Annotated in this window: 46 protein-coding genes, 1 tRNA gene and 3 pseudogenes (1 of these 50 running past the window's edge); 17 read left to right on the forward strand and 33 right to left on the reverse strand. The window is 59.3% G+C overall.

The genetic code is table 11. The annotated features are described in order from the left end of the window. Window positions 1-51: 51 nt before the first annotated feature. Window positions 52-126 (forward strand) — tRNA-Asn (locus CK228_RS31325). Window positions 127-371: 245 nt separating this feature from the next. Here CK228_RS31325 and CK228_RS35645 read toward each other — a convergent pair. The 6 genes from CK228_RS35645 to betI form a co-directional block, all read right to left on the reverse strand. Continuing rightward, window positions 372-848, reverse strand: a complete 477-nt coding sequence (locus tag CK228_RS35645; protein ID WP_210202910.1) for a hypothetical protein — start codon at window positions 846-848, stop codon at window positions 372-374. A 216-nt stretch (window positions 849-1,064) separates the two neighbouring features. Continuing rightward, complete coding sequence (locus CK228_RS31335; RefSeq protein ID WP_095790349.1) at window positions 1,065-3,155, reverse strand: ABC transporter permease subunit; 2,091 nt, start codon at window positions 3,153-3,155, stop codon at window positions 1,065-1,067. Next, window positions 3,152-4,249, reverse strand: coding sequence for an ATP-binding cassette domain-containing protein (locus CK228_RS31340; RefSeq protein ID WP_095790392.1), 1,098 nt, complete (start codon window positions 4,247-4,249; stop codon window positions 3,152-3,154). Before CK228_RS31340 ends, CK228_RS31335 begins: the two co-directional genes overlap by 4 nt. A gap of 79 nt (window positions 4,250-4,328) precedes the next feature. Continuing rightward, window positions 4,329-5,264, reverse strand: a complete 936-nt coding sequence (locus CK228_RS31345; protein WP_095790350.1) for an ABC transporter substrate-binding protein — start codon at window positions 5,262-5,264, stop codon at window positions 4,329-4,331. A 56-nt stretch (window positions 5,265-5,320) separates the two neighbouring features. Beyond that, window positions 5,321-6,130, reverse strand: a complete 810-nt coding sequence (locus CK228_RS31350; protein WP_095790351.1) for an SDR family oxidoreductase — start codon at window positions 6,128-6,130, stop codon at window positions 5,321-5,323. A 114-nt stretch (window positions 6,131-6,244) separates the two neighbouring features. Then, window positions 6,245-6,874, reverse strand: a complete 630-nt coding sequence (gene betI / locus CK228_RS31355; protein WP_095790352.1) for a transcriptional regulator BetI — start codon at window positions 6,872-6,874, stop codon at window positions 6,245-6,247. Window positions 6,875-6,958: 84 nt separating this feature from the next. Between betI and CK228_RS31360 the strand changes: the two genes are divergently transcribed. Further along, window positions 6,959-8,032 (forward strand): helix-turn-helix transcriptional regulator, encoded by a 1,074-nt coding sequence (locus CK228_RS31360; RefSeq protein WP_245438154.1) that lies wholly within the window; start codon window positions 6,959-6,961, stop codon window positions 8,030-8,032. Between the two features lie 9 nt (window positions 8,033-8,041). Here the strand turns inward: CK228_RS31360 and CK228_RS31365 are convergent, their stop codons facing one another. Next, window positions 8,042-9,436 (reverse strand): NAD(P)-binding domain-containing protein, encoded by a 1,395-nt coding sequence (locus CK228_RS31365; RefSeq protein ID WP_095790353.1) that lies wholly within the window; start codon window positions 9,434-9,436, stop codon window positions 8,042-8,044. Window positions 9,437-9,641: 205 nt separating this feature from the next. On the opposite strand from CK228_RS31365, the gene CK228_RS31370 reads away from it, so the two are divergent. The 3 genes from CK228_RS31370 (at window position 9,642) to CK228_RS31380 (ending at window position 12,338) form a co-directional block, all read left to right on the forward strand. Then, window positions 9,642-10,418: an SDR family NAD(P)-dependent oxidoreductase gene (locus CK228_RS31370; protein ID WP_095790354.1), complete on the forward strand. Its 777-nt coding sequence runs from the start codon at window positions 9,642-9,644 to the stop codon at window positions 10,416-10,418. 170 nt (window positions 10,419-10,588) lie between these two features. Further along, complete coding sequence (locus CK228_RS31375; RefSeq protein WP_245438155.1) at window positions 10,589-11,359, forward strand: SDR family oxidoreductase; 771 nt, start codon at window positions 10,589-10,591, stop codon at window positions 11,357-11,359. Window positions 11,360-11,453: 94 nt separating this feature from the next. Further along, window positions 11,454-12,338 (forward strand): SMP-30/gluconolactonase/LRE family protein, encoded by an 885-nt coding sequence (locus CK228_RS31380; RefSeq protein WP_095790355.1) that lies wholly within the window; start codon window positions 11,454-11,456, stop codon window positions 12,336-12,338. A 1,536-nt stretch (window positions 12,339-13,874) separates the two neighbouring features. Here CK228_RS31380 and CK228_RS31390 read toward each other — a convergent pair. The 8 genes and pseudogenes from CK228_RS31390 to CK228_RS31425 form a co-directional block, all read right to left on the reverse strand. Further along, window positions 13,875-14,086, reverse strand: a pseudogene (locus CK228_RS31390) (IS110 family transposase); the annotation flags it as partial. 160 nt (window positions 14,087-14,246) lie between these two features. Then, a complete protein-coding gene (locus CK228_RS31395; RefSeq protein ID WP_095790356.1) occupies window positions 14,247-15,854 on the reverse strand; it encodes a GMC family oxidoreductase N-terminal domain-containing protein in 1,608 nt (535 codons plus the stop codon). A 58-nt stretch (window positions 15,855-15,912) separates the two neighbouring features. Continuing rightward, the gene (locus CK228_RS31400) at window positions 15,913-17,505 is read right to left on the reverse strand and encodes a GMC family oxidoreductase (RefSeq protein ID WP_245438156.1); all 1,593 of its coding nucleotides are present in this window, start codon (window positions 17,503-17,505) and stop codon (window positions 15,913-15,915) included. Continuing rightward, on the reverse strand, window positions 17,502-18,515 hold the full coding sequence (locus tag CK228_RS31405) for a glycoside hydrolase family 3 N-terminal domain-containing protein (protein WP_095790357.1): 1,014 nt from the start codon (window positions 18,513-18,515) through the stop codon (window positions 17,502-17,504). The genes CK228_RS31400 and CK228_RS31405 overlap by 4 nt, the downstream gene beginning before the upstream one ends. Before the next feature lie 10 nt (window positions 18,516-18,525). Then, window positions 18,526-20,175, reverse strand: a complete 1,650-nt coding sequence (locus CK228_RS31410) for a GMC family oxidoreductase N-terminal domain-containing protein (RefSeq protein WP_095790358.1) — start codon at window positions 20,173-20,175, stop codon at window positions 18,526-18,528. Window positions 20,176-20,266: 91 nt separating this feature from the next. Beyond that, a complete protein-coding gene (locus CK228_RS31415) occupies window positions 20,267-21,436 on the reverse strand; it encodes a Gfo/Idh/MocA family oxidoreductase (protein WP_095790396.1) in 1,170 nt (389 codons plus the stop codon). 210 nt (window positions 21,437-21,646) lie between these two features. Then, window positions 21,647-23,266 carry a GMC family oxidoreductase N-terminal domain-containing protein gene (locus CK228_RS31420; protein ID WP_095790359.1) on the reverse strand — a complete coding sequence of 540 codons (1,620 nt, stop codon included), beginning with the start codon at window positions 23,264-23,266 and terminating at the stop codon, window positions 21,647-21,649. A 78-nt stretch (window positions 23,267-23,344) separates the two neighbouring features. Beyond that, complete coding sequence (locus tag CK228_RS31425; protein ID WP_095790360.1) at window positions 23,345-24,040, reverse strand: hypothetical protein; 696 nt, start codon at window positions 24,038-24,040, stop codon at window positions 23,345-23,347. A gap of 460 nt (window positions 24,041-24,500) precedes the next feature. On the opposite strand from CK228_RS31425, the gene CK228_RS31430 reads away from it, so the two are divergent. After that, a complete protein-coding gene (locus CK228_RS31430) occupies window positions 24,501-25,391 on the forward strand; it encodes a sugar phosphate isomerase/epimerase family protein (protein ID WP_095790361.1) in 891 nt (296 codons plus the stop codon). A 4-nt stretch (window positions 25,392-25,395) separates the two neighbouring features. On the opposite strand, the pseudogene CK228_RS36125 reads toward CK228_RS31430, so the two are convergent. From CK228_RS36125 to CK228_RS31455, 5 genes and pseudogenes are all read right to left on the reverse strand, one after another. Then, window positions 25,396-25,909, reverse strand: a pseudogene (locus tag CK228_RS36125) (TIM barrel protein). Between the two features lie 87 nt (window positions 25,910-25,996). Continuing rightward, window positions 25,997-26,866, reverse strand: coding sequence for a carbohydrate ABC transporter permease (locus CK228_RS31440; RefSeq protein ID WP_095790362.1), 870 nt, complete (start codon window positions 26,864-26,866; stop codon window positions 25,997-25,999). Between the two features lie 27 nt (window positions 26,867-26,893). Continuing rightward, window positions 26,894-27,850 (reverse strand): sugar ABC transporter permease, encoded by a 957-nt coding sequence (locus CK228_RS31445; protein WP_095790363.1) that lies wholly within the window; start codon window positions 27,848-27,850, stop codon window positions 26,894-26,896. A 32-nt stretch (window positions 27,851-27,882) separates the two neighbouring features. Next, entirely contained in the window at window positions 27,883-29,268 is a 1,386-nt protein-coding gene (locus CK228_RS31450) for a sugar ABC transporter substrate-binding protein (protein WP_095790364.1), read from the reverse strand. Window positions 29,269-29,315: 47 nt separating this feature from the next. Then, entirely contained in the window at window positions 29,316-30,446 is a 1,131-nt protein-coding gene (locus CK228_RS31455) for an ABC transporter ATP-binding protein (RefSeq protein WP_095790365.1), read from the reverse strand. A gap of 367 nt (window positions 30,447-30,813) precedes the next feature. On the opposite strand from CK228_RS31455, the gene CK228_RS31460 reads away from it, so the two are divergent. Continuing rightward, window positions 30,814-32,316: a GMC family oxidoreductase gene (locus CK228_RS31460; RefSeq protein ID WP_095790366.1), complete on the forward strand. Its 1,503-nt coding sequence runs from the start codon at window positions 30,814-30,816 to the stop codon at window positions 32,314-32,316. 41 nt (window positions 32,317-32,357) lie between these two features. Here the strand turns inward: CK228_RS31460 and CK228_RS31465 are convergent, their stop codons facing one another. After that, a complete protein-coding gene (locus CK228_RS31465; RefSeq protein ID WP_095790367.1) occupies window positions 32,358-33,188 on the reverse strand; it encodes a helix-turn-helix transcriptional regulator in 831 nt (276 codons plus the stop codon). 170 nt (window positions 33,189-33,358) lie between these two features. Between CK228_RS31465 and hisD the strand changes: the two genes are divergently transcribed. From hisD to CK228_RS31505, 8 genes are all read left to right on the forward strand, one after another. Further along, window positions 33,359-34,708, forward strand: coding sequence for a histidinol dehydrogenase (hisD, locus tag CK228_RS31470; RefSeq protein ID WP_095790368.1), 1,350 nt, complete (start codon window positions 33,359-33,361; stop codon window positions 34,706-34,708). Beyond that, window positions 34,695-36,527 (forward strand): thiamine pyrophosphate-binding protein, encoded by a 1,833-nt coding sequence (locus CK228_RS31475; RefSeq protein ID WP_210202911.1) that lies wholly within the window; start codon window positions 34,695-34,697, stop codon window positions 36,525-36,527. The genes hisD and CK228_RS31475 overlap by 14 nt, the downstream gene beginning before the upstream one ends. A gap of 57 nt (window positions 36,528-36,584) precedes the next feature. Then, window positions 36,585-36,776, forward strand: coding sequence for a hypothetical protein (locus CK228_RS31480; RefSeq protein WP_095790369.1), 192 nt, complete (start codon window positions 36,585-36,587; stop codon window positions 36,774-36,776). A gap of 380 nt (window positions 36,777-37,156) precedes the next feature. Next, a complete protein-coding gene (locus tag CK228_RS36130; RefSeq protein ID WP_245438160.1) occupies window positions 37,157-37,648 on the forward strand; it encodes an inositol monophosphatase family protein in 492 nt (163 codons plus the stop codon). A 65-nt stretch (window positions 37,649-37,713) separates the two neighbouring features. Beyond that, window positions 37,714-38,904: an MFS transporter gene (locus tag CK228_RS31490; protein WP_095790370.1), complete on the forward strand. Its 1,191-nt coding sequence runs from the start codon at window positions 37,714-37,716 to the stop codon at window positions 38,902-38,904. A 643-nt stretch (window positions 38,905-39,547) separates the two neighbouring features. Then, entirely contained in the window at window positions 39,548-40,333 is a 786-nt protein-coding gene (locus tag CK228_RS31495; RefSeq protein WP_095790371.1) for a HAMP domain-containing sensor histidine kinase, read from the forward strand. 184 nt (window positions 40,334-40,517) lie between these two features. Next, entirely contained in the window at window positions 40,518-41,333 is an 816-nt protein-coding gene (locus CK228_RS31500) for an alpha/beta hydrolase (RefSeq protein WP_095790372.1), read from the forward strand. A gap of 30 nt (window positions 41,334-41,363) precedes the next feature. Continuing rightward, the gene (locus CK228_RS31505; protein WP_095790373.1) at window positions 41,364-41,855 is read left to right on the forward strand and encodes a sigma-70 family RNA polymerase sigma factor; all 492 of its coding nucleotides are present in this window, start codon (window positions 41,364-41,366) and stop codon (window positions 41,853-41,855) included. An 11-nt stretch (window positions 41,856-41,866) separates the two neighbouring features. On the opposite strand, the pseudogene CK228_RS36135 reads toward CK228_RS31505, so the two are convergent. The 6 genes and pseudogenes from CK228_RS36135 to CK228_RS31535 form a co-directional block, all read right to left on the reverse strand. After that, window positions 41,867-42,090 (reverse strand): annotated as a pseudogene (locus CK228_RS36135) (thiamine pyrophosphate-binding protein); the annotation flags it as partial. Between the two features lie 13 nt (window positions 42,091-42,103). Next, complete coding sequence (locus tag CK228_RS31515; protein ID WP_095790374.1) at window positions 42,104-43,285, reverse strand: FUSC family protein; 1,182 nt, start codon at window positions 43,283-43,285, stop codon at window positions 42,104-42,106. A gap of 9 nt (window positions 43,286-43,294) precedes the next feature. Further along, entirely contained in the window at window positions 43,295-43,483 is a 189-nt protein-coding gene (locus CK228_RS31520) for an acetyl-CoA hydrolase/transferase C-terminal domain-containing protein (RefSeq protein WP_280951054.1), read from the reverse strand. 64 nt (window positions 43,484-43,547) lie between these two features. Continuing rightward, window positions 43,548-44,930: an MmgE/PrpD family protein gene (locus CK228_RS31525; RefSeq protein ID WP_245438157.1), complete on the reverse strand. Its 1,383-nt coding sequence runs from the start codon at window positions 44,928-44,930 to the stop codon at window positions 43,548-43,550. A gap of 38 nt (window positions 44,931-44,968) precedes the next feature. Next, complete coding sequence (locus CK228_RS31530) at window positions 44,969-45,451, reverse strand: AEC family transporter (protein WP_210202913.1); 483 nt, start codon at window positions 45,449-45,451, stop codon at window positions 44,969-44,971. A 595-nt stretch (window positions 45,452-46,046) separates the two neighbouring features. Continuing rightward, entirely contained in the window at window positions 46,047-46,454 is a 408-nt protein-coding gene (locus CK228_RS31535; RefSeq protein WP_095790377.1) for a nuclear transport factor 2 family protein, read from the reverse strand. A 501-nt stretch (window positions 46,455-46,955) separates the two neighbouring features. Between CK228_RS31535 and CK228_RS31540 the strand changes: the two genes are divergently transcribed. After that, window positions 46,956-49,811, forward strand: a complete 2,856-nt coding sequence (locus tag CK228_RS31540; RefSeq protein ID WP_143750642.1) for a winged helix-turn-helix domain-containing protein — start codon at window positions 46,956-46,958, stop codon at window positions 49,809-49,811. 331 nt (window positions 49,812-50,142) lie between these two features. On the opposite strand, the gene CK228_RS31545 is transcribed toward CK228_RS31540, so the two are convergent. The 5 genes from CK228_RS31545 to iolG form a co-directional block, all read right to left on the reverse strand. Beyond that, window positions 50,143-51,105: an aldo/keto reductase gene (locus CK228_RS31545; protein WP_245438158.1), complete on the reverse strand. Its 963-nt coding sequence runs from the start codon at window positions 51,103-51,105 to the stop codon at window positions 50,143-50,145. Window positions 51,106-51,246: 141 nt separating this feature from the next. After that, complete coding sequence (locus CK228_RS31550) at window positions 51,247-52,293, reverse strand: ABC transporter permease (protein ID WP_095790380.1); 1,047 nt, start codon at window positions 52,291-52,293, stop codon at window positions 51,247-51,249. Then, the gene (locus tag CK228_RS31555) at window positions 52,290-53,789 is read right to left on the reverse strand and encodes a sugar ABC transporter ATP-binding protein (protein ID WP_179296111.1); all 1,500 of its coding nucleotides are present in this window, start codon (window positions 53,787-53,789) and stop codon (window positions 52,290-52,292) included. Before CK228_RS31555 ends, CK228_RS31550 begins: the two co-directional genes overlap by 4 nt. Before the next feature lie 13 nt (window positions 53,790-53,802). Then, window positions 53,803-54,867 (reverse strand): sugar ABC transporter substrate-binding protein, encoded by a 1,065-nt coding sequence (locus CK228_RS31560; protein WP_095790382.1) that lies wholly within the window; start codon window positions 54,865-54,867, stop codon window positions 53,803-53,805. 379 nt (window positions 54,868-55,246) lie between these two features. Beyond that, a complete protein-coding gene (iolG, locus tag CK228_RS31565) occupies window positions 55,247-56,260 on the reverse strand; it encodes an inositol 2-dehydrogenase (RefSeq protein WP_210202914.1) in 1,014 nt (337 codons plus the stop codon). Between the two features lie 147 nt (window positions 56,261-56,407). Here iolG and CK228_RS31570 point away from each other — a divergent pair, with 147 nt between their 5' ends. Continuing rightward, window positions 56,408-57,226 carry an SDR family oxidoreductase gene (locus tag CK228_RS31570; RefSeq protein ID WP_095790384.1) on the forward strand — a complete coding sequence of 273 codons (819 nt, stop codon included), beginning with the start codon at window positions 56,408-56,410 and terminating at the stop codon, window positions 57,224-57,226. 69 nt (window positions 57,227-57,295) lie between these two features. Here the strand turns inward: CK228_RS31570 and CK228_RS31575 are convergent, their stop codons facing one another. After that, window positions 57,296-57,671, reverse strand: the 3' portion of a protein-coding gene (locus tag CK228_RS31575; RefSeq protein ID WP_095790385.1) for a substrate-binding domain-containing protein. It continues 788 nt past the right edge of the window; 376 of the gene's 1,164 nt are visible here — the last part of the coding sequence; the start codon falls outside the window, past its right edge; its stop codon occupies window positions 57,296-57,298.

Raw genomic sequence — 57,671 nt, forward strand, 5'->3', positions numbered from 1 at the left:
AAGCCGAAAGGTGTTTGCTATAGGCTGCGCCACTTGCTGAAGAGCATCCGTTCCCCGGTAGCTCAGTGGTAGAGCAACCGGCTGTTAACCGGTTGGTCGCTGGTTCGAATCCGGCCCGGGGAGCCAATCATTTCAAGAACTTAGCCGAACTTGAAAATTTGCAAATAGCGGCTGATCTACAGCATATCTACAGAAACTGGTTTCGCTAGAGGACCGATCTCGCCCAGTGGTAGGCGAATCATCTAGCTGTCTTTGGGTGGCGACCTTTCCGAGGCATACTAAGAGCAGCCGCCCTTCATGGCGGTAACCGTCAATACAGGGCCGCGACTGAATTCGTTTGTCGCGCTTCCCAAGCGACACAACAGGATGAATCACTCGTTGTCGCGATCCGATAATGGGCTTGCCAGACGCCACGGTCCCCTTGGACGCAAACGAGGGCATCTCGTTGCCGGAGAAAAACGATCCTGGCTGTTAAATTTACCTCTCCTTTGTCGATCCTTGATCACTACGAATTGACCGAGGAAGGTAAGAGATATCGGGAGTGGTGCGTACCGGCGGATTTTATTCGAAAGTTCGCGATTGTTCAAAAGGCGCCAAAGCAAACTTAATCCAGCACTTGATCCGCAGTCGCGCCTTGACTGGCGATCACCAGCTCGATCACCGCTGGTGGCGCCGCCGTACCGAAGCGGCGACAGTTTCATCGGAAACCACGACACTTCGGCAAAGCCCGTCTCGCAGGCTCTTGCCATGCGGCGCCACTTATAGATCAGGCTGGTCGCGACATCGTACTGACGCGCCACCGCCGCCACATTGGCCCCGGCGCGAATGCCGCGGCCAGTATCCGGCACTGATCCTCTTCACTCCAACGACGACGGCGCTCCGGCCCGGTCAATATCGTCATCTGGCTCATGCTGTGCTGCTGACTACGCTCGTAAGGACGACCTCAAGAGCGGAGCCTCGCTACCGGGCCATGTTCGTGCAAGGCGGCCCTCGCCGGAGGCGTACTACAGTCATGGCGGCTCTCTCGAATTGACGTCACGAAAAGCTGTTGTCACCAAAGCAAACTAGTCCATCGAACCGCCGGCTTTTGACACCGTCGCTCGCATGATGCGATCTGAAATCATCGCAACGAACGCAATCGAAAGGCCCGCCACCAAGCCCAGGCCCGCGTCTGCTTTACTCAATGCGATATAGACCTGCTGTCCGAGATCCTTTGTACCGACCAGTGCCGCCACCGGAAGCATCGAAAGGGCAGCCATGATTGTCTGGTTCGCACCAAGCACAACGACTGGCTTGGCGACTGGCAACTCGACATGGATCAAACGCTGCCATGCGGTGCATCCGATCTGCCGCGATGTCTCAACAAGATCTGCTGGCACGCTTCTTATCCCGTATTCCACGTACCGGATTGGCGGCACGATCGCATACAACGCAATGGCAATCAGGCCGGTGAGTTCGCCCACCTGAAAAAACATCAAGGCAGGGATGAGAAATATAAACTGCGGCATTGTCTGAAGAGCGTCACATACCGGCTTCAAAACAGCGGAAAAGCGATCGCTCTTGGCTGCTGCCACACCCAGAAGTCCGCCGACAAACATGCATATCAGCACGGCAAGAAGGCACAGATAGAGGGATTGACCGAGCGGGCCGTAAAGGCCCGTGCCAATGATGAAGCACGTTCCGAGGCTCGCCAGAGACGCCAGACGCGGGCCACTGACCGACCACGCCAGAGCAGTGACGACGATGACAAACGCCGGCCAAGGAAACCCATTGAAGCCCAGCAGCAACAATGTCGAGCCGATCAAAACGCCGGCGGCAAGTTGCCATTGGCCTCTGAACCACAGCCAGACCGCGAGCGCCAGCGACAGTCCGCAGTAAATGGTGCTGACCTCAACTGTCCAGGCAAACCCCCATGTGAAGGGCGTTACGGCGCCAACCAGACCAATACGAAGCGGCAACATGAAATGATACAGGACGAACCCCTTGAAGGCGTCCAGCGGTGCGGAGAACTCTTGCACCAGCCCGATAACGGCCCGGTTCAAGCCAGACGGGTCGATAACCCCCTGCGCTCTATCAGCCCAGACCATGCTGGATGGCGAGGCATGTAACAGGAGCGCAACAAAAAGAGGCACCGCCAGGATCAATGCAGTTCCAAGACCCTTTCGCAATATCGTCGGTGCTCGGTCGCGCGGCGGCTGGGCCATGCCGAAGGTGATACGGTCAACGACCATGGCCAGGACCGCTATTACGAGGCCGGACAAGAGGCTCTGACCAAACTCTGCCTTACGCATGGAGTTCAGCACTTCCCAACCGACATCGTTGAATCCCCCGATGATGGCAGCCATGATGACCATGCTGAAGGCCGCCATCGTTGTCTGATTTATCCCGGTCAGGATCTCGCGTTTTGCGGTCGGCAAGATGACATGCCAGAACCGTTGCAGGCGCGTGCAGCCCGCCATGCTACCCGCTTCAACAAGTGAGGGAGGAACGTGCTCAAGCCCGAGCATGGTGCAGTGGACCATGGGGGCGACTGCATAGACAAAACAGGCAATCAGGCCGACGATCGGTCCGAAACCGAAAAGCAGCAGCAGCGGGATCAGGAACGCGAAGGCCGGCACCGTCTGCAACAGATCGAGTACGACCATCGTGACGCCGCGGACGTGCCGCGATGAATGGGCAGCCACACCGAGCAGGAAGCCAAAGCCGACTGCCAACGGCACCGCCAGTGAAACCAATGACAGGGTATTCATGCCCTGTTCCCAGTAGCCGGCCATCACCACGTAACCGAGCGTTACCGTGGTAAACAACGCGAGTTGCCAACCTCGTGCCAACCAACCCAGGACGGCGAAGAAGAGGATCATAGCTGGCCAAGGCATCCATTGGAGCGCTGCGCTGCAGGCATTCAAAGCTGCTCGCAAAATGGTGGCCAAGACCGCGCAGATTGGGGTCAGCAAAGGAATCAGGAAACCAAAGACGGAGTTTATGATGGATGCTACTGGCAGCAACCAAGAGCTTGGATAGGTCACGAGCCATGGCAAGGCAGGCCGCATTGCGATGCAAGCCGCGATGAAGGCCAGAACGACGAGCCACAACAGCTGTCTCGATTTTATCGGCAAGCTTTCGTTTGGTGCAAACACAGCCTGGTGAGCGCTCACGTTGCTCCCCGCTGTATTGTGTCATTTGCCAGCACTTTGGCGATGATCTCGGATCGCAAAAGGCCCACCCGACCTTCCCCTTCTCGCGTAATCACAAATGATCGGGTGCCGGCAATGCTCTGAGGCAACAGAGCCTCGATCGGCACGGCCGCATCGATTTCGCGAACATTTTCACCGCCCGTCCAGTCGGTGGGGATCGCCTCCATCACGGAGCCAGCAGTCACCACCTTCGTCAGCGAGACCTCCTCGGTGAAGCTTGCCACATAGGAGTCGACCGGGTGAAGCATGATCTCGGCCGGTGTTCCGATTTGAATGATCCGGCCTTCCCGCATGATTGCGATTCTGTCCGCCAGACGAAAGGCCTCCTGGATGTCGTGGGTGATGAACACAATCGTCTTTTGCAGCATGCGCTGCAGCCGCAGAAACTCGTCCTGCATCTGGCGCCGGATGAGCGGATCGAGGGCTGAGAATGGTTCGTCGAGGAACCACAGCTCGGGATTGACGGCGAGCGAACGAGCTATGCCAACGCGCTGCTGCTGACCGCCAGAGAGTTCGTGCGGCATGCTGCGCTCGCGCCCTTGCAGCCCAACCAGCGATATCATTTCACTTCCGGTTTTCATGCGTTGGGCCAACGGCATCCCCGCCATTCGCAGCGGAAACATCACATTGTCGAGTGCGTTGAGATGGGGGAGCAATCCGAAGCTTTGGAAGACCATGCCCATGACTTTGCGCCTGACTTCCACCAATCGGCGTTCGGTGGCGGACAGGAGGTTTTCCTGGCCCAGCCATACCTCACCATGTGTTGGCTCGACTAGGCGCGACAGGCATCGGACCAATGTGGATTTGCCTGAGCCGGAAAGGCCCATGACAACGAAAATCTCGCCTTGCTGAACGTCGAAGCTGACATCCGCCAGGGCAAGAAAATTCCCACTCGCCTCCAGTCGGCGCTTGAGCGCGGCGACTGGCTCGGTCGATGAGAACGCCAGCTCAAGCGCCTTCGCCGGTCGCGGCCCATATATCTTCCAAAGATTGCGAGACCTGAGCTTGGCGGTCGCCTTGCCCGGAGTCTCCGATCCACCATCAGGATTGGTCATATCCAACTTTTCTTCAACCGGTTGCGGAGGGATGACGACCAATCACAGCTTCGACGGCTGCGATTGGCCTCGCTCAAAATCAGTTCTGAGCCGCCTTCACCCACCCCTGCCAGTCGCTCTGGTGCTCCTCGATCCAACCGTCGACAGCCTGATCGAGATTCTTGCCCTGCTTGTCGACGGCATAGATCATCTTCTGCTGGTCGTCGGCATGGATCTGAAGTGATTTCATCAGCTCATATCCGGCCGGCCATTTCTCGTGGAACCCGGCCCACACAACCTTGATCACCGGCGGCGCTACGATGCATTCGGCGGTGTTCTTTTCGTCGCAAGGCGGCATTTTGAGCCATTCCACAGGCACTTCGGCCAGCACCCAATGCGGCGCCCAGAAACGCATCAGCAATGGCTTGTGAGCCGCCACGGCCGCCTGCAACTCAGCGACGAGCGCACCCTCGGATCCAGCTGGCACGGGCGTAAATGGAATCTCCGCATTCTTCAGTTCCGGACCGCTCGCCGATCCCCAATCTGCCGGGTAATCCAGAAGGCGCCCATTCGGGAACGTTTCCGGCGTTGCCAGCGCCTGTACGCAGGCTGGATCCTTCAAGGCAGTCCAGTCGGGCAATTGCGGGCAGACTGTTTTGGTGTCTGCGGTGTAGAGCCACCCGTCCTTTGTTTCGAGGCCGAGTTCGCCTATCTCCTCGAGCTTTCCGTCGGCCTTGGCCTTCGGGTAGACATCACCCAGATTGCTCGGCCAGACCTCTGGCGACACGGACAGGCTGCCGCTTGCGATACCGGTGAACTGGGGCAACGTGCCGGCAGTGATATATTCCACTTTGTACCCGAGCTTTTCCAACAACTTGCCGGTGATATGCGCGGACAGGTTCTGGCCGGTCCATTCGTTGATAGCGATCTTAATCGAGGTATTCGTGTCGCCTAGCGGCTTTGCCATCGCCGGCGGGGCGATGGCGAGACCTGCGGCAAGCGGCACCGTGCACAGTGCAATTTTACGACCGATCATGATTTCTTTCTCCCATTGTCATTTGTTCTTTTTGTCGAAGTCCGATTGCGCAGTGTTCATGCATCGAGATGGCGCGTCGGAGCGCTGACAGGCGCAAATATTCCGGCAAGCATCCCGCCATCGACAGGCAGTTCGGCCCCGGTCACGAGCCGCGCTGCGTCGGACGCCAGGAAAAGAATCGCTTCCGCGATGTCCAATGGGACCGGCAGCTTGCGCATCGGCACCACCCCACTCAAACCGGCCACCGCCGCTTCGCGGCCGCCGACCTCCTGGGCAAAGCTCGCAAGCATTTCTGAGTCGACATAGGTTGGATGAACCGAGTTACAGCGAACGGGCAGCGCCTTCGCGGCGCAGTAAATGGCGACGCCCTTGGTCAGCATCCTGACCGCGCCCTTGCTGGCAGCATAGGCAACCGCGTCATCCGCAGCGATGTTTCCGTAGATCGAAGAGATGTTGACGATGGCACCGGAATTGCCCTTTTCCTTCATAACCGCCACGGCGGCACGGCAGCCGAGGAAGGTTCCGGTGGCGTTGATGTCAAACGTCCGCTGCCATTCTGCCAGCGAGTAGGTGATGAAATCACCGTCGCTCCAAATGCCCGCGGAGTTGACCAGGATATCGAGCCTGCCGGCACGCTTCACGATCGTTTCGACAGCGCTGGACCAGGAATCCTCGTTGGTCACATCGAGCGGGACGTATGACGCAGATGTTCCTATGGCGGCGGCCGCCGCCTCCCCGCGGCCGCTATCGATATCGCCGAGGAGCACCGTGGCGCCCTCTTGCGCGAACAGCCTCGCCGTTTCTCGGCCGATGCCAGAGGCTGCTCCGGTGATGAGGGTTACTTTCCCGGCTAACCGCGCGGCCATGATGTCGTTCCTTCGAATTGAGCTCCCTCAAAGCGTATTCAGCCATCCAGAGCCCAACAATGGTGCCAACGGTCACCATTCGCAGAGCAGGCCGATCCGAGACGCGACCAACCTTCAGCCCAACTGACGGCCGGGATCTGTCCGCGACAAATGCTCTTCCCAACGGATGTGAGGGATGCGGTGGGTCAGGTAGTCGCTCACCTGTGCCAGGGCCTCGAGCGCGGAAATCCTTGCCGGTCGCAACCCAAGCCTCAGCCAAAGGCCATCGATGATCGTTGTTAGGCCAAGCGCGACGGCTTCACATTGATCGGCTGGAACAAGCTCGGACAAGGCGCTCATCAAATTCGAATGCATCCGGGCATGAACGACACGCTGGATTCGCGCGAGTTGCGGCTCGCGCGGAACCTCAGCGCAGAGCGCCAGCCAGGCGTGACAGATTCCAGGTGTGAAGAACGCTGTGCTGAAATTGCCCGCAATGATCGCCCACAGTCGTTCTTCGGGGCTACGTGCCAATCGCATCTGGCGGATGACTTCGTCGCGCAGCAGCGAATTCGAATGGCGCATCGTGTGCTCGAAGAGCTCCTGCTTGGTCTTGAAGTAGTGATGAACAATGCCTTTCGAGGCCCCCGCCTTCTGGGCAACCTTCTCGATCGTTGCGCCAGCCATCCCCTCGCTTTGGAGGACCTCAAACGCTGCGTGCCGCAATTCGCGGCGCCGAATGTCACTGATTTTTGTCAGGCTCATAGGGTGACATTGACATGTCTGGCCAAAAGGATCAAGAATTGGCCAGTTGACCAATTTTTAGGCCAAAGAGCCAAGGGAGGAGAGATGAATATTCATTCTCCGATTAGCAGGCTTGCTCCAGATCGCGGCCAGAGTCGGTTCGAAATGCCGAACAGCATGGCAAAGCTTGGTTTCTGCACCGCAATCGGACGCGCCAGTGCGGCGATCGGCGAAGAAGATTTCTACGACCGAATGCTCGATGTGATAACCTCCTTGGTCGAGGCCGATCAGCATTCCCTGGTCCGGTATTCGAATTCGGGAGCGCCGGACCTGATTATCCCGCGCGAGATTCGCAGCGAAGTTGCAGCACCTTACGCATCCGGTCTCTATGCGCTCGACCCATTTCACGACTATTGGCGAACTGTCGGTTTGCCGGCTGTGTGTTCCTTGCGCCGGCTTGCCCCGGCGGAGATGTGGAAGAGCCGCTACGCTCTGGAGTTCCTGCGCGCCGCCAGCATCAGCGACGAGATTGCGGTGTTTCTACCGCCAATAGGCGGCGCCAGTCCGACGCTCATTGTCGACCGTGCCGTCGGTGAGTTCACCGCGGCGGAACTGGCAAGAATAGACAACGCTTTTCCTTTGCTGGCCGGGCTGCATGATGCCCACCTGAAGGCGATCATCAGCCATGGCCTGGCCGCTGACGCGACTGAAAAACCATTGCGATTACTCGACCGGCGCGGCGATGAACTTGCCGCAAACGGCGCGTGGCGCAGACTGGTCGCCGCTCCAGACGGAGGATTGGTGGAGGCGCTGGTCGAGTTGGCCAGCTCCGGCAAAAGGCAAGCGCTGCTGCCCGATGGTCGGCTTGTCGTCAGATCACCCCTTGGCGCCGATTTCGGGGCAGCACCAGGGGGCCAATGCGACCAGGTCGAAGTTTCGGCAATGCCTGCGCCCCGTGCCGACCGCAATGCCTGGCTTTCCACCCTTACCCATCGCGAACGGCAAATTGTCGAGCTGACGCTCGAAGGCCACCCCATCGCCGGCATAGCGGATCGACTGGGCGTAAAGCGCGGAACGATCAAAAACCATCGTCTGCGCCTATATCAGAAGCTCGATATCACGACCGAACGCGAACTCTTTCTCACTTATGTCCAGCATTTGCGAGCGACTGGCGCCTGACAGTACTGGTCACTCCGCTGCGGAGCGAAACTCGACTTCAGATGCCCTTGGGATAGGCAGCCGGGTGCGGCCAAACCCGAGCGAACGGGCACGCTTCCGGCCCCGTTTGAGTTCATTCTCCAGCTCCGAGAAATAGATGTCCTGGTCTAGCTGCATGGTGTGGCGGGCCGACGCGTAGTAGCGGCTCATATGCTTCTTTTCATCGGTGACAATGGTGCGCTTCTGCTCCTCCACCGTGGGCAGTGCATAGTCACCCGCAAGGTATGCGGCGATCCATTTTGCCTGCCGATCCGCGAGCGCGAAAAGGGTGATGCTCGGTTGAGCAAGGGCGATGAAGAAGAGGTTCGGAATGCCGGGCTTAAGGACACGCTTGAATAGAGGCAAACGATTGCCGGGCGCCGAGATGAACGATGGATCGAAGAACGGAAAGCTGACCTTGTAGCCCGTGGCCCAGACGATGATGTCGATCTTTTCACGGCGTCCATCCTCAAACACGACGCTATCCCCGTCGAGCTCCCTGATGCCGGGACGAATTTCAATATCGCCGGAAGCAACCAGCGTCGGAAACGTATCCGAGACCGAGACGTGCGCTTCGAACACGCGATGGTCCGGCTTGGGTAGTCCGAAGTCTTCCATGTGACCGACCGCGAAGTGGAAAATCCGACGACCGACCCAGCGCTGCAGCGACAGCGGCAACCAGGGATACAGCTTGCCTTTGTCAGCAGGCTTGCCAAGTAGGAAGCGTGGGAAGATGTGCGCACCGCGACGGGTGCTTACGAACAGCTTCTTCGTGATATGGCGTGGGGACAGTTCATTGGCGATATCCATGGCGGAATTGCCCATCCCGACCACCAGGACGCTTTTGCCCCTGAAATCGAAGGGAGTGAAGGGGTCGCGGTAGCTGTGGGAATGAATCTGTACCCCGTCGAAGTTGCCTGGGTAAGCGGGCTCGGGCAAACGGGAATCCCAATGATGTCCGTTGCACACGAACAGCGCATCATAATGGCGCGTCTGACCGTCGCCCAACCGGACTTGCCAGATGCCGTCCGCGTCACGTTCGGCCTTGGCGACTTCGGTATTGAGCTTGACCTTACCGGACAGACCAAAATGATCCATGTAAGCCTTCAGATAGGAAAGCACCTGGGTGTGATGCAGATAGTGCGGCGTATCGGCAGGCATTGGAAAATCCGCCAACTGCAGTTGCAGCTTCGAGGTGTCTATGTGCAGGGACCTATAGGCCGCCGACTTCCCGTTGGGGTTCTCGAATGCCCACTGACCGCCGACGCGATCACTCATCTCGAACCAGTCGAAGGGAATGCCGCGTTGGGTAAGAGCCTTGGCGGTGACGATCCCGCTGCAACCTGCTCCGATAATGCAGCATTTGGGAAGGGTATCTGGCTTCATGGCAATGGCTCCCGCAAGACAATCGTGATCGTGGCACGACCCTAATTCAGGCCCCGAGACGCCAACAATGGTGCCGACGGTCACCATCGGCGCCGCAGGTCAGCCATAGCGATGAAAGGAATAGTGACCGTCGGCACCATTGTTGCGGTAACGACTGGTGAAATAGCCTCCGCTGCAGACAAAATCGTTTTGCCGGAGCCATCAAATGACACTCGACAACCCGTCGCGGGAAAAGTCCTCTTCGCAGTTCCAGATGCCCCTCCTGCTTGCTGGACGACGCGCCGTCATCACGGGAGCCGCGCGCGGAATTGGCAAGGCAATCGCGGATGCGTTCGACCAAGCCGGGGCAACCGTTATCCGCCTTGATATCAATTCGTCAGACCAGGTTCACAGCTGTGACATTGCCGATGAGGAATCCGTCAAAAGCGTCTTGGCGAAGATTTCCGGCGACGGGCCGATCGATGACATCGTTCACGCTGCCGCCATCGGAGCCGTCGCTCCCCTGGCCGACATGCCCGTAGCCGACTTCCGGCGCGTGCTCGACGTGAACGTGACGGGCGCCTTTCTTGTGGCGCGGGAAGGATCGCGGCACCTGCGTCGGGGTGGCAATCTCGTCCTTATCGCATCTCAGTATGGTCTAAAGGGCTGGCCTCTTTGGGGCGCCTACTGCGCGTCCAAGGCGGGCGTCTTAAGGCTTGCCGATACACTTGTGGGTGAGCTCGCACCGCGCGGAATACGCGTGAATACGATCTCGCCGGGCAGCGTCGATACGGAGATGGTTGCGACAACAACGGCGAACATAGCGCGCCAATCCGGCACCGACCCGGCGGCAATTCGCGCCGGCTACGAGGCGGCCATCCCGATGGGCCGCTTCGCGCAACCCCAGGAAATCGCGTACGTCGCCGTGGCGCTCTGTTCGGGCCTCTGCTCCTACGTGAATGGGTCCAATATCGTGGTGGACGGCGGTGAGCTCTCACGCTGACTGGCAACCTGCCGCACCAGGAGATTCCAGCCCGGATGCCCAAAAACGCACCAAGCTCGCCGGCCTGTTGACAGTCGTTCGAGGCTGACGCCCACGATCAGAATACGCCTAGAGGTATCGGTTGCGCCTTGATCGGGAAGCCGATCGTTCATTGCGAAGGAGACGGAAGAATGGTCCAGCGAGTGATGATCACTGCGGGAGGTTCAGGCATTGGTTGGGCTATCGCAAAGACGTTCGCCGACAACGGCGCCAAGGTTCATATTTGTGACGTCGATGAGCGCGCGTTGCAAACTGTCGCGCAGACATATCCCAAGATTGCAGCAAGAAAAGTGGACCTGTCCGATGAGAAAGCGATCGACGATTGGTTCGACGATGCCCTTGGCGATCTCGGAGGCCTGGATGTTCTCATCAACAATGCTGGCACCAAGGGCCCTACCGGTTATGTCGAGGCACTCAAACTTCAAGACTGGAGGGAATGCGTAGGCGTCTGTCTCGACGCACAATTCTTGTGTGCCCGGCGTGCCGCGCCTGTCATGAAGACACAAGGTTCTGGCAGCATCATCAACATATCCTCGACAGCAGGCCTTTACGGCTACGGCCTTCGAACGCCCTATGCCGCGGCGAAATGGGCGGTGATCGGATTCACCAAATCACTCGCTGTGGAACTCGGCCCCTTCAGTGTACGCGCCAATGCAATTTGCCCAGGTTCCGTCAATGGAGCGCGCATGCAACAGGTTATCAAGGCTGAAGCCGCGAGCCGCAGCGTCACTGTCGATATCGTGGAAAGGGAGTACGTCCAATCTCAATCGATCAAGCGCCTTGTCAAACCGGAGGAAATCGCCGACATGTGCCTTTTCCTGGCATCCCCTGCGGCAAAGATGGTGACAGGTCAGGCGATAGCGGTCGACGGTCACACGGAGACATTCCACATCGGCAGCTGAGGAGTTCGTCGGCAGGTGGCCCATCTTTGTAAGGATCTTTGACGAGCGGCGCGTGAAGCGATCGCCAACGCCATCAGTCGCCGAGGACTAGACCATGCCCGTGGACAACGCAGAATGGACGATCTCGGCGCCGACGCGCGACCGCCTAGGTGAGAGCATCTTGTGGCATCCGGTAGAGCACGCCCTTTACTGGATCGATTTCTATGGCCCGACCGTTCATCGACAAAAGCAAGGTAGCGGCGTTGTCGATAGCTGGAAGATCGATCTCGGCGACACAATCGGGTCGCTCGTCCTAACGGACAAGGGCCTGCTTCTCGCCCTCGATCACGGGCTTCACCTATTCGATACCCGAACGGAAAAAACACGCGCGTTCGCCGATCCGAAGAATGGGCAAGCGAACCTTGTCTACAATGACGGCAAAGTCGATCGCGCCGGCCGCTATTGGATCGGGACGTACGACGTGTCCGAGCGGGACCCCAATGCTGTATTTTTCAGAATGGGTCCTAGCGCCAGCTGGGAAGTAGCTGACAAGGGTTTTGTCATATGCAACGGCCCTGCTTTTTCTCCGGACAACCGCAGGCTCTACTTCAGTGATACAGTCGGTCACCGCATCCTCCGTTACGATCTTGATGACAGCGGATCAATATCGGGCCGTCGGGTATTCTTCGCGTTTGCGAACAATGATGGCATGCCTGACGGCCTTGCGGTTGATAGCGAAGGCAATGTCTGGTGTGCGCTTTATGGCGGCAGCAAGGTCGTATGCATCGACCCTAAGGGTACACTCCGTCGGTCACTCTATTTGCCAGCCGCTTTTGTCACGAGCCTGTGTTTCGCGGGACCAGAACTCAAGACCCTATGCGTCACTACGGGTTGGGACAGCAGCACGACGGCGATGACAAAGGCAAACGATGTCGGTGGCGCAGTCTTCATGCGGTCTGTTGACATTGCTGGATTGCCCGAACCTATTCTAGCCCTCTAGGCCTTTGCTGATGGGTCACCGGACCGGCTGCTTTCGTGAGACACAAAGTGCAGGTCCGATGACCGGAATAGGCGCATTGCAGACATTCTGGGTCTGACCGTCTACGCGCTGGGAAGTGTCATCCCATTACATCGTAGAACGGAGAAGTGCCTGCATTTGTTCTGGCAGGTCGAGCTCACCGCGCGCCTCGATCTCCAAGAGATATCGGGCCTTGGCCAAGCGATCGCCTTCACCGACCGCAGGGTAGGCGCAGTTGGCCAGTAGCGCCTCCTCCTCCTCTCGGCCAGCCTTGAAGTGGTCGCTGCTGCGAATGCCCCTTTTGTAGACGGCATTTGCCGAACGCTGCGTACGCTGTCTTGTGCGCCTCAATCAGCGCTCGCAGGTCGATGGATGGTTGCCGGTCACGGCTCACCAGGTCTGTATCGTGAGCGTTTGCTGGAACGGTCGAGGCGGCTACTGCGCAACCGGAAAGGAAGAGTAAGGCGCGGCGGCTGATCCTGGACGTGGTGAACGCTCCTCTTCTCATCACAGCAGGCCAGAGCGGATGCCATGAACACCACAGGCATTATAACATGACGGTTCGCGCATTCATGTCAGCATGGATTAACCCCTGACGGCGTTTCAGCTAGCGGGGACGCTTATCGGGCTGAGGCGCCCGCGTCGTTAGTAGGCGTCGAAACAGCAAGCTCAGACGTGCGGCAAGCTTACCGCGAACGCGACCTCAACGCGGACGAAGGACTTCGGCAACCTTGTGCGATAGGGATATCTCAGCAGGCAAGCCAGCGCTCGGCCCGCCATCCGACGGCCGACGCTGGCGCGTGGCCCACCGGATCGCAGGAGCGTCGCCCGTGCCAACGTAATCGACTGACAGAGCCACCAAAGCACGGCTATGTTTGGGTGCCATCGACTTAACAACCAAGTGGCGTTCCGCTGGAAGCCCGTCTCGTAGAGATCTTGTCCGCACACGCGCCTCCCGGCCTAGGCTCCTGCTAATTGTGCCGAGGCACCGCACATTGTACTAATGCGCTGTAACAGCTGCAAAATCGCCAGTTCTGCAATGTGCGCGCAACCCGCATACATTGCGAAATCATCTTATAACACATTGAAAAACAACCGACCGTCCGGAGCACAATGCGCTCCCTTTTATCCTGCCATCTCAATCTGTTGTGTGTTGTGTTTGGCGACACTTGCAACCATCGTCGTTCCTCCTTCCGTCTACGATAATACACGACTCTATTCTCTGCACTACGATTCCGCTTTTAAACGTCGCGTTCCGGTGCGCCGTACAATCTTCCGCGCTCTGCGACGGTGTGGCTCGGCTGCATGGTTGCAGCGCTCGAACCGTCGTGGCGCACTTTTCCATCGGACTGACGGAGTATCGTCACAGGCAATCGAGCGCGGTCCGGCCGTCTCATCGTCGGCGCGGCGGCAGGCAAGATAACGTGCGTTCCGTCGTTCCTGGTCTGCATCGGTTCTCATCCGTCGGGGCGTCCATCAGCGTGCGGGCGCCATGCGTTTCAACCGCCGTCGCGCCGCTCATCGATGCGCTCCGAGCAGGCGTCGATCCTTGATGTGGGCGCGTTGCGGGGCGTCGGTGTCAGTCATGGCCGCGTCGCCGACATAGAACGTGCCGTCGCTCCACATGGCGTGCATGATCACCGCTAGCTTGCGCGCCACAGCGACAGGCCTTGCGATGGCAGGAGCGTTTGGGCGACCTCCCGGCCCCAGCTCTTGACCTTGTCCCTTCCCGACGCCGCCTCGTAGAGCGGCGCCGCACGTCCGCATGGCGGAGAATGTACTATAGTCATTGATTTCATGGTCTTCCGTTAGGCCAATAACGAATGTCTCCCGCATCATTCCGTATGGTTTCGCGTGTCGACGCTATCCACCGCTCTCGAAGAGTCGGCTTCAATTGCGGGGATGTGCCCTCATGCCGTGGTCGTTGCGAATATGATCAGCGGCCTTCTCCGCAATCATGATCGCCACGCCATTGGTGTTGCCGGAAACCAGGTTAGGCCCAACGGAATTGTCGCAGATACGCAAGCCCGCGATGCCATGCACCCTTAGCGCCGCATCGACCACGGACATGTCGTCGTGCCCTATCTTGCAGGTTCCCATCGGATGCAAAGCGGCATGGGCCTGTCTCAACACATAGGCGCGAACATCATGGCGGGAGCGAAGATTACCAGGTGCGTATTCCCGCTTCAGATGCCTGGTGATGATTGGTTGCGACATGATCTCGCGTCCGTACGCGACGCCTTCGCACATGACGTCGACGTCGTATTCTTCGGCGAGGTAGTTCGGCTTGATGTAGGGCAGGTCGAGGGGATCGCCGCTGCGAAGTCCGACCCAGCCGACGGATTTTGGTCTGGTCTGGCAGATGTTCAGGGTCGTGCCATTGCCGCCTGGAACGGTGTCCACGCCCTCTTCGATGCCGGCTCCCGGCATGAAGCAGCACTGCAGATCCGGCCGGTCCTCGTTGAGCGAGGAACGGAAAAAGGCGCCACCCTCCACGACATTGGCTGTGCAAGGGCCCCTGCGGAACATCAAATACTCGAGGCCGGCGGCGGCCTGCCAGAAAGGTTTCTTGTATTTGTCATAGCTGAAGGGGCCGTTCACCTCGTGAATGATGGACACTTCGATATGGTCCTGCAGGTTCTGTCCGACGCCCGGCAGATGATGGACTGGCTCGACGCTGTTCTGTTTCAGATGGTCGGCGTTGCCGACGCCGGAGATCATCAGTAGCCTGGGCGAATTGATGGCCCCCGCCGTCACAATGACCTCGCGGTTCGCCTGAAGCCTGATTCGCTTTCCCCTGAGCATGACTTCGACGCCAACGGCGCGCTTGCCTTCGAAGAGGATGCGCAAGACACGGGCAGCGGTCTGAACAACAAGATTCTTCCGCTTGCGGGCCGGTTTGAGATAACTCACGGCAGCACTTCCACGGCGGCCTTTGCGTGAATTGATCTGGTAAAGGCCGCAGCCTTCCTGATGGCCCGAATTGAAGTCAGGGTTATACGGCAAGCCGGCCTGCTGGCAGGCCTGTACCCAGACGCGGCTCATCGGATGGGTGAATTCCTGGTCGGAGACCGGCAAGGGGCCGTCCGTGCCATGCATTTCATTGGCAAAACGATCGTTGGACTCGCAGCGTTTGAAATAGGGAAGGACATCGTTCCAACTCCATCCTTCCGCCCCAGCCGCCTGCCATTGGTCGTAGTCGCGCGGCTGGCCACGCAAATACACCATGGCGTTGACCGAACTGCCGCCGCCCAGCACCCTTGCCTGGACCATGGTCGGATTGGGATCTCCTCGATGGTCCGGCCCTGGAGCCCATGGATAACGCGCGACCAGCCTGCCCTGGCCCGTCTTGTAATAGGTCACCGGCAGATGAATCCAGGGGCTCCTGTCCGCAGGGCCCTCTTCGAGCAGAAGCACCGAAACATCGGGATCTTCGCTCAGGCGGGCGGCAAGGACGCATCCTGACGATCCACCACCAATGACTATGAAATCCGGCATGTCTACAATCCCTTTGGGAGCACCAAATCAGTGTCTCGCCTCTGTTGGCATCTTCCGTTCAGGCCAGTCTGGCACCGTGTCCGGTTCCATCGATTGCACGCCCGATCCCGAACTCCGCCGCAGCGATGTGTTGCGCTACCCGGAGCGACTGTGCCGCAATGGTCAGGGAGGGATTTATGGCGCCCGAGGTGGGCATGAAGGATGCATCCACCACGAAGAGATTGCGGTGGTCCCAGGACCGGCAATAGCAATCGAGCGCCGACTGCGCCGGGTCCTTGCCCATTCGGATCGTGCCGCACTGTGCCGCGGTGAAGTTGACAGGCAAGGTCTTGGCGAGGACCAGCGGAAAGCCGATGTCCCGCAGGATCCCCTTGACCTGCTTGTTGAGACGTCGATGGCATTCCAGATTGTTTGCCTGGACGGAAACGTGGACGTTTCCGCCGTGCAGCATCACGCGGTTTTCCGCCTTCGGCAAATCCTCGGACGTCGTCAGTATGTCGAAGCTGCGTCTCGTCAAAGCGCGGGCGATGACTTGGGGCATATGTTTGGCCCCGGCCACAAGCATGCCGGATTGCAGCTTGCCCAGGGTCTGCACGTTTCCCATCGGAAACGGATACCCCGGCTCGCCGTCGTAGAAATCATTGAAGGCAAGCGTCTTCTGGAATTTGGTCGGATTTTCCCGGGTCGACACCGCCATCATCGTGGTCAGGTTGTGCGTCATGTAATGACGGCCGACGACATCCGCGCTGTTCGCTAAGCCGGTCGGGAAGGCGCCGGCTGCCGAGCGCATCAGGATCAGCGCGGAATTCACCGCACCGGCAGACAGCACATAAATGCCGGCTGAAACGGTTTTGATGCTGTCCTGATGTTCGACCTCGATGGCATTGATCGAGCGGCCATCGCCAGCCAAAAGCAGGCGACGTGCGAAAGCACCGGTCCACAGCGTCACACGACCCGTCTTGAGGGCCGGTTCGATGCAACGCGTCTCGGCATCGTTCTTGCCGCCGACCGCGCAAGGAAAACCGTCACAGGTGCCGCAGCGCACGCATTTGCCGCCCGGATGCAGGTCGACGGCGACCGGAAGCGGGAAAGGATGCAGGCCTTTCGTTCGCAGACGCTCCTCGATCCGGGCGACATAAGGCTCCGACCCAACGGCCCCGTGAGGCAGCTGTCCCGAACGAGGCGGCTCCGTGGGGTCTGGCGAAGGGTCGCCGTGGACACCGAACAGATGTTCGGCCTCGGCGTAAAAGGGCTCCAGTTCCGCGTAGGAAAAGGGCCAGGCCGGCGATACGCCTTCGGCGTGTTCAACGGCCTCGAAGTCGCGCTCGCGCAGCCGCATCATCACGGTGCCGAAGAACTTCGTCGATCCTCCAACATTGTACCAGCTGGATGGCCGGAAACTCTTGCCCGTGCGGTCTTTCCACATCTCGAAAGGGCTGTACTTACGCTCCCTGAAGACCTCCCCGACGTTCCAGTTGTCGTCCTCACGCGGCACCGCCGCGCCTCGCTCCAGAACAAGAACATTCAGGCCCAGTTCCGCCAGCTGCTTCACCAGCGGACCACCGCCGGCCCCGCTGCCGACGACGACAACGTCGGGCGACGGCGCATTGCCACGCGTGGGCTTTTCCTGTGTGGGGGAAATGACGGTCACGCCTGCCACGCCCCCTCGGCCAGGGAGCGCACCGCGTTCGCCGCTCTGGTAAGCGAAACCCGATTGAGGTCGCCATTCTCGACCGAGCGGACAATGCGGGCCGCGACTTCGTCAACCTGGGGACCAGATGCCAGGAGCAACAGGTCGACACCTGCTTGCAGCGAGGCAATGGCGACATCTGGCACTGTTCGGCCGCGCAACGTGCCCGGCAGATCGATATCGTCGGAAACGATGAGGCCTTTGAAATGATGGGCGCCCCGCAACATCGCCACCACCTTGGCCGAGGAAGAAGAGGGCTCGTCGGGATCGATCGCATCGACAGGTATGGGGCCGGTCATGATTGCGCGCACGCCCGCCGCGATGACGGCGTCGAAGCATCGCAAACTCGGTGCGAGTTCGTCTAGCGCCGCCGTCACGGTGACAGTAGGGCTGTCGAATGGATCGACCGGAACATGGGGATGACCAGGGAAGTGCTTTGCCGTCGCGATCAGGCCCTCTTCCTGCACGCCGCGGATGAACGTGCTGGCGACACGAGCGACCGTGCCCGCGTCGACGGAAAAGGTGCGATCACGCAGCCAAGGATTGCTACCAGTCACCAGATCGACAACCGGCGCCAGAAAGAAGTTGACGCCGCAGAGCTTGGCGGCGCGCGCCGCTTCAGAACCGAAGTTTTTGACCGCTTCGTCGCTCATCTCCAGCACGTCGATTGGATGCGTCAGCTGAGGCCCGAAGTGGTGCAAACGATGCACGCCTCCCACTTCGTAGTCGACAGCGATCAGCACATTGCCGGCGAGCGCACGGGCATGGCTGGCATAAGCCATGAACCGTTCCAGGGTCTCACTCTGCCGCCGGTCGGGCGACATGCGGCGCGCCACATACTCCTCGCGCGTCGATCCAAGCAGCGACGCGACGCCGCCCGACCTGAAGAAGGACGCCGCATCGACGGTGAAGTCGATATCGCCGAAGGCCGGGAGCAATACGGCATAGGCGTCGCGGGAAATCTCGTTCATTGTCACGTCCTCAGTCTTTCAGCGTCGAGCAAATGCGGGCCGGCGTGGCGACGGCTTGTTCGGCAGAGGACCGGTTTCGCAGAAGGTCCGCAGCCTTCTCGCCAATCATGATGACGACCGAATTCAGGTTCCCAGAAATGACATCGGGCATCACCGACGCGTCGGCGATCCTGAGCCCTTCCACACCGCGAACGCGCAACTTCGGGTCGACCACCGCCATGGGATCGTTGCCCATTCGACAGGTACCGCAGGGATGCAGGCCGGGATGAGCCTGTGAGCGCACGAAAGTGTCGAAGTCCGCCGGAGTGGAAAGCGGTCTGGCTGGAATGTGTCCCTGATCCACATATCGGGACAGGACCGGCTGCTTCATGATGTCCTGGACGAGGCGGGCTCCGTCCGCCAGGCAGCGAATGTCGTCCGGGTGGGTCAGATAGTTCGGTACGATCCTGGGTTGTAGGCCGGAGTCCGCGCCCGCCAGCTCGATGAAACCCCGCGACTTTGGCCGTGTCTGCGAAACGCTGATCGTGCAGCCATTGCCGCCGGGCACGGAATCGACACCTTCCTCGACACCCGCGCCGGCAAGGAAGAACAGCTGAATGTCCGGATTGGCCGTTCCGTTCGAACTCCACCAGAAGCCTCCGGCCTCTGCGACGTTCGACGTCACCGGTCCGCTCCGGAACAGCAGATACTCAAGGCCGGCCTTGGCCGCCCACCACGGCTTCTTGTATTTGTCGTAGCCGTAGGCGTCAGAAAGGCTGTAGACGAGCGACATCTCCATATGGTCCTGATAGTTCTGCCCGACCCCCGGGAGATCGCTGACAATCGGAATGTTGTGCGCTCCAAGGTGGTCTGCAGGTCCTATTCCCGACAGCAGGAGCAGATGCGGCGTGGCGATCGCTCCGGCCGATAGGATGACCTCGCGCTCGGCCATGAGGTGATGGCGCACACCCCGCTCGATGAATTCGACCCCGATCGCGCGCTGTCCATCGAACAGGATGCGACGAGCCCTGCAGTTGGTCCTCAGATCGAAATTGGGCCGCCCCGTCGCCGGGCGGATGTAGGCAACTGCAGCGGAAGAACGCCGTCCGTCTCGAGTGGTGACCTGGTAGAGCCCAACTCCGGACTGCTCGCCCGAATTGAAGTCGGGGTTGTAGGGCAAACCCGCCTGCTGGCTCGCTTGGAGCCACACTCTGGTCAACGGGTCTATGTATCGAGCGTCCGAAACACCGAGCGGCCCCTGGCTGTTGTGTGCCGCGCCGTGAAAACGGTTGTTTCCTTCGGCGCGTTTGAAATAGGGCAGAACGTCCGCATAGCTCCAGCCATCGGCGCCGCGTGCAGCCCAGCCGTCGTAATCGTCGGGCACGCCGCGCACATAGAGCATCGCGTTGACTGAACTGCCGCCGCCGAGCACGCGTGCCTGGATCATCGTCGGGTCATCGGCGGGAGCTTGTTCGGCGCTGCGTTCGTAAGAGTATCGCGACAGCAGCGGCCCTTTGCACACCTTGTAGTAGGTGACCGGCAAGTGGATCCATGGGTTACGATCCGGCGGCCCCTGCTCGAACAGCGTGACATGGGTGTCCGCATCCTCCGTCAGCCGGCCAGCCAAAGCGCAGCCGGTGGAGCCGCCGCCGACGATGATGTAGTCGGGGTTCCGTCTCATGCTGGCTCAACGCCTGGGGGAGCGGCTGTGAGCTCAACAAAACTGCCTTCCCTGGTGATTTCAGGATCCATTGCTGTGGTCTTCGTCTTGTTCAGGAAACGGGAAACGGGAGCCACGATCTCTGCGCCGAGGACTTCACGCAGACCTCGGACAAAAGCACACCGCGCAGGCCTTCGTTTATGTCGGCAACCGGAACTGGAAGCGCGTTGCGCCAATTGCCGCCGGCCTCGAGCGCTGTCGCATAGTCCGAATAGAGAACCGCCAGCGCTTCGAGATAGGCTTCGGGATTGCCGGGAGGCAGGCTGACGGAGCTGGCCGCATCGGCGGTCATGTCCCGATGTCCACGGCGATAAATCAGATCGGCTTCGCCCAGCCGCGAAACGTGAAGTGTCTCCGGCGCTTCTTGCTGCCATTCAAGGGTCGCCTTCGTACCGACGATCTTGAACCGCAAACCGTTGCGGTGACCCGGCGCCGCGAGCGCGCACCACAACAGCCCGTTGGCCCCGCCGTCGAATTCCATCTGCACGACATCGGTGTCGTCGAGCCCGAAGGACTCGACGGTTTGCATCAGCTTGGCGCTGAGCGCCGTGCAGCACTGCGCCGAGACGAATTCGAGGATGTTGAAGGCATGTGTGCCGATGTCGCCCAACGCACCGGTCAGACCGGCCTTCGCCGGATCGCTCCGCCATGCAGCGCCCTTGCCCAGGCTTGAAACGCCATTGGCAAGCCATTCGAGCAGATATTCGACATACATGAACCGGATCTGTCCGATTTCCCCCGCGTGGATGCGGGCTCGGGCATCACGGACCATCGGGTATCCCGTATAGGTATAGGTCACGGCAAAGAACGTGTCGTTCTCTGCCGCCAGCCTTTGCAGTTCCCTGGCCTCCTCAGAGGAATTCACGAGCGGCTTGTCGCAAATGACCGGGATGCCCGCCTCGATGAAAAGCTTGCATGGCTCAAAATGCAGATGATTGGGCGTCACGACGATTGCGACGTCGATGGCGTCGTCTCGCGCCGCCTCCGCACGCACCATGTCCTGGAAGCTAAGGTAAGTGCGGTCTGCTGGGATGCCCAAGGCCTCTCCAGCCTCCAGGCAGGTTTGCGGATCGGAGGAAAATGCGCCCGCGACGAGATCAAAACGGTTTGAAAGGCGAATGGCCGCCCTGTGTATGCCTGCAAAGAACGATCCCTGGCCGCCTCCCACCATTCCGGCACGGAAGCGGCGCTTGCGCGGTATGTCGCTCGTCAGCGGGCCCATGAATATCTCCTCCAGCCCATGATACGTCCTGCTGGCCGAGCCGAACCGTTCCGGAAATTCCGCGCATTCTTGCACGCGCCAAATTGGCCAGCAATTTCGCAGGCTTGAAATGACTGGCGCAAACTGAAGCACCTTGGATATTAGCAAGGCATCGGCGCGGCGGCAATTTCCGCGCGCCCGGCAGGGAAAGAATTGCTGGCTAAGCCTGGGCTAGACGACCTTGTTCCGATTGGCGAGGATGATGTCTGCCGCCTTCATCGCGATCATCGCCGTCGGGGTATTGGTGTTCCCCGAAACGATGAGGGGCATGACGGACGCGTCTACGAGACGAAGTCCATCCAACCCGAGGAAACGAAGGGAGGCGTCGACGACGGCCTCGCTGTCCGCGGCCTTGCCCATCCTGGCTGTCCCAACGGGATGGAAAATCGTCGTTCCTATGTCGCCTGCTGCCTTGGCGAGAGCTTCAGCACCATCTCCGACCGAGGGTCCTGGCAGGTATTCCTCCGGATGAAGAGAGCGCAGCGCGTCCTGTTTCATCAGGCGGCGCGTGACCCGGATTGCATCGGCGGCCACCTGACGATCTTCGTCAGTGCTCAGATAGTTGGGTTTTATGGACGGAGCCTTCGCTGGATCGGATGACGTGATTCTGATGGTGCCGCGCGACGTCGGTCGCAAATTGCATGCCGCCACGGTGATCGCCGAGAAACGATGCAGCGGGTCGCCGAACTTGTCCAGCGACAGCGGCTGCACGTGGAATTCTATGTTGGCGCGCGCTTGCGTTGGATCCGAACGGGTGAAGATACCGAGCTGGGACGGCGCCATGGTCAGCGCCCCCCGCCTACGGATGGCGTAATCAAGCCCCATCAATGCCTTCTGGAACACCGAATGGTAGGTGTCGTTGAGCGTTCGCGCCCCGTGCACCTTGTATATCGCCCGCTGCTGAAGATGGTCCTGCAGGTTCTGCCCGACGCCTGAACGATCGAGGATACAGTCGACGCCGGCCTCTTGCAGCCACTTGCCAGGCCCGATGCCAGACCGGTGCAGGATCTGCACAGAACCGATTGCTCCGGCGCTTAGGATGGTCTCGCCACGCGCGCGGGCCAGTTGATGCGATCCGTCGCTGCGGCGAAAGTGGACACCAACCACGCGCTTGTCTTTCACCACCAGCCGGTCGACGAGGACGTCGGTGACAAGCTCCAGGTTGGCCCTGCCCAATGCCGGTTTGAGAAAGCCCCTTGCGGACGACCAGCGGCGGCCTCGTTTCTGGTTGACGTGGAAATAGCCGGCGCCTTCATTGTCACCTGTGTTGAAGTCGTCGGATCTCGGTATGCCCATTTCGATCGCTGCGTCGCGCACGGCGTCGAGAATTGGCCATGAGAGCCGAGGCGCTTCCACGCGCCAGCCTCCGCCTGCACCGTGATGCGGTCCGCTTCCCAGAAAGTGGTCTTCGAGCCGTCGAAACACGGGAAGCACATCGCTCCAACCCCAGCCGGGCAGACCGAGATCCCGCCATGTGTCGTAGTCGGCGGCCTGTCCGCGCATGGCGATCATTGCGTTGATCGACGACGAGCCGCCAATAACCTTTCCGCGCGGATAGGCGAGCGCCCGACCATTCAGGCCAGGCTCGGCTTCGGTGCGAAACATCCAGTCCGATTTTGGGTTGCCTATTGCAAAGAGATAACCGACCGGTATGTGAAACCAGATCCAGTTGTCCCGCCCGCCGGCCTCGATAAGGAGGACCCGGTTCGATGGATCTTCCGAAAGCCGGTTTGCCAGGATGCACCCGGCGGTCCCTGCCCCGACGATGATATAGTCGTAAGCGTCCAGCATCCCGACCTCCCCAGTGTTCCACCAAATGCTTGGTTGGGGTGATATTGCCCCAGGCCATGCCCGTAAGTCGGTTCAGGCCTACTTCGGATGCAGTTCGATCGCCATCCAGATGCAGTCCTGGTCCGTCCAGCCCCGGTGCCAGGGATAGGTGTAGGTGCGACGCCCGGTCACTCTCACGATGGGGTCGTGGGTGTCGCCCGGCGCGGTTGAAAGCTCGCGATACAACTCGGTCCCCGCATGGTCCTTGAAAATCTGTATCCGGCCCAGACCATAGATTTGCGTGTGGATCTCCAGGAAAGCATGCGTGTTGTGGATAACCGCGTCGGTCCGCGCAGGCGCCCACCACAGATTGAGCTGGATATCGTACCGTTCCGTCTCTTCGAGGGGTTCGGGATGGTTGGAGAACCGCCACGGATTGAGCGTCACCTCGCCAACGACGTCGTGCTTGGAGATGTAGAGGGGCGTGGTGCGTGGAAACTCCTCCATGCGGTTCCCGAACCAATCCCAGCCGTCGAACATGACGCCGCCCAGGTTGACCGAATCCGGAACGTCGACGATTGACACGCGTTCAGCACGGGTGATCTTTCCGCCCCTCATGATCGTCGACTTCCACGGCGGAATAACACCGGGCACGTCGCCGCCAATGATCATTGCCTCGTTGGAAAGGTTGGTCACCACGCCATGAGCGGTGTGATCGCGCACGTCTTCGACAAGCTGCGCCCGGATATATTTTCCGTCAAAGGACAGTGGACGGCAGCGATTTTCTTCGTTCATTTCCTACTCCGAAAAGACAAATGGTCGCGAGAGCCGCGTCCGTGGGCTTTAGAGGCGAAACCTCCAACGCCCTTGGTACGCCGATCGCTAAAAATGCGCAGGCGGTTTCTCTGCCAGTGGCATACCTGTGAGAACATTGGATTTTCGCAACACTGAGGGAGGCCTGAGCCAATCACAATTTCGCATTGTTTCAATACTTGGCGCAAGTTGACGCATCGCTTCGGCATTATCGACGACGCCGCAGTAAGCCACTCCGATAAGGCCGCGCCGGGGCGTCATGAAGCTATCGCGCCGCGCACCCGAAACGCCGTTGCGCGGCCATCGCCGAAAACACGTATTCACCACGCCAAACTGCGTCAAAAATGATCGCCTTGCGAAATTGCAGCACTCTTCTGTATCGGGAATTCTCCGCTGCAAAGCAGCTAGGCCGTATCTGATCTCCCTAGCCGGAAGGTAGGCAATGACGTTCCAAGCCAAGGACGCCCTGATATTCAACACGACCGCCGCCAAGCACGCGACGCTGGCCGTTGAGATCGACGTCGCTCGTTTTGCCGGCTTTGCCGGGATCGAGACCACTGCTGCCAAGATCCACGGTTACCTCGATGCCGACCACTCCGTTTCCGATATCAAAGCGGCCTTGAGCGGCCTGCCAGTCTATGGGGTCGGCACGGTTCTGAACATCGAGCGCCATGGCGACGATACTCAGTCGTTGATCTCTGACGCTCGCGCCGTTTTCGAACTCGCAAGCTGCGTCGGTGCGAAGGGTGTGCAGGTTATCACCGGTCCCTTGGACCATCTTGAGGTTGCACGCTTCCGGGAAGACAAGCCGAAAGCGGGATACCGGGGCGTTCTCGACTACAGGCAGGAAGAGCGCATCGAAATCACCGCCAAAAATCTGAAGATGCTGGCCGAGATCGCGCAAGAGTTCGAGTTGCTCGTCTATCTCGAGGCCTTGGCATGGGGACCGGTCAATTCGTTGGCGGACCAGGTCACGCTGTTACGGAAGGCAAACCGGGACAACCTCAAAATGGTTGTGGATTATTGGCATTGCTATGCATCGGGAGACCATCCTGAGGATCTCGCCGTGATCGATGGCAATCTGATCTATGGAGTCCATGTTTGCGACTCCTTGCCGCTTTCCGGCGGTGTTCCCAACGAATCTATCCTGCGCGACATCCCGACCGGCGAGGGCGTTCTCGACCTCAAGGCCTGGACCGACGCGGTCAAGGCCACCGGGTATACGGGCTGGTGGTGCTCCGAAACGTTCTGCCGGAAAGTCCAGCAGGAGAACAGCTACGACGTGGCCAGCCAGATGAAGGCGCAACTCACCAGTCTTGTATCGGGCTGCTGAACCGCTATAGGCCAGCAAGCCAACCTCGCTGGTGCCCCCTGCCCCGCCAGAGGCCCAGTAGCAGGCGCCGGCAATCCGCTACAGTCTCCGCCGTTGGAGCAAGCGGTCCATACTCCAGGCAGACAAAGCCGCCATAGCCTTGGGCAGCGAGCCAGTCCAGGCGCTTCCTGATGTCGATTTGCCCGGCTCCTGGTTCATTGCGCCCCGGATGATCAGCTACGTGGAGGTGGAAGACACGGTCGATCCTGTTGCCGATGACCTCTCCGGTTTTTTCACCCATCACCGCGGAATGGTAGAGATCGTAGACAATTCCAACCTCCGGCACGCCTGTCGCGACGCTCACTTCCATAGCTGACACTTGCAATGCACGTTCGATGAGGTTCAGGTCCTTGTTCGTCCAAGTAAGTCCAGAATTCGACGGCCCCCAGACCACGCTGCCGCGCCAACTTTATCCGATCTATGAAACTTGTCGTCTCGGCGGCAAAGAGCCACTCTATGCATGCGGATAATTTCATCATTGGCTAAAGTTCCAGCGCTGTAGGGCAAGGCGGTCGATCGGGCAGAAGGCGCGTGGATACCTGGCTCCCAGTCAAGTCATCCGCCGGTCAGCGAACGGCACCCCCAAGAACAAAGCCCGCTCGGAAGCTGCGGGACATCAAAAGGTAGAGGATGACAACCGGCAGCGAATAGAGAATGGAAAACGCGGCGACTGCGCCATAGTTGATGGCCACTGAGTTCATGAATCCGTACATCCGGACTGGCCCAGGCTGTTCGGCCGCCCGAGTGATCAGCACGAGAGGAATGAGGAAATTTCCCCACGCGTTGACGAAGCCAAAGATTGCCGCCGACGCGATGCCAGGCATGGTCAGCGGAATCACGATCCGTCGAAGGATCTTCCAGATACTTGCCTTCTCTATAGAGGCCGCCTCCTCCAAATCCAGCGGAATCGCATCAATCGCGTTCTTGATAAGATATATTTCGAACGGCAACGCCGTAACGCCGAGCAGGATGGCTGTGGGAAGGATCGAGAGCCAACCGACATAGGTGAACATCTTGTAGATCGGTACGATAAGGATCGAGATGGGGACACCCGAGAGGAAGAGAATCGCCAGCAGGATCGGCCCCTTCCACGGGATATGCTGGCGTGAGAAGGAATACGCGGCCATGAAAGCCGCAACCGTTGCGACGATGGTGGCGATCAGCGACAAGATCAGGCTGTTGAGCAGCGCCCTCGTATAGTCCGGCTGCAGTGCAAGCGCATAATTGTGCATTGTGAAGACTGGAAGCTTGAGCTGCCAGGAAGCGCTGGAATCGACAGATGCGGCAAACAGCCAGAGCATGGGCAGGAGGAAGAAGGCGCCGATGACCAGCAAGGTAACGTTGCTGATCACCTTGGTGAGGCTCCAATGATTGACGCGGAGCGGTTCCGTTGAAGGGAACGGAGGGATCGGGTCTTGATACGCGTTGGTGGGCATGTTGGCTACCTGATCTCCAGACATTGATCAGACTGAAACGGATTTCGGCGAACGACGCCGGGTCTGCGCCAGCCAAACATAGGCGACGCCAAGGACACCGGATATCAGGACGATGACGTCACCCAACAGGGCTGCGTAGCCCAGCTTCTTGAACGTGAAGCCCTGCAAGTAGGAATACACCGGCAAGATGTTGGAATCCCCGCTCGGACCACCCTGTGTCATCAGATAGATGAGCGTGAAGTTGCCGAAGGAAAGCAGCGTCATCAGCAGCGCCGAAGTCAGGATCGTGGGCTTGAGGATGGGCAGCGTCAGGCGCGTGAGGCGCTGGAACGCATTGGCGTCCTCGAGTTTCGCCGCCTCGAGCATTTCCTGGGGAACGTTGCGCAGCGCGGCTGAAAAGATGATCGTGGCCAATCCCGCGAGCGACCAAGCGTTGGCCAAGGACACCACAAGCATGGCGTGATCATAGAGCACATCGGCATGGGGATACCCGAACAATACGGGGAATACGCCGCCCTGTGTCGTGGCGGCATACCAAATGATGGCGATCGCCGCTGGTGGGAGGGTCCAGGCGACGATCGCCAGGCTGCTCACGACCATGCGAACGGACGTGAGAGCGCTTTGCAGGGCCAAGGCTATTACCAAGCCCAATACGGTTGTTCCGACCGCGCCGGAACCCACGACGAAAACGAGCGTCAGCCAAATCGACCGATAGAAAACCTGATCGGAAAGAAGGAAGTAGACGTTTTGCAGGCCCGTGAAGCGAAAGTGGATCGCGTTCGGGCCGATCAATTGGAGGTTGGTGAATCCCAGATACACGGAGTAGCCGACCGGATAGATGAAAAGGCCAATCAGCAAGGCCGCTGCGGGAAACAGAAGCAGCAGGCTGGAGGGATTGAAGCGCGGTTTGTCCAGCCGCGCTCCCTTCTCGGCAATGACAGCCTCCAAGGTCATTGTTATCGGGGTCCTGACGAGTTCGACCATGAAGCCTCTCCCAATGCGGGCTGTGAGGACGGTTATTTGCGGACTTCGACTTTGTCGTCGCCGAGCTGGCCGGCGACATAGGTCTTCATGCCGTCAACCGCCTGATCGATAGTAGTCTCAGGATGCAGGACAAGGGTTTCAGTTGCCTGCGCAATTGCAAAGGACCACACCTTGTATCCCGCATTGGAAGGGGCGCTTCTCGCCACGGGCAGAAGATCGGCGAAGCCCTTTTGCGTCGACGGGGCGAAGTCAAGATAGGCCTTTTCGGAGATGTAGGCGGGGTTGGGCGGAACGAGCCCACCATAATTGCCGACCTCCAGGGAAAGGTCCTTCTGGAACATGAAGTTCAGAAGCTTCCAAGCTTCATCCGGATGCGCGGAGGCCTTCGCCATTACCATGCTCCAACCAGAAAAAGCAGTCGCGATACCGGGTGCCTGCCCCTCGGATGTTGGAAGCGGCGCGATGCCGATTTCCTTCTCGCCCTCGGGCCAGCACGGACCGCAAATCACATTGTTCCAGATTTGCGGAACGTAGTTTCCGCCGAGCGTTATACCGATTTGATGCTTGGGCAAGAACGGCGCAACGATGCCAGGCCCGTTGGCGTTCAGGATCTGAGACGCAGGCGCAAGCAACCCTTCCGCCGAGGCAGTGCGATAGAAGTCGAGGACCTCGCGAATGCCTTTGCCGTCGACGACCCACTTGTCGTCCTTTTCATTGTAGAACTCCGGATCGCTGGATCCAAACATGAAATTGAGAGCCCCCAGGACGACGCCTTGTGTGCCTTGGGCCGTGCCTGTGAGCACCCAGAGCGGCCAGACGTTCGGGTCGGACTTTTTGATCGCCCGGGCGGCGTCCAGGAGGTCTTTCCAGGTCTTGGGCTTCCAATCGGCCGGAAGACCGGCCTTGGCGAAGATGGTCTTGTCGTACAGCAAGGCGTTGGTGTTGACGCCCTGGCTGACGCCGTAGACCTTACCGCCGACGGTCCCTTCCTTCTTGACGGGCTCTACAAACGGAGGCCACCAGTCGGTCTTGGCGAGTTGATCGTCAAGCGCAGCAAGAAGGTCCGAGGCCACCCATTGGCCAATCTCGGGCGCCGGAACCTCGGCCAGATCGGGAACTTGATCCGCATTCGAATACATCAGGCTGAGCTTGGTCAAAAAATCGTCGTAGCCGCCTTGGATCGGAACCAACTCGAGCTTGGTGTCAGGGTTCGCTTTCTCGAAGCCGTCCTTGACCTCACCAAACCACTTCTTGGCCAGATCCGGGCTGCTCATGAAATAGTCGGCGCTGTAGGCGACCCTTAGCGTGATCGCATCCGCCCAGGCGAGCGTCGTGCCGGCACTGAGAGCCGTCGTGAACGCCAAGGCGAGCAGAGCCCTGCGCTGCATGTCTGGATTGATTATGTTGCCGATTTTCATTTTTTTCTCCTCTGGTTTGGTATTGTTCTTTTTTGATTTTGACTGGTTTACGCGACCTGGTGCTCCAGGGTCCGGGCCGGTTCGGTGCGTAAGGTGTTTCCCGATACAGGCTCGAAGAAATGCAGATCGTTTGGATCGAAGACGAGATCCGCCTGCTGGCCGAGGCGAATGTCGGCGAAACTGGGAAATCGGGCGTTCACTTCGACGCCGTTTACATCGACGAGAACGAACGTCTCCGACCCAGTCGTCTCGATCGCGCGAACCGTTCCGACAATGTGTTCGCGACAGCGCGAGGGGGCATCTTTCGTCCAATGGAGGTCGTCTGGCCGGATACCCAACTCGACCCGGGAAGGCAGGCTGGTCGACGTGAAAAAACGATCGGCCTGCACGGAAAACACCGACCCCAGGCATTGGATCCGCCCCATGGCGCCTTCGCGGGTCAGTTCGGCGGGCAGGATGTTCATGCGCGGCGAGCCGATGAACGTGCCGACGAACTTGTTTGCGGGATTCCGGTAGAGCTCTGCTGGGGTGTCGACCTGAAGGATTCTGCCTCGATCGAAGACAGCGATGCGGTGGCCCATCGTCATCGCCTCGACCTGATCATGCGTGACATAGACTGTGGTTACACCCAGCCTTCGCTGAAGATCGGATATCTCGGCGCGCATATGCGTGCGCAGGCCGGCATCAAGGTTGGAGAGGGGTTCATCGAGAAGGAAGATACGCGGCTCACGGATCAGCGCGCGGCCAAGTGCAACGCGCTGCCGTTGTCCGCCCGAAAGTTCTGACGGCTTACGTTCGAGAAGTCCGTTCAGACCGACGAGGCTGGCGACCTTCTCAACGCGACCGTCGAGATCGGATCGTTTCTCCTTGCGAACCTCCGGGCCAAACGACAGGTTGCCGCGGACGCTCATATGCGGATACAGCGCGTAGCTCTGGAAGACCATGGCTATGTCGCGTTTGCCAGGCGGTGTGAGGGTAATATCCTCGCCATCGATGCGGATGCAGCCGTAGGTTGGCATTTCAAGACCGGCAAGCATCCGCAACGTTGTGGTCTTGCCGCAACCTGAGGGGCCAACAAAGACGATGAATTCTCCGTCTCTGATTTTCAAATCAAGGTCGGGTATCGCCACAAAATTGTTGAATACTTTCCAAATGCCTTCGAGTGATACGCTGGCCATCTTTTCAGGTCCCGCCAATTTCTCAGTTAAGTATAGGATTTTCGATGCATAGTTTTGTCACGCCAACTGCATGAAACCGCCTAGATGGCAAGAAACCCTTGCACGGCGCTGCGAAGCTTTCGCTCGCAGCAGCGTTCTCCTCATGACCCCAATCGATGGCCGCTTGTGGACCATCACTTTTTATTAGGATGAACCTACTCCAACGTTGCGTCACCACAATTTCGCAAACATTCGATATCTGACGCAAACTGACGCAATTTCGCGAATGTCCGCTTTTCTCGGAGCAGCCCAACCGATATAGCGCGATTGGCATCAACTACGCTGTCGGGACCACGCCTGCCGGCCGATCATAGACATTGGACTTGCCATGAAAGAGTATGACGTCATCGTTGTCGGCAGCGGCGTTGGAGGCGCCATCACCGCGCGTCGCCTGGCAGAGAAAGGCGCGCGCGTGCTTGTCGTTGAGCGCGGCGACTTTGTACCTCGCGAGCCAGAGAACTGGAGCGTCCGGTCGGTCTTCTTCGAGAAGAAATACAAGGCGAAAGACAGCTGGCTAGACGGGCATGGCAACAGCTTCGATCCCGGCATGTTCTACAATGTCGGCGGGTCCACCAAATTCTATGGCGGCGCGATGTTTCGCCTGCGGGAGCGGGATTTCGAGGATCTCGCGCACAAACGCGGCGTCTCTCCGGCATGGCCATATCGCTACGCCGATCTCGCGCCCTATTATGACAAGGCCGAGCGAATTTTCGGCGTCCACGGGGATGACCGCCTCGACAAATCGGCTCCGTGGCGCGGCACACCCTTCCCATACGGACCGGTGAACTCGGAACCAATCGTCGAGAAGATGGCGGAGCGCTTTCGAAGACATGGCCTCTCGCCTTCCGCTCTGCCACTAGCCGTCAATGCGCCGCCGGCGGGCACATGTATCCTGTGCCGGACCTGTGATGGCTTTCCTTGCCAGATCGCACAGAAGAACGACGCGGAAACCTGTGGCGTGGAACCTGCGCTGGCAACCGGCCGAATGGATTTGATGACACATGCCTTTGCGCGTCGGCTTTTGACCACGGCCGATGGCAAGCGCATCACGGCGGTCGAGGTCGATCACGCCGGCACGGTGAAGCAGCTATCGGCGCCCCTCTTTGTTGTCTCCTGCAACGCCGTGAACAGCGCGGCATTGCTTCTGCGTTCAGCCGACACCGGCGCTCCCGAGGGCGTGGCGAACAGCTCCGATGTGGTCGGACGGCACTATATGGTGCACAATCAGACCGCGCTGATGGGATTGTCGCACCGGGTGAATTCCACGGTCTTCCAAAAGACCCTGGCGATCAACGACTGGTATTTTGGCGACGACGCCTTTCGCTGGCCAATGGGTCAGATGCAGATGCTGGGCAAGCTGCAGGGAGGCATGCTGACCGCCAATGTGCCTTATCTGCCGGGCTTCCTCGGCAATCGGCTGGCCAGACATGGCATGGACTGGATCGGCCTCTCCGAAGATCTCCCGGATCCCAACAATCGTGTCACCCTGGAGGGCGGACGCATCATGCTTTCCGTGACACTGAACAATATGGATGGCCACATCGAACTCGTGCGCCGCATGAAACAGGCGCTGCGAAAGGCAGGATACCCCATCGTCATCACAAAATCGCTGGTCGCGCACGCGACAGGTCACCAGTGCGGGACGGTTAGGATGGGTAACGATCCCGCGACGTCGGCGCTGGATTCCTTCTGCCGTGCCTGGGATCAGCAGAATCTTTTCGTTATCGATGCTTCGTTCTTGCCGTCTTCAGCGGCCGTCAACCCGGCCCTGACGATTGCCGCGCAGGCTTTGCGTGCCGCCGACCATATGCTGGCGAGCGATCTGGCATGACGTGCGCCCGCCAGCGCTCGAGAGCGAAACGGCGATATCGATCAGGGCCGCGGGAGCATTTCGTCGCTGCCGAGAAACTGCCTGACCTCGACCGGAATCGACGTATCGTTTTCCTCGAGTGTGGTCACCCGTTTCAGGTGTTCCTTTCGCAGCATGCCGGGCGCACGGAAATGCATCGCCACCTTGGTGGCGTAGGGTGGGCGCAGCATCGTGGCTGCGATTCCCGAGGTGATTCCGAACATGAAGTTCTTCGCGCTTCGTTGAACCGGCGCATAGATTCCAAACGTCATCTCATTCTTCTGGCCGACTTCGAAATCGATAGAGAATATTCGCCCGTCCAATGGAATCGTGAAGCCATGATATTTGAAGACATAGTCCGCCTTGGATGGTCGATCGAAGCTCGGAAAACGCTCCACATAGTAATGTTGAAGAAAATCTCGATTTCGATAAATACAATACGCAGACCGTAGGATCTTTCCCTTGTAGATGCTCGAATATTGATATCGATCATATATTCCTATGAACCCCTCCGATGCAGATCGCTGGTGAAGAAGCCCTGTCTCAAGAAAGCCGCTAAACCTTGCCGCATGGCGAAGAGCCTCCAGCGCATGGAAGTAATTTCCCTCGATAAGCATTCTGAATTCCTCATGCTCAACGAAGAAAACATCCGGGCTTATCCCAAAATATTTCGCAATTAGCCGTCGGTTTTGCACGGACGGGATATGCAATCCCGACATATATTTGTTAAACTGCTGCCGGTTTATTTTCATTTTACGGCAAATATCAGAGATAGAGCCGCTTCGCTCGCACAAATATCTCAGATTGGCAGCAAATTTCTCTGCCGAAAGAGCCGTATCCTCATGAATCGTCATCGGTCTATTGCTGCTCGTCGCGAAAGGTCACTGAACGGGTATGCGTCAGTTTGCGCCAAGTATCAAGGCCCTGCGAAATTGTGACCATGTTGGGGCTGTCGCAATCTCGGAACGGTCGGCGTGCGGGCGCCCGAATTGTGCGACGAGCCGCAAGGCAGAGGCGGATGCGAATGATAAGACATATCAAGACGGCGGAGACGCAGTCCTCCAACTTCAAGGACGACGCTCTCACCAAGACTGTTCAGGGTCTCCTTGAGGAAGTGGAAATGGGCGGAGACGCGGCGGTTCGCAAGCTTGCCGTGCGTTTCGATGGCGTGGATCGGCAAAGCTACAGGCTTACCAAGGCCGAGATCGAAACTTGCCTGAACAGTGTATCCAGACAAGAACGGGACGACATCGAGTTCGCGCAAACGCAAGTGCGCAACTTCGCTGAAGCCCAGAAGGCCGCCTTGACCAACATCGAGGTCGAAACACTGCCGGGCGTCATACTAGGCCATCGCAATATTCCCGTGCGGAGCGTCGGCTGTTATGTGCCCGTCGGCAAATACCCGTTGCTCGCCTCGGCACACATGTCGGTTCTGACCGCCAGGGTGGCGGGCTGCGAGCGCGTCATCACCTGCGCTCCGCCCTTCAAGGGCAAGCCGGCCCCACTGATCGTCGCGGCGCAGCATCTGGCCGGAGCTGACGAGATCTATGTCCTTGGCGGCGTGCAGGCGGTCGCCGCAATGGCGTTCGGCACGGAGACCATCGAATCGGTCGACATGCTGGCCGGTCCCGGCAATGCTTATGTCGCTGAGGCGAAGCGTCTGCTCTTCGGACGCGTCGGCATCGACCTTTTCGCGGGTCCCACCGAGGTCTTGGTGTTGGCCGATGATACCGTCGATGGGGAACTGGTCGCGACCGACCTGCTCGGGCAAGCAGAGCACGGCACAAATTCGCCCGTCATCCTAGTGACCAACTCCGAAAAGCTCGCCACGAACACCCTGGCTGAAATCGAGCGCCTGCTCAGGATCCTGCCGACAGCCGAAACCGCAGGGGTCGCGTGGCGCAACCACGGTGAGATTGTCCTTTGCGATACACACGAAGAGATGCTCGCGGAGGCCGACCGCATAGCCTCGGAGCATGTCCAGGTCATGACAACGCACGACGATTGGTTTCTCGACAATATGAGGAATTATGGCGCATTGTTCCTCGGCGCCCGCACGACCGTTGCCTATGGCGACAAGGTCATCGGCACCAACCACACACTGCCAACGATGCGAGCGGCGCGCTATACTGGCGGCCTGTGGGTCGGCAAGTTCATGAAAACCTGCACCTACCAGAGAATCCTGACCGATCAGGCGTCGGCGATGATCGGAGAGTACGCCTCGCGCCTGTGCGTCATGGAAGGATTTGCCGGCCACGCCGAGCAAGCCAACGTTCGCGTGCGGCGCTATGGTCACCGAAACATCGAATACGCCACTGCCGCGCAGCCGCTGGCCGCGCGCAAGCAAATGGAGGAAACCAATGAAGCACGATAAAAACGTGAAAGGCGAAGTCGTCGCGCAGGAAATGACCGGCGGGCAGATCATCGTCGATCATCTGATCCGTGAAGGCGTCACCCATGCCTTCGGCATCCCCGGACACGGCGATACGGCCCTCATCGACGCCTTCGTCGATCGCAAGGACGAGATCCAGCTTCTGCCTGCCATGCATGAGCAGAATGCCTCCCATATGGCGGATGGGTTCTACCGCTCTTCCGGCAGGGTCGCCGCTGTAGTGACGTCCATCGGCCCTGGCGCCACCAACACATTGACCGGCATTGCCACCGCATTCGCGGATTCCCTGCCCCAGCTTGTCATCACCGGCGGCGTTCACACCTACATGATGGGACGCGGCGTGCTTCAGGAAGTGGACAGGCCGCATTCCGACAATTTCCCTCGCATGGCAGAGCCCGTGGTGAAGCGCTGGTTCAATCCGAGTCATGTCGAGCAAATCCCCAACATGATGGAGCAAGCATTCAACGCCATGCTCGAGGGGCGCAAGGGCCCGGTTCTGTTCAATGTGCCGCAGGATGTCCAGGCTGAATTTGCCACGGTCACAATGAACGACGGCAAGAAGCGCCGTACCGCGGCGCGCGCCTTCGGCGATCCCGAATACATCGCCCGCGCCGTGGAACTGCTGCTTGCGGCGGAGCGCCCCGTGCTTCTGGCCGGCGGCGGCGTCATCCAGGCGGAAGCAACGGACGAGTTGAGCGCCATCGCCGAGTTTCTCGGCGCTCCCGTCACCACCTCCTTCATGGGCAAGGGCGCCTTCCCTGAAGACCACGAACTGTTTGCATGCGCCTGCGGCGATCTGGGGTCGATCCCCGGCAATGCGATGACGCGTTCGGCGGATGTGCTGCTCGCCATCGGCTGCCGTTTCTCCGACCGCATCACCTCGTCCTACAAGCAAGGCATCACCTTCGACATTCCCAAGACCAGGCTGATCCAGGTGGACCTCGACGGCTTCGAGATCGGCAAGAACTATCCCGTGGAAGTCGGCATCCTGGGCGACGCCAAGGCCGTGCTTGGGGCCATCCTGGTTGAGCTCGAGGCGAAGGGACAAAGGCGTGACTACAAGTCTAGCGCGCAGTTCAAGGAACTGGAGCAGCGCAAGGTGGAGTGGGAGGAATTTCTTCGTCCTCTGCGCACCGCCAACGTCCAGCCCATAACGGCTTCGCAGGTTCTGGTCGAGGCGCGGATGGCGCTGCCACGGGACACGATCGTCGTCACTGACTCTTCCAATCCGCAAAACCAGGTGTTCAACGAATTTCCTGTCTATGGCCCGCGCCAGCACATCACACCTGGTGGCATGTCGGGGATCGGCTTTGCCTTGCCCGCCGCCATCGGCGCCAAATTGGGCAAACCAGAAGTACCGGTCTGCGCCGTCTTCGGCGACGGCGCTTTCCTGCAGACGGGAACGGAGCTCGCAACCGCTGCGATGCTCGGTACGCCGGTGATCTTCCTCGTCATCAACAATGGCGGCTGGGGAGCAATCCGCAACCTTCAATTGAACATGTTCGGTGAAGACCGCGAGATCATCACCAACTTCAAGACACCGGACGGCTCGAAATGGATGGCCGACATTGCCGGCGTCGCAAAATCCCTCGGCTGCGAAGGCGAACGCGTGATTGATGCTTCTCAGATCGGCGCGGCTATTGAGCGGGCACTGGCGTCCGGCAAGCCATATGTCATTGACGCGATCTGCGCGATCGAACGGCCCCATTCCAACATGCATGTGACCGGCTGGTGGGACATTACGGTTCCAGCCTACCTGGGCGACCTGCGAGCCAAATACGTAGAGGGGCGCGGGTTCTGATCGATATCGGAGCCTGCCATTTACAATTGATTTCCTTCCAGATGGTGGATTTGGCCCATGACTGATAGCACGCGGCGAAATGTCAAAAGTGGCTACGGGCGCAGGCTTTTCTGGATCGCGGTGGCTGCGATCCTGTTTTCCCCGCTTTTCCCCGCAGCAATAAGAACCCTCGGCGAGCAAAGCGAATTGCGCGGTCGACTTGCGGAGTCGCAGGTCGCAGTGCTGAAGCACTTTGTCGGCGAACAATAGGTCTTACATGGCTGAGACAGGAATAGCAGCACCTCAAGAATGTGCCGCGGCGATAAGCGTGACCCGCGTTGAGGTTACTACGTCAGACGAACCCCTACCTTCCCTTGAGTTCTTCCTCACCTTGGCGGAGGCCGCTTCCCGCATCACTCTTCCCAAGTTTCGCACTCGCCTGGCCGCTGACGCAAAGGCCAAAGCCGGCGTAAAGTTCGACCCTGTGACCGACCGGACCGAGAGGCTGAATCGCAATTCGCGAAATCATCAGCTCGGCCTATCAGCACCACTCCATACTCGGGGAAGAGTTTGGCGCGACAGGAAATGGTCCCATTTAATGGGTCATAGATCACATAGATGGAACAAAGCCGTATCTGGGCGGCATCCCGCTGTGGGGAACACTCATCGGGATTGCAGTTGGCAGTCGCGCAGTGCGTGGAATAATGAGCCAGCCATATACGGGGGAGTTCTTCTGGGGCGATCAATCCGAGGCGTTCAGCGAAAGCTCACGCGGAAGATCAACGCTTCGCACCAGCAATGGTTCGGCTCTCTTCGACGCTATCTGCCACACCACGTCGCCCGAGCCGTTCACCCGGCGTGCAGATCGCCGCTTCGCAAAACTCTCTTCGACAGTCAAATTCGCCCGTTACGGCGGGAAATGCTACGCAGTGGCGATGTTGGCGGCCGGCCAGATTGCCTTGTGCGTTGAGCCATCAATGCAACCCTACGACATCGTGCCGCTCATCCCGATCATTGAGTCGGCTGGCGGTATCGTCACGCGGTTCGATGGCGGTAGTCCGGAGCGCGGCGGCAGCATACTGGCCTCAGCCGATCGGTCACTCCACGAAGCCGCCCTGCAAGTGCTCGATGAGAGCCGCTGATATGGCTCGCCACAGCTGCGGTGCGCCTGCCAACCTTTTGGCCACGGCTGCAGGATAAGGTGAGAATGGTTGAGCAAGCGGATACTTTGGATACCGGCAATTATTTTGACCGGTCGACCCGGATTGGCGGCCGGGAAAGGTGGGCGACTTACGTCGTTTTTCTCAGTACGGGGGCACTTATCGCTGGCTGGGCGCCCCTGATACCGTTTGCAAGATCTCACTTGGGCATCAACGAGGGCGAACTTGGCATCCTCTTGCTGTTTCTTGGCAGCGGCTCACTGATCGGAATGCCAGTGACTGGTATTCTGACTGCTCGCTTTGGCTGCCGTCCAATCATCATATGTGGGACATTCGTCACGGCTGCGACTTTACTGGTTCTGGCTGTAGGCACGAGTTTTCTGGGGATGGCGGCTGCCCTTGCGGTCTTCGGCGCCGCGATCGGGACGATCGACGTAGCGATGAACATCCAGGCCGTCATTGTCGAGAAGCGGATGCGGCTCTCCCTGATGTCGGGGTTCCACGCCTGTTACAGCATTGGAGGATTTATTGGCGCAGGTGGAACGAGCGCACTGCTCAAACTGGGATCGAGTCCGCTCCGGGCATCCCTGGCTTTGGGATTTCTGATGGTGGTGGCCGTGTCCTCGCAGGCAACGGGTATCCTCCCGGTCGCCAGCGACAGGGAGAAAACCACGCCGCTGTTTATCATCCCAACATCGTTGGTCCTGTTTATCGGGCTTTTCTCGGCGCTGGTGTTCATGGCCGAGGGAGCGGTGCTCGATTGGAGCGGCGTGTTCTTGCTGCAATATCGCCGCGCCGAGATATATGCGGCAGGCTACGGTTACGCCGCCTTTGCCGTGGCGATAACGGCAGGACGGCTTATGGGCGACCGCCTCGTCAATGCAGTGGGTGGTCGTTGTGTTGTCCTGGGAGGCGGACTGATTGCCGCTATAGGCTTTGTGGTGGCGCTGGCGCTTCCTTCGCAATTGTGTGCGTTGATTGGGTTCATGCTTGTTGGTTTCGGCGCCGCGAACATCATTCCGCTCCTGTTCAAGGCCGCCGGCAGACAGACATCGATGCCCGCCAACCTGGCTGTTGCCGCCGTCACCACGCTTGCCTATGGGGGCTACATGATCGGACCAGCTCTGATCGGGCTGGTCGCGCATCTCGTCGACCTGCGCGTTGCCTTTGCCATGCTGGCGGCGATCATGGTTTTTGTCGCCCTGGCAGGTCGTGGATACCTGCCTCGACAACGATGACGCGCAGTTCGCTGACCCCAAAAGGCGTCCGGCGGCCAACGCCGCGCGCCCGCGCGTTCTACTGCCCTTAAGTCGATCGACAGTGAACTAGACCTGTGATCACAGGAACTCAGGAACTCAATCCACGCCTCACTGATGGCGTGACCAACGCCACGCAGATTGCGCAAGCGCTGCTTGGCGAACCTTTTGGCAAACATACCTATTGATAAATAATGATAATGGCGGTCAATGCATAGGTAGCCCATATCCACCAGACCGGAATTAGCGCGATATCATCGGCGAGAGACCGACGATGAACGTAACCAAGGTCATAAGCCACCAATGTCGACGGCAACTATGACAAACGTGGCTTACCCGATCCCCTGGTACTCGCCTTCTATTTAACTCCCAAGAGCGATTCGATCGTTCGGTTGATTCTACTTCGTAATCGATTCGATATTTGAAAAATCGACATGCCTATCGCCACGGTCATTTCAACCGATGGGATCACGAACCTCATCCAGATGAAGCTCCTTTTCGCCGAGACGCGCGTTATCAGCAGCACGACTAACACAATCTCACAACGTCAAACTCGCTTACGTCCTGAGATTGCTCGACCCTCTCACCGGATTTGTTCAATGCCTCCCAACTGAGAGAGCACGTCATGCACGAAATGCAAGGACATATCGAAGCGATAGAAAGCAGCGCGGCTGGCGGCGTCCCACGGAAACCGAAGCAACCCATTACCTGGAATATGACGGCTCAGGCGAACCCGCACAACCCCTCCGAGTTTGAGTCGGTCTTACTCGCGATAGCAGGACATGATCTTCGACAGCCACTTCAAGTCATCCAAGCCGCTCACGAGTTTCTCGGTCGCGGCGTTCGAACGACATCTGAGCTATCCCTGCTGCAATTAGTTCAGGACGCCATCGATAGATTGAGGGATCAGCTTAATGAATTGGTCGCCGCCCTTCAGCTACGCGGGCACGCCACGGGGGTGAAGCTAACGCCAGTGCGGGTCGGGCCGTTGTTGCAGCAAGTTACCTATGAGAACGAGATTGCAGCTCTAACAAACGGAGTCAGCGTTCGTACGGTTCCGACCGACGCCATGATTAAGAGTGATGCGCTGCTGCTCGGTACCGTTCTGCGCAACTTGGTCAGCAACGCGGTCAAATACACACAGCCCGGGGGCCGCATTCTCGTCGGTTGCCGTCGCGTCGAGCAGCTCGTCCGTATTGACGTGTATGACACCGGAATCGGTATGACCGGGGACCAGATGTCTCGAATGTTCGAAGCCTTCACCCGTCTTGATCCTGCGCGATGCGATGGTCTCGGCATCGGCCTCTTCATCGTGGGCCAAGCGATCGGAATCCTGGGACACCGCATAGACGTCACTTCCACTCCCTGTGGTGGGTCGCGCTTTTCCATTTTCGCGGACTGGGCCGAATGAAAGCAAGAAACCGTCAAGGTCGGTAGGTGCCTCCGCGATCATCTTGCCGGTTCCGCCCACACCGGCAGTCAAAAGGTAGTCAGGCAAACCCACCAGCGGCCAATCGGGCGATATGGGCGCCTCGGCAATCTCTAGAACAGACTCCACCAATTGCCACACCAGCTTTACGCAAAGGAGAACTTCCATGAATAACCAAGATCTGCGACAGAGCTATCCAGTGAATCGACGCGCCTTCGTGAGCATGATCGCTGCGGGAGCGGCAAGCACGCTCATCCAAGGCAACGCCGCGGCTGCGCAGCCAGCGCCGAAGGCGCGAAACGTCGTCCTTGTGCATGGGCTGTTCGCCGACGGGTCATCTTGGTCCGAGGTGATTGCACGATTGCAGGCCGCGGGCCTCAATGCCACTTCCGTGCAAAACCCCCTGACGACACTGCCTGAAGCTGTCACCTCGGCGCAGCGCGTGCTGGCGCGGCAGGATGGTCCGACGGTCCTGGTTGGGCATTCCTTCTCCGGGATGATCGTGACAGAGGCCGGCATGCATCCGAACGTGTCGGCTGTTGTCTATGTGGCAGCACGGGCGCCGGATGCTGGCGAGGACTACACGGAGTTGGCCAAGACATTTCCGACGCCGCCCGCATCCGCGGGGATCGTCTTCGACGGTGATGAAGGACGTCTCAGCGAGGCCGCGTTTCTGCGCGATTTCGCTGGTGATCTGCCTGAAGCGAAGGCGAAGGTCCTCTATGCTGTTCAGGAGCCGTTCCAAAAGGCTCTGCTCACGGGCAAAACCACGCACGCGGCATGGCGTTCGAAACCGAGCTACTATGCCGTTTCAACGGAAGACCGGACGATCAATCCCGATCTCGAACGCTTCATGGCCAAGCGCATGGGCGCCAAGACCATCGAAGTTAAGTCAAGTCATCTGTCGTTGATCTCTCATCCTCACGAGATCGCCCAGCTGATCTTGGAAGCCGCAGGACATCGGCACCGCACACAAACCTGAGATGTGCCTGCACTAGGAGGCCCTGGAGCGATGACTGACCGCAGGCAGGCGATTATCGAGGAGATTCCATACCTACGCCGCTATGCCCGCGGGCTGTTGCGCGACAGCGATACGGCCGACGACCTTGTGCAGGACAGTCTCGAACGGGCGCTGTCAAGAATGGAGAACTGGACCGGCGGGGCCTCGCCGCGCCTCTGGCTGTTCACGATCATGCACCATCTGTTCGGCGATCAGTTGCGACGCGCCAAACGGCGTGCTCAACCAGTGAGAGCGATGCCGGAGATGATCGATGCGATTGCAACGCCGCCGCTCGACCGGTTGGCCTCGGTCGAAGTCCTATCAGCGCTTCAGCGGATCGGACCTGAACGGCGTGAGGCACTCGTGCTCGTCGCGGTCGAAGGCCTTTCCTACGCGGACGCGGCGAACGTGCTTGGTATTCCGGTGGGTACGCTGGTGTCGCGGATCGTCAGAGGCAGGGAGGAGCTGCAATCGATCCTTGGGTGGCCGACTGTACTTTCTTGACGCCAGCGCAGTCCGCAGCTCCCCGCACAGGCGGCGATGTTGCCAGTAACATGCGCGTCGGCGCCGGCGGCAAATGCCGCCACTTCCTCTTGCCGGACATGCAGCCAGGCGATTCCGCCGTGGCGCCGCAGTGCGTCAGCGAAGCCGTTCAGGCTATCGCCGGCAATCCCGTAAATGCGTTTGACGCCTGCGTGGATAGGATTTCGACCATCTGGTCAGCAACTGTCTTTGCCATGGCTGCCTTCTGTTCAGTCTTCGGAAAAAGGTGCGGTTTGCGATTCGACTGCTCGTCGGGAGCCAAAGGGCGCGTTCGGCTCCGTCCGCCGCAATCGACTCCATCCGCCATGTCGCGCATCGGAGTAAGCGTCGGAAATCCCATGCACGCCGAGGACGAGAACGATGCCGACGACACCCCCAAGGATGACATTGGCCGCCCGCTCTCCCGCTGCGAAGATGGATTGATCGATGACGATGAATGCGATCGCTGCACAGGCGCTGCGCGCGCCGAAGCCAACGGTGTATCGGCGAAAGCCGACCAAGGTCAGCACCGCCAGAAGCGCGGTGAGCTCAAGAACGTTCCGGTTGTGCGGCAGCAGCAACCCCAGTGCGATTCCTGCCGGCACCCCAACCACCGCACCGAGCACTCGGTCACGCAGCTTCGCCCGAGCGCTTGCGGCATCGCCGGTGACGACGCTCGCTGCCGACCAGATCACCCATTGGCCATGCCCAATGTGATACCGTTCCACCAGAGCTGCTGCGAGAGCCACGGCAAACCCCACGGCGACGATAGCCTCCCGATAGGGAACCGAGGTCCTCGACGCCGTCTGACCCACCACCCGCGCAAAATGGCGGAGTAGCGTGATTTGATCACGGCGGCGTTCAAGATGGTCAAGGATCGACACCAGCAGGACAGGGATGATCGCCAATCCTATAAAGAGCAGGAAATGCAGACCGCGATCTATCAGTGCTTCCGGAGATGCCTGCTCGGCGATCTCGCAAGCGAGATAGAGCGCGGGAATGAATGTGAAATTTCCCAGCGAGCGCAACTCGGCGCCCCGCGCTGTCACGAGTATCGAGGCAGCCGCCATTGCCGCAGAAAGGAAGACGAACAGCGCTGGTTGATGAATCGATGCGAGCAGCGCTATGAAGCCGATCGCGATGGCGAGCCCATGAAGGACAACACCCAGCGGCGCCAGGCCCGACCGCTCGGCGGCGATGAAGGCGGAGATCGTCACGAGCGCGGCCTGCGGCCAGACCGTCTCACCCGAAAGGGCGGTGGCGAACACCAGCGGCGCCAGGACAAGGCCGGCGCGCCTTAGCGCCTTGCGATCGATCACGGCTTCAATTCGTCGATCGATGAAGGCCATGGCGGCTTTACGATCCCGGATTGCCGTCAGCCCCCAGTCCTTCTGTGGTTTTGCGGAAGTCATGGGTTTGGCTCAGATGACGTGAAGCCGCCGGGCGGATTCGGTTAGCTCGTCGCGGAACTCCGGGTGGGCGAGCCCGATCAGTGCGTATGCTCGTTCGGTCGAAGACAGACCCTTGAGATTCGCTTCTCCGAACTCGGTGACGATGTAATGAGTATCGAGGCGCGGCATTCCGGGCGAGTTGCCGGCGTGAAGAGCCAGCATCGAGTGCGGACGGGTGCCTGCTGGTCACGCGGTTTTCCTTCTAGGTAGGTTGCGGTTCACATCATTGGTCCTTCTGCCAGACGCTTGCGTGACTAAGCAGATCCACACCAAGTCGCGGATCTGGATGCTTTCGAGCGAAAGCACGGCGTCCTTGATCTCCTGGCTCAACCCCGCGTCGACGCGACCCGCTACGAGCGCGTCGAATTTCTCTACAGATTCCTCCCATGTGAACGGATGGGAAGCGAGGCCGGGGTAGTCTTGAACCTGGTGCTCGATAACGGTCCCATCTTGCAATCCAATGGTGATCTTGGCGGGCATTTTGCTGGGGTATTGCGTCGTAAATTCGCCGTTCGGACGGATCGAAACCTTCTTCAGCAACGCCTGCACATCGGGCTTGGCGATGCGGTTCGGCTTGAATTGTGCGGGCGTGACCTTCGCCATCGATGAGGGCAACCGAAAGCAGATACGGCAGGCTGTGATCCGCCTGTTCCTTGGTACGAATAACTTTGTCCACGCCGTAAAGGCCGCCACCAGCGAAGTCGAAAGCGAGTTGGAACACCTCTGCCTCGATCGAAACTATCCTGTTGGGATCAATTTTTTTCTGCCGGGTGAGTTCGACCATACAATGGACCGCGGACTGCGTGTGGATCATGGAGTTGTACTTCTTGATGGTGCTCTCGGTGACACCTTCATATCCCTGCTTGTCCCAGTCGATTTCGATCTTCATCCCAAGAAGGTGGTCGATCCCCAGCGGGCCTTCGATCACTTGCAGCGGCCCCTCCACGCCGCGACGGGCTAGGAACAAAGTATTCATGGCACCGAGCGCCGACTGCGCCGAGGCGAGACCCTTCCATTGCGACAACGGCTTTGCCCGAACGACGGCGAATGACGCATCACTCGCCGCGGCCATCGCCATGGCGTGGCCAATCTGCTGCTCGCTCAAGCCGAGCAGTCGCCCGGCGGCAGCGTTGTGCGAGAAGGCCAGTTGCGCTGTGTGATCGAAGCCGCGCGTCATGAAGTTGGCATGATCAACGAACCGCGACTGAACAGTGTAGCCCAGGGCCACCCCGAGCATCAGGTCGCGGCCGCTACCGCCGACGTAGTCGGCTATCGTCAGCGCAACGCCGAGATTATCCGCTGTGTGGCAGGTTTCGGTTTGAGCCAGGAAGTTGTCCATGAAATCTACGTAGCGCACGAGTGCGGTGTGCCAGAACGCTGCGCAGATCGGGTTTGCCTTTCCACCACCGATCAACGTCGACGGGCCGGCGCCACCAAACTCTGCGACCTGTTCGCGACAGGCCTGAACAGGGCCGGCTCCAAGGGCGGCGAGGCAGCAGCCCAACGAGTCGAGAATGTGAACGGGCAGTTGCTTACGCGACTCGGCCGAGAGGTCTTCGAACTTGGCACGAGCGGCGTATCTGGCGAGAGCTTCAACTTGGGTCATGACTAAGTTCCGCGTTTTCGATGGACAGGCTGGCGTCTCTAGGACGTGCGAGCGATGAAGATCCCCATCGTAATGACCGAACCGATCACGCTGAGAAATACGGCGGAAGCTGCCTCCTGCTGCGCGACGCCGTATTGCAGAGCGAACATGATCACTATCGGCATGGTTGGAATCGCTGTCGTCAGCACCGCTTCGCTGACAATGGGACCGCCATATCCGGCCCATCGCAATCCGCCCAAGACTAGGGCAGGCTGCAGAATGTTTTTCAGGAATACGAGGAACAAGACGCGCGAGTTGATTTTGATTTTCCCGGACGCGAGCACGATGCCGCTGGCAAACAGGGCGACGCCCCCCGAGGCACTTCCCAGCAGAGAGAGTGAGTGGATGACGAGTTGAGGAATGTGGAGCCCGCTCAGCACAACCATGAAGGCGAGAACGGCCGCAAAAACAATCGGCTGCTTTACGGTTTCTGCCAGTTTGGTCGCGGGCGAAGCCAAGTGCTCTTTGCCCAGCGCAGCCAAGCGCTTTTTGCCGTGAATCGCTCCCTGCCGTGTCCAGTGCGAGAAGAAGAATCGTGACTGGCACAACTGTGAGATTGACAACGAGACCGGCCGTCGCGATCGGAATCGCACTGAGTTCGCCGAACAGATCACCCAGAACCGCCGGACCCACGAACGGCACTGCTGGCGCGGAAGCTGTCAGCGCGTGTAGCGCGCTGACGCTCGTTGGGAAGCGAAGTATGATGCGGTAGAACAGAAAAACCACACCGTAGAGGCCAATAATGGCTAAGCACAAAGCCACGATCAACGGGATGTCTTGACCAAGCGCCGTGCGCGACGTCGTGACCGTTCCGGCAAAAAGCGCCAGCGGAACGGGGTAGAGCAGAACCATCCGATTCAGGATCGAGGCATCGGTCCGTCCGAGATCGTGATGCCAAGACGCTGTGAAGCCGAGCACGAAGGTGACGACCATCGGAAGGAGCGCGCCCAAAACAGTGTTCAGCATTGGCGTCGTCCTCGATCACCGAGCGCGTTTCAAATCAGGTGAAACGCACAGACGCTTCGGGTGGCGCTCGGCCTCCGGCGCGGAAGCGAACTCTTACGCCGGGTGTCCGGGCTAGGCGGCGACCGGATTCTCTTTGAAAAGTTCGGCGACCAGAGCCGAGTCGAGATAAGCTCGGACTTGCACGATCTTGTCGGCCTCGAAAAAGAGGATCCAACAGTATCGATTGTCGAATCTCATGCCGTTCCGTGCCGTCGCCAAGGAATGAAGCTCGACCACTGCTTGGTCGCCTTTGATGATGAGATACTCCAAGTGGAGCTGAGCTCCCTGTGGAAGTACTTGGCCCAACTTGGTAAATGTACCCGCGATAAAATCTGCCTTGTTGCGGTAGCGACCCGCGAGCGGATGAGTGCCCATCACAGTCCAATCGACGTCGTCAGCGACGTGTGTGAAAAAGGCGGCTCCGTCGCCGTTCTCCAGACCTTTCAATACTTCACGAACGAAATCAGCTGTAACAGTCATCCGATTGCTCCTTGACTTACTATGTATTGCTCGATCGCCGCGCACTGCGGTGACCAGGGCTTCGGCTCGGCCGCAATTTGCTGCCTACCGCAAGAGTTTACGCAGAGGCTCCGGGGAAACGCTCGTTTGTTATCGTAAGATGCTGTTGGTTATCGTCAGCAGCAGCAGTTCGCAGAGTTTGTCGGGCTGGGATGGGGTGGCCAATAACGACCGTCTCCATCGTGATTGTGCGGAACAGATCCTTGGCTTAAAGTCCAAGCGAGGTGGTCAGGCGGCTACGAAAGACGACGCCATGATGGATCCGGCGACGGGGACCAGAAACATACTATCGTTTGGTCCTTTCAGCTTGGATGCGAGTCGACGACTCTTCGCGGAAGACCGCACCGAATTGGGTGCGCGAACTCTCGACATTTTAGTTGAGCTGGTCTCCCGTCCGAACGCACGCCAACCTTCCGGCGCGCCTGATCGGAACGGTTGGGCGCGAGCGCGCGGACGACGCTTATGAATGATCGCCGCAACTCACATCCCAAGGACGTGCTTTCCTTTGGCCCGTTCAACCTGTGTGCGGTCGAGAGGCTGCTCACGAAGGCTGACGAGCCGATACCGCTCGGCGGCCGCGCGCTTGACATCCTGATCGCACTCGTGGAGCGGGCCGGGGAAATCGTCACTCACAAGGAGCTATTCTCAACGGTGTGGCCGGATGTGACGGTTGAGGAAGCCAATCTTCGCTTTCAAATGGCTGCCCTTCGGAAGGCGCTTGGTGACGGGCGAGACGGCGCCCGCTACGTTTCAAATGTTGCTGGTCGGGGTTATTGTTTTGTGGCGCCCGTCAAACGTTCGAGCGCCAAGCAACCGGTTCCGTTCACCGGGACCACCGCCACAGAACGACTTAAAAAGCTGCCACCGCGGTTAACGCGAATGGTCGGCCGCGATGACACGGTTCGAGCGTTGGCACAGCAACTTCAGGCGTGGCGCTTCGTCAGCATCGTCGGTCCCGGCGGGGTCGGAAAAACCACCGTGGCAATCTCTGTCGCGCATGCGCTGGTTGATGGATTCCATGACGCGGCCTTCTTCATTGATCTGGCCGCGCTGACCGATGCCAAGCTCGTGCCGACTGCAATCGCGTCTGCACTGGGGTTCATGGTGCAAACCCAGGACCCGGTCGTTAGTCTGCTGGCCTTTATTGGCGACAGGAAGATCCTCCTCGTGCTCGACAATTGCGAGCACGTCATCGGCGTCGCGGCAGCACTAGCCGAACGCGTCGTCAGCGAGGCACCACAAGCGCACATCCTGGCGACGAGCCGCGAAGCGCTCCGAGTGGAAGGTGAACATGTCCACCTGTTGTATTCACTTGATTGTCCGCCCGAGGATGCCGGCCTGACTGCTCCCGAAGCGCTCCGGTATCCTGCCGCCCAGCTGTTCATGGAGCGGGCTGCGGCGAGCGGCTACGGCGTCGCCTTGAGCGATGTCAATGCGCCGATCGTAGCCCGGATCTGCCGACGGCTTGACGGGGTCGCACTTGCCATTGAGCTCGCGGCCAGTCGCGTCGGCCCTGTCGGTATCCGTGGAACCGCGGAACTGCTCGACAACCGCTTCGGCTTGCTCTGGCAGGGTCGTCGCACCGCGCTGCCGCGCCACGAGACACTGAACGCGATGCTCGATTGGAGTTACAGCCTGCTTTCGGAGCGCGAGAGGGTGGTCCTGTGCCGACTGTCAGTCTTTGTCGGGAACTTCACGCTTCAGGCCGCCGGCTCCGTTGCGTCGGAAACGGAGGTGGATGAAGCGGACGTTGTCGACGCGGTCGCGAGTCTGGTCGCAAAATCCCTAATATCCTCGTCCGTCATCAACGAATCGACCTATTATCGCCTGCTCGAGACCACGCGCGCCTACGCCGCTACCAACCTCGCAGGGCGTGACGAAGCGGATCGCATCGCCCAACGCCACGCGATGTTTTATTCCGAGTTTCTAGCGCACGACGAGATCATCCAGTCGTTGTTCGGCGAGCATGACCTTTCGGGATACGGCCCGTATATCGGCAATGTGCGGGCGGCGCTCGGATGGGCGCTGTCGGATGGTGGCGATGTCGCGGTTGGCATCGAACTCGCGACTTGGGCGGCGCCACTGTTCTTCGGACTGTCGCTGTTCGAGGAATGCAGGGGTTGGTGTGAACGGGCGCTGGCCGCTCTCGACGCCTCCAGTCCGGGCACCAGACAGGAGATGGTTCTTCAGGAAGCTCTGGCGCTATCGTCGATGTTCACCAGGGGGCACACCGATCAGATTCGCGCCGAATACGAGCGCGGACTTGCGCTTGCGGAAGCGTTCCAGGACCGTGCACGCCAACTGCGCCTTCTCGCCGGTCTGAACATTTTTCTAACACGACTCGGCGACATCCGCGGCGCCTTGCCGGTTTCGGAACAGGGCGGCGTCATCGCGCAGGCTGCCAAGCACCCGTTCGGCATCGTGTGGGCAGAGTGGGGGGTGGGCAATACTCACCACTTTATGGGCAACCAAACCCTTGCAAAGCTGCATTTTGAGCGCGGCATGGAACTTGAGGTTGAGCTCGGTACTTTCAATGCCCACCTCTTCGGTTTTGATCCTCGCATCTTCGCGCTCGTCGGCCTTGCCCGTACCTTGTGGCTGCGTGGCTTCTCCGACCAGGCGCTTCGAATCGTGCAAAAGGCCATAGATGAAGCGGCAAGCCGAGGTCACCCAGTTTCGGTCTGCGTTTCGCTGGTGTACGTCTCGACGTTGTTACTGTGGACCGGTGATTTGCCAGGAGCCGGCGACCTCGTCGAGCAGTTGATTGTACACGCTGGACGATACTCTCTTGCACCATACCGTGTTCTCGGCATCGCGCTGAAAGGCGAACTTGCCATCGCCCGCGACGAACCGGAAGCCGGTCTCGACTTGCTACGGAGCGCGCTGGAGATCTTGCGCGCTCAACAGTTCAATCTGCTCATCACGGGCTTCATCGGTGCATTGGCTGAAGGCCTGCGCAAGACCGGGCAATTCGAGGAGTCGCTTTTCACGATCGATGGAGCCGTTGCACGTGCGACAAATAGTGGAGTGGAATTTGACCTTCCCGAACTGCTCCGGATCAAATCGCAGATTCTTGTGGCACAACATGACCGCGAATCAGCCATGAACTGCCTGACCCAAGCGCTCACTGTCGCACGCGCGCAATCTGCGCTGGCTTGGGAACTGAGGTCCTCGATGGCCTTGGCACGCATGCTCTCCGAAGACGGGCAGCGCGATCAGGCCCGCCACACGCTCACCCTCGTCTACGACCGCTTCACCGAAGGATTCGAAACCGCGGATCTCAAGCTGGCGCACGCGCTGCTTGAGGATTGGAAATAGCCATCTGGCCGCTCCACAGCCCGCTGATAGCCACGATACCCTACTCGGAGCATGATTTTTTGCGACCGAGATTTCCCTTACACGTGGAGGTCGCTCTCCCGCTGGATGGCCTTCCCGGCGTGCCAGAAGATGCGATGTCCGCCCTTGTTCTCAATTACGTCTTTTAAGTACGCCAGGCGCTCGTGAGGGGGCCATTGTAGTAATGTCCAGATTGGGGCCGCAAGCGGAACGGCTGCTTCTAGCGTGCGAAAAGCGATAGCGGACCTTCAGCCCTTAGGAGAGACCGTCATATCGCGAGCCGCACTGGCTTGGGCCAGGTTTGTCCCCGAAGCTACCCTGGTTTGTAAATTCGCTCAGCTTCTGGATCATCGACCGAATAGCCTATCTCCCCCAGTTCAGCCCAGGCCTGGTCCGGCACCTCCGCAGTCGCCCACTCGATGGTTTGGGCGACTCTTTCGGGCTTGGAGACACCTACGACTGTCGAGGTTATCCTCGAATCAGTCAGCGAGAACTGAATCGCCACCGCGCCGGGAGCAACGCCATGCTTTTTGCACACGGCCTCGACCTCACGCACCGGCATTAGTCTAACTTCGTCAATCTCTTGATATGTAATCCGAGAGATAGTGAGACTTCCCTTTGCCAAAATGCCGCCGGCATAGGGAGCCGCATTGAGCACGGCTATTCCTTTTTCGTTGGCCAGGTCAAAGAGGTCAGTTGCCGACCTGTTCAAAAGCGTGAAGCGATTGTGATTAAGCAGGACATCAAAGGGCCAGTCTCCGACGATCGGCAGCATGATATCAAGACGGCCCATTGCAAGCCCCACAGCGGTCGCGAGCCCTTCCTCTTTTATCCGAAACAATTCATCCAGGGCACCGCCTGGCCGCGTGATCTCGTTGAGATCGGCGGAATGTTCAGGGTCGTGAAGGTGCAGCATGTGGAAGCTATCGAGACCGAGCGCCAGAAGACTCTCCTCGAGCGACCGCCTGGCGCGACCAGCGTCGAGGCGGCCCGTACCCATATCCCGGTCTAACTTCGTAGAAAGCACGAATCCCGGAGGTAGACCTCCGCGCTCTCTGATCACTGCTCCGATGCGCTCCTCGCTGCGGCCAAAGGCGTAATTGCGGGAAGTGTCCATGAAGTTGACTGGACCGTCGAAAATCGCTCGGATGGTCGCAAGGGCCGTGGCTTCGTCAACGCTATAGCCATACGTGTCCGGCATCCCGCCGAGAGGAGCTGTTCCGAAACAGATTTCGGTAACTTCCAATCCAGTCCGGCCGATTGGTCTCCGTTTCACCGCCGCCTCCACATTAGGACTAGCAACAAGAGCGGACTTCGACCCGTTGAGTGTCCACTGCGCTGAAGCCGTGCACGCACCCCCCATTCGAGCTTGGCAGTTATGCTGGCAGAAAACCTTAGCTCCTGCCGGCATAATATCTCACGTTCGGGTTCGCACGCCGCTTGAGCGTTGGCTCGCGATCGTAGTCAGCACTGCTGCCACTATGATGACGGCACCGGTCGATGCCTGAACGTAAAAGGACGGAACCTGCGCCAACGTGAGCAAGTTGTTGATGACGCCAATCAAGAGCACTCCGCTAACAACTCCGACGATTGTCCCTCGGCCGCCGCCAAGACTTACGCCCCCGATCACCGCGGCGGCAAAGGCGGAGAAAATGATCCCCTGCCCTTGGGTTGTTACCGTCGAATCAAGGCGCCCCGTCATCAGAACACCGGCTAAGCCCGCCAACAGGGCTGCGAAGACAAACGCCGACCAAATGACCCTGTCCACGTTAATGCCGGCGGCCCTTGCGGCGTCTTCATTGCCGCCGATAGCGTACAACGCCCGGCCGTAGCGGTGGTAGTGGAAGACAAGTCCGACCACGGCCGCGACCACAATGAATACGATCACCGACACAGGAACACCGAACCAACTCTCGGAACCGAGATAGGTCAGCGCTTTGCCGGGAGAGTAGATCGAACGCCCGTTGGAAATGATCAGCACTCCGCCGCGAAGCAGCACAAGCAGCCCAAGCGTTGAGATGAACGGGTTGAGTCCCACCCTGACGACCATGAAACCATTGAAAAACCCGATCAGCCCCGCAGTGCCCAGGGCAACGAAGAGACCAGTCCAACTCGGCAACTCCAACCCAAGCCCGCCAGCCGCCGCAGGCACCAGGGTGACAGCTGCCAACATCGGAGCGAAGCCGACAATTCCCTCGAGCGAGAGATCCAGTCGACCTATCAGGACGACGAAAGTCAGTCCGATTGTCGTCAGGCCCAGAACGCTTACCTGGTCGAGGATGTTCAGCAGATTGGCTGCCGTGGCGAACCGCGGAGCAATGATGGCACCCACGATCACCAGTATGAGAAGGACCGGGTACATTGTATATCCGCCGGCCACAAAGGCGCTTCCGAAACCGGACAGCCGTGACTGCCCGGAATGTTCCTTCTTCGGCGTTGATTTGCTCACGATATCGGTGCTCATACGACGCCCTCCATCCGCAGGATTAGATCTTTGATTGTGTATTCACCCACCAGTTCATCAACGACGTGCCCCTCGAACACGATAACGACCCGGTTGGCCAGCTGATCAATTTCGTCCTCTTCATCCGAGACGACCACAACCCCCAACCCCTTGCTGGCAAGATCGCGCAACAGCGAATAGAGTTGCTCCTTGGCTCCCACATCGACGCCGCGGGTTGGACTGAGAGCGATGATGACCTCGGGAGCTCGACAAAGTGCGCGCGCGAAAACGACCTTCTGCTGATTGCCGCCACTGAGCTGGCTCACCGCCTGCTCCAGAGACGAAGCGATTACGTTCGTCTGTTGGGCAAGGCGCCCGACATGCCTGGCTTCCTTGCCTTTGCTGATAAAACCCAGTTTGCCGGACAGGACGTCAAGGCCACCGATCGCTACATTCTCACGAACACCCAGAATGCCGACATAGCCGCTGGCATGCCTGTCGGTCGGAACCAGGCCGATGGTCGGTAGCTTTCCACGCGGGCTGATCACCTCGCCTTTTTCGGGCCTTTGCTGGCCAGCAAGGACCATTGCGAGCGCTTCCTTCCCGCCACCCACCGGACCTGCCAGGGCTACGATCTCGCCCGCCCTAACGGCAAAGTTGATATCCTTTTCCGAAAAGCTGTCGAGCCGAATTCCCTTGGCCTGGAGCAGAACAGAGGCTTCCTCCGTCAGGAAGTCCTGTCGCGTGCTTCGGACCGTCTTTTCACCCATCATAAGGTCAGCGATGGTCTCGACGTCGAGACCCCCCACGGGCTCGCGTTCCTTCACGACCTTGCCATCCCTCAAGATCGTGACTGTATCGGCAATCTCGAAAACCTCGTCCAGGTGATGCGAGATATAGACGAACGAGACTCCCTTGGCTTTGAGTGCCCGCACATGCTCGAACAGAATCCGTTTTTCCGCATTGCTCAACGCCGCGGTTGGCTCGTCCAGAATCATGATGGGCACACCCCGACTGAGGGCCTTCATGATCTCGAGCAGCTGTCTCGTCCCGGCGCCCAGCTCTCCTGCAAGCGAGCGGGGTTGGATGTCCATATTCCATTCGCTCAGCAGCTCGGCGGCGTGCTCCAACATCAGCTTGTGGCTCACCACGCCGAACCCTCTGCGGACGAGTGGGTTCTCTACAAAAAGGTTCTCCGCAACCGTCAGCAGGTTGAACAGCTGAGGGGTTTGTTGAACGTGGGCGATCAGCTTGCGAATGCTGGGCGCATAGTGTTGGCCGACCGCTTCTACCTCGACCTCTCCGATTCTGATCGATCCGGTATCGGCCGAAACATATCCGCTCAAGGTGGAAACGAGCGTACTCTTTCCCGCGCCATTGCGGCCCAACAGGGCGTGAACCTCACCGCGCATGACGGTGAAATTCACGCCGCGAAGAGCCCGGGTCGAGCCAAAGGTCTTGGCGATGTCACGCATCTCGACGATTGGTCGCGCGTTGTCCATGATCTTCGGCTCCACGACTTCGTTCCTCCTACTTGCCGATCTTGTTCGCCCACAGATCAGGTGAGTCCACATTGTCGGTTGTCACCAGCGTCGCCTTGAGCTGGTATTGCGGTCCGACGGGAGTATCGATGACCTGGCCGTCGTCACGGGGTCCGATCTCGATCTTGCCACCCTTGGAGACGAGTTCGATCAACTCGGCCGTCTTGCTCGCATACGCGCTCAGGGGCTGCGACACCGTCGCGTCGAGGGCCTTGCTGCGGATCAGCTGAAGCCCCTGAGGGGTCCCATCGATTGCAATGCGGATCACAGAGTTCGGATCACCTACCGGAGCGCCCTTGCCGGCGTTGGTGAGCTGGGCGTTCACAGCCGATGCCATGAGCTCCGACGCCATGAAGATGCCGCTCAATGAAGGATTCTGGGTCAGGACGTTCTGCGCAGCATCGGCGGCCATGTCGGCAGTCCATTCGGTCGGGCGCTGTATCAGATTCACCTTGGGTGCGAGCTCGTGCAGCGTTTTGGAAAAACCATCGGAGCGATCGCGGCCGTTTGGTGTGGTCAGGGCACCCTGCAGCTCAAGCACGATGCAGCTGTTGTCGGCCCAGCACGGCTTGGCCTGCAGGCGCTTGGCCATCTCCTTGGCGCCCTGAACGCCGGCATCGACATTGTCCGCGCGCACCGTCGCCGTCACTTTGCCGCCCGCGGGGGCGTCATCGATCGAGAAGACAAGCACGTTGGCGTCGTTCGCCTTCTTGACCGCGGGAACGATTCCAGCCGCGTCAATGGGAGCGAAGACGAGGACGTTGGCGCCGTTTGCAATCAGGTTCTGGAGCGCATCGACTTCGGCAGCGATATCGCCATTCGGATCAGGAGCACCGACCAGGGTGAAACCTTTTGCATCGAAGGCCTTCTTCGAGAGATCCAGCATCAGGGTCTGGAAATCATCCTTGAGAAACTTCGGGGTGAAACCGATCCTCACGTCCGCGGCCTTGTATTCGGCAAGCGCGGTCCCAGCGGTTATTGCAAGGAACAGCGCGCCGAAAGCCACTGTGCTGGCGGCCCTGCGGCGAGAAATGGGGAGACTTGGAAATTTCATTTGGTTCCTCCTTTTGTTGCGCGGTCCGACTGCCCGTTGAGCCGGGCCTGACACCGCTTAGGCCTTCTGTGCTCACCACAGAAAGGTTCGACCTTGCGATGAGACACCGTTCGCGATGTCATCACGCACAAATGCAATTGCAGTGTCGGCCGGCAGCACTGAAAGAGCTCTGCTAGAGAAGTTGGGAGTGCGGGCACGCTGTCGCGATTCTCGTTCGATCGTGATCGCAAGGAAGGCGGAGCCAAGATGCCCGCGCCATTGCGGGGCCGGTCCCGGTCATTTCCCCACACGACGATCCGTGCGAGCCCATACTTCACCAAACGCCACTCCTCCCACTGAGCGGATCTTTCATCCTCCTGCGAATCCGCCGCCGAATGCTTTATGCAGCCACCTCGGAGACGCGCACCAAACGTCCCTCTTTCATGGATTTGTAAGCCGCTTCCGCCAGGATGAGCGCACGGCGCCCATCTTCGAAACTTGCCAGCGGAACGGCGCCTTTCTCCACACAGTCCACGAACCCGTCGATCTCGGCCATGAAGGCTTCCTGGTAGCGCTCGAGAAAGAAGAACTGATACGGTTGGCTTGCCTCGGCGGCCGTGCCGGTAAAGCGTCGCAATTCGTGGGGTTTGCGGTTGTCGGAAAGAAGCATGCCGGCGCTCCCGATCAACTCAACGCGCTGATCGTAGCCGTAGACCGCCGTGCGCGAATTGTTGATGTGGCATTGCTTGCCCGACGCGGTCCTCAGGATGAACATCGCACTGTCGACTTCATCGAGTTCCTTTCCGAGTGCCGGATCGATGAGTGCGTTGGCCAGCGCGAAGACCTCGGTCGGCTCTTCGCCAAGCATGAAGCGGGCCAAATCGAAGTCGTGGATCGTCATATCGCGGAACAGCCCGCCCGCAGCCTCCAGATAGGCTCTCGGCGGCAACGCAGGGTCACGGGACGTGATAATGACCTGGTGCAGTTCGCCGATATCGCCGGCCAGCATCGCCGTTCGCGCTGCACTGTGCCCGGGATCGTAACGACGGTTGAAGCCGAGTTGGATCGGGATTTTGGTCTCGCCGATATTGGCGGCGCACGCCTCGACGCGGGCTAGGCTGAGATCGATCGGCTTCTCGCACAGAACCGCTTTACCCGCAGCGACTGCCATTTCTATGTAGTCGGCGTGGGTTGGGGTTGCCGTGGCGATGAGAACGGCATCCACCGTGTCCGATGCGAAAATCTCCTCTGCGCTGGCTGCGGCCTTGACGCCTTGAGCCGCCGCGACCTTGTCGGCGGCCTCTGAATTGACATCGAATACCGCCGCCAACGTGGATCGTGGGTGCCGCGCAACATTGGCAGCATGCATTTGGCCAATTCGGCCACAGCCGAGCACGGCGATACGCAACATCAATTTCCTCCCTGCTGCCTGTCATGCAAGCCAAGCACCAATCTTTGCGTGCACGATGCAAAATATCTTGCATTTTCGCACGTGTGTCAATACAAATTCCGCAGTGATTTATTCTGCAAAATTCATTGCAGACCGAGGAGGCCTTGAAAAATGAACAGAGTCGATGGGAAATTCGCGGTGGTCACCGGCGGGACGCAGGGACTGGGCGCTGCGATCGCCATGCATCTCGCAGACGCGGGCGCGGCCGGAATTGTCACCTGTGGGCGCAACGCCGATAAGGGCGGCGCCGTCGCTGCAGCAATTGAGGCTAAAACGGGCTGCGTGGTTCGCTTTGTCCAGGCCGATCTGGGGAACGTGGCCGATTGCCGGACGGTGATTGAGGCCGCGGATACGGCCTTTGGGCGGGTCGATGTCCTGGTGAATGCCGCCGGCCTTACGGACCGTGGTGACATCCTCAACACGAGCGAGGAGCTTTTCGACCGGATGTTCGCGATCAACACGCGCGCTCCCTTCTTCTTGATGCAGGAAGCAATTCGGCGGATGGTCCGAGACAGTATCGAAGGAGCGATCGTGAATATTGGCTCCACCTCGGCGCTCGCCGGGCAGCCGTTTATCGCGTCCTACTGCGCCTCCAAGGGTGCTCTTGCCACACTTACCCGCAACACGGCGTTTGCAACGATGCGGAACAAGATCCGGGTCAATCAGCTGAATATCGGCTGGATGGCTTCCGACGGCGAGGATCGCATCCAGCGCGAGTATCACGGCGCGGACGCAAACTGGCTCGAAAAGGCTGCGGCCGAACAACCTTTTGAGCGCCTGCTGGCTCCTGCGGAAGTGGCCAAGGCCGTCGCATTTCTAGCTTCGGAGGATGCCGGGATGATGACTGGCTCTGTGATCAATTTCGACCAGTCGGTCTGGGGCGCTTACCCCTTCGCCCCGCCAACGCCTGTCGCCAAGTTGGCCATCTAGAGAGGCGATCGGAAGGATTCGCCACTTCGTCGCCAATCATCCTAACTCGCCGCAGAACACTGCGATCAATCAGAAGGTGGCGCAGTTGAAGCGGGTGAAGACCTGACTTTGCGTAATTCGATTTACAGGCTGGATACCTTGGCGCGCCGTCCGTATGCAATCGACCGATAGCGCAATTTCGCGATCGAAGTCGTGGCCGATCGTCACATCCATGATTCCCCGCTCGAGCAGAGAGCGGGAATTCGCGTTCAATTCATGGCCGACAAAGACGGTCGAATTACTGAGACCTTCAGCCTCCAATGCGCGCCCAACCCCGAGGTTAGCCCCTGAAACATTGTAGATGGCCGCCGGCGGACCGCTCTTAGCGATGTATCGCCGGACTGCCTCGTAGATGACCTCCACGCTCTCATTGGAGCTCACCCTTTCATCGATGGCTAGGGTGGAG

Origin of the sequence: Mesorhizobium sp. WSM4312, assembly GCF_002294875.1 — a bacterium.
Lineage (GTDB): Bacteria > Pseudomonadota > Alphaproteobacteria > Rhizobiales > Rhizobiaceae > Mesorhizobium.

Coding starts and splice junctions, on each gene's coding strand:
- CK228_RS31405 (WP_095790357.1), bottom strand. CDS start 18,515: ATGAACGAGATTTCCCGCGACGCCTATGCCGTATTGCTCCCGGCCTTC.
- CK228_RS31495 (WP_095790371.1), top strand. CDS start 39,548: ATGCACGAAATGCAAGGACATATCGAAGCGATAGAAAGCAGCGCGGCT.
- hisD (WP_095790368.1), top strand. CDS start 33,359: ATGATAAGACATATCAAGACGGCGGAGACGCAGTCCTCCAACTTCAAG.
- betI (WP_095790352.1), bottom strand. CDS start 6,874: ATGAGCCTGACAAAAATCAGTGACATTCGGCGCCGCGAATTGCGGCAC.
- CK228_RS31525 (WP_245438157.1), bottom strand. CDS start 44,930: ATGACCCAAGTTGAAGCTCTCGCCAGATACGCCGCTCGTGCCAAGTTC.
- CK228_RS31570 (WP_095790384.1), top strand. CDS start 56,408: ATGAACAGAGTCGATGGGAAATTCGCGGTGGTCACCGGCGGGACGCAG.
- CK228_RS31535 (WP_095790377.1), bottom strand. CDS start 46,454: ATGACTGTTACAGCTGATTTCGTTCGTGAAGTATTGAAAGGTCTGGAG.
- CK228_RS31560 (WP_095790382.1), bottom strand. CDS start 54,867: ATGAAATTTCCAAGTCTCCCCATTTCTCGCCGCAGGGCCGCCAGCACA.
- CK228_RS31515 (WP_095790374.1), bottom strand. CDS start 43,285: ATGACTTCCGCAAAACCACAGAAGGACTGGGGGCTGACGGCAATCCGG.
- CK228_RS31540 (WP_143750642.1), top strand. CDS start 46,956: ATGAATGATCGCCGCAACTCACATCCCAAGGACGTGCTTTCCTTTGGC.
- CK228_RS31345 (WP_095790350.1), bottom strand. CDS start 5,264: ATGATCGGTCGTAAAATTGCACTGTGCACGGTGCCGCTTGCCGCAGGT.
- CK228_RS31490 (WP_095790370.1), top strand. CDS start 37,714: ATGGTTGAGCAAGCGGATACTTTGGATACCGGCAATTATTTTGACCGG.
- CK228_RS31505 (WP_095790373.1), top strand. CDS start 41,364: ATGACTGACCGCAGGCAGGCGATTATCGAGGAGATTCCATACCTACGC.
- CK228_RS31380 (WP_095790355.1), top strand. CDS start 11,454: ATGCCCGTGGACAACGCAGAATGGACGATCTCGGCGCCGACGCGCGAC.
- CK228_RS31425 (WP_095790360.1), bottom strand. CDS start 24,040: ATGAACGAAGAAAATCGCTGCCGTCCACTGTCCTTTGACGGAAAATAT.
- CK228_RS31360 (WP_245438154.1), top strand. CDS start 6,959: ATGAATATTCATTCTCCGATTAGCAGGCTTGCTCCAGATCGCGGCCAG.
- CK228_RS31445 (WP_095790363.1), bottom strand. CDS start 27,850: ATGGTCGAACTCGTCAGGACCCCGATAACAATGACCTTGGAGGCTGTC.
- CK228_RS31480 (WP_095790369.1), top strand. CDS start 36,585: ATGACTGATAGCACGCGGCGAAATGTCAAAAGTGGCTACGGGCGCAGG.
- CK228_RS31340 (WP_095790392.1), bottom strand. CDS start 4,249: ATGACCAATCCTGATGGTGGATCGGAGACTCCGGGCAAGGCGACCGCC.
- CK228_RS31440 (WP_095790362.1), bottom strand. CDS start 26,866: ATGCCCACCAACGCGTATCAAGACCCGATCCCTCCGTTCCCTTCAACG.
- CK228_RS31370 (WP_095790354.1), top strand. CDS start 9,642: ATGACACTCGACAACCCGTCGCGGGAAAAGTCCTCTTCGCAGTTCCAG.
- CK228_RS31460 (WP_095790366.1), top strand. CDS start 30,814: ATGAAAGAGTATGACGTCATCGTTGTCGGCAGCGGCGTTGGAGGCGCC.
- CK228_RS31395 (WP_095790356.1), bottom strand. CDS start 15,854: ATGCCGGATTTCATAGTCATTGGTGGTGGATCGTCAGGATGCGTCCTT.
- CK228_RS31375 (WP_245438155.1), top strand. CDS start 10,589: ATGGTCCAGCGAGTGATGATCACTGCGGGAGGTTCAGGCATTGGTTGG.
- CK228_RS31465 (WP_095790367.1), bottom strand. CDS start 33,188: ATGACGATTCATGAGGATACGGCTCTTTCGGCAGAGAAATTTGCTGCC.
- CK228_RS31410 (WP_095790358.1), bottom strand. CDS start 20,175: ATGAGACGGAACCCCGACTACATCATCGTCGGCGGCGGCTCCACCGGC.
- CK228_RS31450 (WP_095790364.1), bottom strand. CDS start 29,268: ATGAAAATCGGCAACATAATCAATCCAGACATGCAGCGCAGGGCTCTG.
- CK228_RS31350 (WP_095790351.1), bottom strand. CDS start 6,130: ATGGCCGCGCGGTTAGCCGGGAAAGTAACCCTCATCACCGGAGCAGCC.
- CK228_RS31365 (WP_095790353.1), bottom strand. CDS start 9,436: ATGAAGCCAGATACCCTTCCCAAATGCTGCATTATCGGAGCAGGTTGC.
- CK228_RS31455 (WP_095790365.1), bottom strand. CDS start 30,446: ATGGCCAGCGTATCACTCGAAGGCATTTGGAAAGTATTCAACAATTTT.
- CK228_RS31415 (WP_095790396.1), bottom strand. CDS start 21,436: ATGGGCCCGCTGACGAGCGACATACCGCGCAAGCGCCGCTTCCGTGCC.
- CK228_RS31475 (WP_210202911.1), top strand. CDS start 34,695: ATGAAGCACGATAAAAACGTGAAAGGCGAAGTCGTCGCGCAGGAAATG.
- CK228_RS31550 (WP_095790380.1), bottom strand. CDS start 52,293: ATGAGCACCGATATCGTGAGCAAATCAACGCCGAAGAAGGAACATTCC.
- CK228_RS31430 (WP_095790361.1), top strand. CDS start 24,501: ATGACGTTCCAAGCCAAGGACGCCCTGATATTCAACACGACCGCCGCC.
- CK228_RS31500 (WP_095790372.1), top strand. CDS start 40,518: ATGAATAACCAAGATCTGCGACAGAGCTATCCAGTGAATCGACGCGCC.
- CK228_RS31420 (WP_095790359.1), bottom strand. CDS start 23,266: ATGCTGGACGCTTACGACTATATCATCGTCGGGGCAGGGACCGCCGGG.